The organism is Pasteurella sp. WM03 (genome assembly GCF_004570945.1).
Taxonomy (GTDB): domain Bacteria; phylum Pseudomonadota; class Gammaproteobacteria; order Enterobacterales; family Pasteurellaceae; genus Rodentibacter.
Window position 1 is genome coordinate 344,947 of sequence record NZ_SPPO01000001.1, and the last position, 57,671, is coordinate 402,617.

The window sequence follows — 57,671 nt, forward strand, 5'->3', positions numbered from 1 at the left end:
TGTTTCCCTAACATGCCTTTTGCCAGTTCCATTGGTAAAACCTTAATTGCCGCTTCTTCCAACACACAGGCTTGTTCACATTTTCCACAACCGGTGCAGGCATCGGAATGCACTGTCGGAATGAATAAAGCATGTTTATCCGAACGGGGATTATGTTGTTTTTCCAATGTAATTGCTTTGTCGATTAATGGGCAAACCCGATAGCACACATCACAACGCAACCCTTGCCAGTTGAGGCAGGTTTCGTGGTCTAATAGCACGGATAATCCCATACGGGATTCGTTAATATCCGTTGCATTGCGGTCTAACGCACCACTTGGGCAAACATGTGCACAGGGAATATCAGGGCACATTTCGCACGGTTTATCCCGAGCAATAAAATAGGGTGTCCCTGCTTCTACCGGCGACAATAGCGATGCCAAATGCAACATATCGTAAGGGCAAGCCTGCACGCATTGACCACAGCGAATACAGGAGGCTGAAAAGGCTTTCGCATCCTGTAATGCAAAAGGAGGACGCAGTGGTACGCCTTCTCGTGCCAAACTTTGGTTTTGTTGTAACCCCAATAAAATCCCCACGCCGACAAGCCCTCCCGTGGTTCGGGCGGTTTCCTTTAAGAATCGTCTGCGTTCAGGATTAAGTTTGGGTGTCTTCATTTTCTTTTTAATTATTAACCGCACTTTTCTCACTCATATTGTGCAATGCTTTGCATTCCCATAAATGAGAGAAAGGCAAGATAAAGTGCGGTTGATTTTGACATCATTTTTATGCTGCCTTTTCCACTTTTACCGCACATTTTTTGAAGTCGGTTTCTTTTGAAATAGGATCAGTAGCGTCAAGCGTAAGCACATTGGCAAGCTGACCTGCATCAAAGAAAGTAGTGAAAACTAACCCTCGTGGCGGCTTATTACGTCCCCGAGTATCTAAGTGTGAAATCATTTCACCACGACGAGATGAAATCTTAATTTTATCACCATGACGTAGTCCTCTCGCTTCGGCATCAAGCGGATGCATCCACACTAAGTTATTTGGAAATGCACGATGTAATTCCGGTACACGACGAGTCATAGAGCCGGTATGCCAATGTTCAAGCACTCGACCGGTTGATAGCCATAAATCAAATTCTGCATCCGGTGATTCCGCCGGCGGCTCATAAGGCACAGCAAGGATAATCGCTTTTTTGTCCGGATAGCCGTAAAAAGCAACACCTTCCCCTTCTTTGACATAAGGATCGTAACCTTCACGATAACGCCATAAGGTTTCTTTTCCATCTACTACCGGCCAACGTAATCCACGGGCTTTATGGTACATCTCAAACGGTGCTAAATCATGACCGTGACCTCGACCAAATTCGGCGTATTCTTCAAATAATCCTTTGTGTACGTAGTAACCAAAATGCGCTGATTCGTCGTTTAATTGCCCCTCGGCAAGTTCACTTAATGGGAATTTATCCACTTGTCCGTTTTTGAATAGCACGTCATATAACGTTTTTCCGCGATATTCCGGCATTTGTGCAAGTAATTCTTCCGTCCACATTTCATCTGTTGTGAAGTATTTGGCAAATTCCATTAATTGCCACAAGTCGGATTTCGCTTCTCCCGGCGCTTTCACTTGTTGACGCCAGAATTGAGTGCGACGCTCTGCATTACCGTATGCCCCCTCTTTTTCCACCCACATTGCCGTAGGAAGGATTAAATCGGCGGATAACGCAGAAACCGTTGGATAAGGATCGGAAACTACGACGAAGTTACCTTCTTTACGCCAGCCGGGCAAACGATCCGCATTGATATTTGGCCCCGCTTGCATATTGTTGTTACACATTTGCCATAATACGTTCATTTTACCATCGTGCATTGCACGATCCTGGGCGATAGTATCCAGACCAACTTTTTCGGAAATTGTCCCTTTTGGTAGTTTCCAAATACGTTCTGCCGTTTCACGGTGTTTTGGATTGGTTACCACTAAATCTGCCGGTAAACGGTGTGGGAAAGAGCCCACTTCACGAGCCGTACCGCAAGCAGAAGGTTGACCGGTTAGAGAGAAGGGACCACAGCCCGGGATTGAAATTTTACCGGTCAGCAAATGAATGTTATAGATCAGATGGTTCGCCCACACACCACGGGTATGTTGGTTAAAGCCCATTGTCCAAAAAGACACGACTTTTTTATTTGGATCGGCATAAAGTTTTGCCAGATTCTCAAGTTGGGTTTTATCCACACCGGACATTTCTGCCACTTTTTCAAGGGTATATTCCGATACCAATTGTTTTAATTCTTCAAATGAAGAATCGTGCATTTTACCTGCGGTTTTACGGTTGGTGTCTTTCTCTAACGGATTTTCAGGACGTAAACCGTAACCGATATTGGTTTCACCACGTTTAAATTTAGTGTGTTTATTAACAAAATCCCAATTAATTGCATTATTTTGAATGAGATAGTTAATGATGTAGTTCATAATGGCTAAATCGGTTTGCGGTGTAAACACCAAACCGTGATCGGCAAGCTCAAAACTACGATGTTCAAAAGTGGAGAGTACGGCAACTTTCACATCAGGATTCGAAATGCGGCGATCTGTAATACGAGACCACAAAATCGGGTGCATTTCCGCCATATTGGAACCCCAAAGTACAAACGCATCGGCACGTTCAATATCATCATAGCAACCCATTGGTTCATCCATACCGAAAGTACGCATAAATGCAACAGCCGCAGATGCCATACAGTGACGGGCATTCGGATCGACGTTATTAGAACGGAAGCCGGCTTTCCAAAGTTTGTTTTTGGCATAGCCTTCCCAAATGGTCGATTGACCGGAACTGAACATTCCCACCGCATTTTGACCATTTTTCTTAAAGGCTTCTTTGAATTTTTCAGCCATGGTTTTAAAGGCAATATCCCAAGAAACAGGGGTAAAATCCCCATTCTTGTCGTATTTTCCGTTGGTCATCCGCAACATTGGTTGTGTTAAACGATCTTTACCATACATAATTTTTGGTAAGAAATAACCTTTAATACAATTTAAACCACGGTTAACTTCTGCATCCGGATCACCTTGGGAAGCAACAACCCGCCCATCTTTCGTACCCACTAACACAGCACAGCCTGTTCCACAAAAACGGCATACGGCTTTATCCCACTTAATTTCAGGTTCAACCGCAATCACATTCTTGACCGGAATAGTTAATCCCGCTGCGGTTGCCGCAGCTATCGCCGCATTGGCTTTCATAAAGTCTCGACGACTTAAACTCATTGTATTCACCCCTCGTAACAGATTGAATTTATCAATTTATTCATTTTGCTCATCTTGTTCGTGATAAACCAACGACACATTAATCACACCATCAATATCCTTCACACTTTCTATTTTATCCAGTAGAAGATGCGGATCGTGCGACTGCATCACCACGACAAGTTTTCCCATTTTTTCATCAAAAACAGGGATTTCCGTATGTTCAATCATGGAAAGTGCGGTCTGAATCGCCGCTAATTTTTCAGGATTTCCTTGCACAATCAGCCCAACAACGTGCCAATCCTGCTCATTTTCCAACGTTAAATTCATTTTATTCATTTTTTACAATTTTAATTGCACGCACAGGGCAGCTTTGCAAACAAGCACCACAGCCATTACAAATCTCTGCATCAAACAAAGGTTGTGCAACACGACCTATCTGTAAACGAAACCGAATGGCATTCATTGAGCAATTATCTTGGCATGAGCGACATTCAATACGATTATGTGTTAAGCAATTCTCATTAATCATGATTTTGTGTCCCCAAGGCCTATCCTCCAATGAACGAAAAATAGGTTGCTCACAAGCCTCAACACATTTTTGACAAAAAGTGCATTCGCCATTTTCAAACCTAACCTCAGGAAAACCGTCATCATCTTTTACTAGAATATGCGTTTCACAAACGGCAAAACAGTCCCCACAACCTGTACATTGTTGAGTAAATTCAGCATTATTTATCGACCATGGCGGACGTATCACTCCAGAGCAATCCTTATTTTTCTGAGACTGTGTTAAAAATCTACCTCGTAAAAATTGTCTGCGTGGTAAGTTTTCAACAACCATTTTACTCGCCTTATATGAATGATTTATGCCTAAACTCAGGTAGTGAATTATGTGGTTTATCACAAAAAGATAGAAACTACCTAAAAGAGGTAAATAAATAAAAAAGTGAACTTTTATTGTGATAGATCAAGAAAATGCGCGAATATGGCCAATTTATGACATCATTTTCTCAGCGAAAAGAAAAGTTTCGGGTTTTAGGCTGATTGAAACGCCTACCGAACTTGAATTAACAATATATCTTATTGATAACTAACAAAATAGATATTCACAACATTATCGCGGGTACTATTTTTTCCTGCACCATAATACCCTATTAAAAAGGCTTAGAATGTAGTATTTACAACTGCAACCGTTGAATATTTTTTTACGCGTTTTTTGTTTATGGGGTGAGTATAAATAAACCGCCAGAATTTAGTCCCGTTTGGTTTAACCAATAAATAAAAATTATCCCTATCGGCAAATAATTGTTCTTTATATGTCGGTTTGATTGATTGAATGTATGAATCCGTAAATTTTTTTAGAAAATTTCTAGCCATCGTTTAAGCCCTAATGAACAAAAGACTACCGCTTTTTGTTCCCTCGCTTTAGCCCTCTTATAAAGAGGGAACAGAAAAGCGAACAATGACAAACAATAACGAACGAAACAAAAGAAAAATTTTTAATATGCTGTTTTTACTATGTTTTTTGACAAAAAAGACGTTATTTGACGGGTTAAACGGTCCCTACCGGACTTGAATTAAGAGTCTAACCAATTGATTTAATTAATACTCAATTAACCAATCTTGATTTCGTACTACTAAACGTACTACTAAAATCAAAAGTCACCCATTAAAACGATTATTATTTATACAATTTCACCAACCGTAAAAGATAGGGTATCAGTCAATGGCGATCACCCTAATTGCGGAGTCGTGGTTTTCGGCAGTTTTTGGAATTTCCAGTCATCATCATCTTCTTTGCAAAATTCAATTGGGTGTTCGTGTTATACGAATGCCTCAATCGTGGTCATAATGACCATAGATAATATCTCCTCAAATTTGAGGGCATTAAATTTTCCCTCGCGCGCGCGCGTACTGCTCCCGAAATTCCAATAGATAAAAAGGCTATAAAAACTGTAATAGCGATAAAACAGCGTTCCCCAAGCGGTATTTGAGGCTTTTTCTCTGAACTTTTTATCCGCCCTCCCCAAGTAAAAATCGGCTTGGCTCTCGCGCGCACGCGCGTACTGGGTACGAAATTCAATAAAAAAGGCTCAATGCGCTGCACTAAGCCTTTGAATTATACTGTTTTGATGTGATTCAATAACACTTCATTGATCCGAGTTTGCCAACCTTGCCCTGTTGCTCTGAACGCTTGGATAACTTCAGGGGATAATCTTAACGTGATAGATTGCTTAGTCGGTGCTTTCTGCTTTCCTCTCCCTGCTCGAATTTTCCCTTGCTGTTCCATCTCTTTTTGGTGGTTTTTTACCATTGCCATAAACTCAGGGGGCATAACCTCTACTAAAGGTTTAGCAAGCGCAAAATCAGCCTCTGTCAATTCTCTAACTTCGCCATCTGCATTAATAAGCGGTTCTCTGTGTTTCATATCTTTTCAGCCCTCGCTTATCTATACCCTTGCTAATTCTTCAAAAATCTGCGGTGAACGTTCCACCATTCGCAATAATAGCATTGCTTGCTGATTAGGCTTGCTTTTGCCTTGCTCCCATCCTTGATAGGTTCTCACGCTTGTTCTTAATTTTTGGGCAAACATTGATTGAGATAGTTTTAGGCTTTCCCGGATTGCTTTGATTTCGCTTGCTTTCATCTCCAGCGGTTCGGGACGGTTTAGTGTGTAACTAGGTAATTCAATTTCGCCTTTTTGGTGTGCTTGAATTTCTTTCAAGCCTGTCATCAACTCATTAAATAAATTTCTTTTTGTCATTCTCTAGTCCTCACTGTTTTTTAATTTCTTCAACGACTGCCCTCAATGCTTTGCGCTGCTCATTGCTCAAGTCGTCCATTTCGCTTTTTTGGTAAGCGGTAATCAAGTAAATATTTGCTTTGTTATCTTGATAATAGTAAATCACTCTCGCCCCACCTCGCTTGCCTTTGTTGCGTGTGCTATCGGCTATTCTTACTTTACGAAGTCCGCCCAATCCTTGAATTAAATCGCCTTTCTCCGGGCTTTCTAATAGCTCATTTTGAAAAACCCTATATTCATCATCACTAATATATTCTGCACGATATTTAGAAAAGGGTGTTAATTCCACAAAGGTTAGGTTCATTTTTTAGCCTTATACTTGATTTGCGTACATTATACGCAAATGGCGTATAGTAGGCAATGTTATTTGATAAGATTTTACCTATGAATCAATCTAAGACTTTCCACCACATAAAAAATAAAAAAGTGTATATATAATAGAAAAATGCTGGACACAGTGGACACACTGGACACAGCTTTTAAAATCAAGGAGTTAAGGAACGTTTTTGTGTCCAATGCACTGGACACGGCTGGACACAAACTGGACACGGGAGAAAAATGCTTATTTTTTGACTGGACACAAAAGCCCTGAAATTGGACACAGAAAGGCTATTTTTGGACACAAAAAGGGGTAATTTGGACACGCTATTTTTTATAAGATATTGATATATTTATATTTGCTTAGTTTTGTGTCCAGTGTGTCCACTATTTTTTAATTCATCTACACACGGAAAAAATTTTTTCATTCATTTTTCGTTGATGGATAAAAAAAGAGCAAATCATTTCTGATCTGCTCTTTGTTATTTGATAGTCCGTACCTTTCAAAATGGGCTTTTTATTCCGTTTCTTCGCTTTCCTCGTCCTCGTTTAAGATTTCCAGTACATAACATCGGATAGTTTTCCCCCCGCTCATTGTTCTCGGAAGTCGATTTAGATATTTACGCCCCTTATCTTTACCTTGAATCAACATTCCCGCACCCAATAAGATTTCACTTGCCTGTTTCTCATTAAAACCTTTGATAACATCTTCAAGATAAACCTGTGGGAAAACCCAATATCGATCGCTTTCTTGGGGTTCTTTGCTGTCGGCAAGCTGGCGATAACCTGCCGTATCTCTCGGCTCTTGTTGGTTATGATTAAAGGGAAATTCAATAAACCTTGCGCCATTTCGCAATAACCATCCATTCACCTGTTCAATAATCTGTTTTTCTTCCCTTGAATGTAGCCCGTACTCGTTCACCCATTCATTAAAACTGTGTAAAAGTGCGGTCTGATTTTCCGCAGTTTTCCAACCAGTAAAAGGGCTTGCCAGTTGTAGGGCAGTTTCCAGTATGGCAAATCGACCTGCCACCCGTTTAACCTGTGGACTGGCGTCATTGGGTAGCATTGCTTGCCATTGCTCCGCATAACGTTGATATTCAGCCACCACCGCTTGTTTATTTTCCAATAGCCACATAATCCACGCTTTGCCCATTGCGCCATAATAACGCTTTGTCATGGCATTTAAATGGTCTGCATGGGCTTTACCATTGCCAAAATGATAAAACGTACTGGCGGGCTGAATAGGGATATTTAACAAGCGCACTAATTGCCCCGCATTGGTTCTGATGTTGTCCTGTTTGAGATATAACTCTAAATCTTGCTCACCGGTGGAAAAGGCAAGAATGCGCCAGCGGTTTAGCTCTCGGTTTCCGCCTTCCTTTGCCCCTTGGATTTTCCCTACGCCATTAAATAACGCGTAAGCGGTCTGTTCTACGTGCTTTTTACTTGCCCCTTGTCCGATTTCATCAAGGGGAATAAAGCCGTCATTTCGTGCGGCTGCCTCGTTAATTAAGCCTAGGCTGGTGCCGTTCCATGATAACCGGATTAAATCAGGCTCGCCATAAATTGAACTGGCAATATTGGCTATCGTGGTTTTCCCTGCGCTGGATTTTCCGAACAGGTGAACGCCAAAACTTTCCGCCCCAATCAAGCCAATCAAAGGCGCAGCCAACGAACACGCCACACCCAACATCATAGAATGATTGCCTTCGAGATATTGCCCGATTTCTTGTTGCCAGTCGCTTAACGTGCCTTTGGCTTGATAGCCTGCGGTGGTGGCTGATTTGTTGTTGAAGTAAACGGGCTGATTCGGTTTCCCCAACACTTCACCATTCGGCAAAATATACGCGTTAAAATCCGCCTGCCAGCCTGTTTCATTCACAATCTGATAAATCGGCTTGTCTTGTGTATCTTGGAGATAATCCGCGAGGTGCGGTTTCAAACGTTGGCTATTGGTGAGCCTAACGCCCTTTTGCTTGAGCAGTTGCCAGCCCGCACGCTCACCAATTTCCGCCCACGGGAGAGCGATTAAAGTCGGTTCGGTTTTGCCCTGCGCTTGGAAAGAGAGCATAGAAAAGTAATCACTTTCGGAAATGCCTACGCCCACTACATCCACACAATCCGCCAGCCATTCGCATTTATCGACCATTTCGCCGGTGTCTTTGTCTAACTTCGGAACAACCCTAAAAAGCCCCGCTATGCCGTTTTCCTTGCGTTTTTCGGTGTAAGGTTGATGATTATCTCGGGTTGATTCGCAAATGAGCTGAATTTCACCGTGATAAGTTTCGCCCTTGCGTATGCGCTGAATATATCGGCTTACATCTTCAATCATCTGCAAGGCTTCATCACAATACATCACATTTTCGGCTGCCGTATGTGTGGCAAGATTCAAATAAACCGCTTCTAAAACTTCCGTGTCTAACGCATTGCCACCATTTGCCCGAATTAAACGAACATAACGGGCGTTTTTCGGGGCAATTCGCAATGATTCAATAGATTCTAAGGCTTTATCGTCCACCACCACACAAGGCGATTTACGGGCGTTTTCGCCTAAGGCATTTTCAAGGTCGATTTCAACCGCACTTTTACCCGATTCATCAATATGCTTGGCAATCTCCCACGCCTGCAAGCCTAAGCAAATCGTGATTTCTGTTTCGCCTGTTTGGTCTTGGACTTTCACAAAAGGGGCGTTTTTTAGTTTAGCCATTGTTGCCCTCCTGTTTCACTCGCTGTGCGCTTTTCTATTTGAGCAAGGGCAATCTGTGCTTCTTGAGATATTAAAGCGATATTGGCGCGCAGAAAGCCTAATACAGTGAATTTCATTAAATCTTGCTGGATTTCTTCTGCACTTAAATTCGCCAACACATCATCTACATTGTGAACGCCTTTGCGTGCCGGCATTGATTGAATTAGCCATTTCTCCACATAATGACAATCAGCCACCACCGCACGCAGATAGTCATCATAGCCTTTCATCTCGGTATCAACGGGAATAAGTGTCTCCCTCATGGTGTCAAAAAGTGAAAACAGGGCAGAAAATGCCATCGCTTTATCTTCCATAGCACAGGCTAACGCCTCTTTCTCCTGTTCGGAATAGTCCGACCAATCTAACTTTTCTTGTGAAGGATTAGATTTTGTTGTTTTAGCCATTGCTTACCCCTTGTTTTTTAATCACCACCGCTTGATAGACTTCATCATTCAAGGCTTTTTCTGATAGGCTTAACGCTTCCGCCAGACTGCTTACCGTACCGAGTATGATGGGCTTTTGTTGGCTATATCCGACAACTTGATAATTTACCTTACTCATTCGATACCCCTTGCAACTTCTCATTTTCAACGCGCTCGATATTGAGCCGGTCTATTTGTTCAATCACCTCATTGAATTTATAAATCAAATAGCCGTTGGCTTGATTGAAGTCTTTCAACGTGCCGGCATTGTCTTTTGTGAGGTTTGCACCTTGGGATTTCGCCAGCGCATTAAATAACTTTCCACCCGCCTTTAACCGTTCCACTAAATCCGCCATTTCCGACCGCATTTTTAGCTTGTGGTGGAAGTTATCGGGGTAAACGTCCAAACATCGCTTGTTACTCTCTAAAATCAGCTGAAATTGGCGGTTAATTTGCGCATAGGCGAACGCGAGGGGAGTAAGTGATAATTTCCCCTTGCCTTTTCCTTTAGTCGTTTCTTGCGTTTCCTGTTGCGTTTTTGGGGTTTCCTTAATTTGAGGAGACCGGCTATCGGTCTGATTCATTTCACGGACAAAACGATTGATTTTCTCTTGCTGGTGGTTTGCTTTCCATTGCTCAAGCTGTTTCATCGGGTTAGTGGGTTTCATCATTTCCCCCTGTGTGCTTAATTTCCACCGCCACAACATCACGGTAGCTAAAATCATCTCTGTTTGATTCAACGTAGGCTTTGATTTTTTCTGCCCGTGCAAGGGTGACGCCTTCCGCACAAATAAACGTGCGCCCGTCTTGATAGTGTAGGGTGACGTTATTCATTGCCTTTGCCTCCCTTCATATTGCTAAGGTGAAATTCGGCATTGCCTGCACTATCTCGTAACGCATTGAGAAGATAAGCGTTCGCTTGGATTAATCCGCCTAAGTGTCTCACGGTGGCATTGTTTAAGGCTTGGTCGTTAAAATTCTGCTCTTTCTCATCAGCAAAAATGCCTAAGTGTTCCATCATCTTGCCTACGGCAAATAACCCATATTCAATCGATTCGCAAAGATATTCGCTTTCATTGCGGATAGCCTCTAGGCTTTCTTTGGTGGTGTCGTCTCTATCGACTTTTTCAAATAAAATATTTTGAATAGCGTTATGTTTAAGCATTGTTCACCTCCATAGCTAAAGGTGAGCGAGCAATAGAATGATGTTTCGGGTTGATTTGTCCTATTGATATTAATACATAATCCCGTGCAAAGAATTGATAGGCTTTCGCGTAGGTTTCTGCGGTTACGCGTAAAAGGGTAAGTTTGGTTTTGTCGTAGTGTTGGCGTGAAATGCCACAGAATAGATAGATCATTGATGATAGCTCCAATTGTTAAATTTGGAAACTACCGCTAAACTTTCCTACGGTTTGGGCGGTAGCGTAACGGGGTAGGAAATATCGCCACAATTGGAAAGCGATCAGCCTTTCGGCTGCCCGTTACACTACCATTGAGAACAAGCCTATTGGCTTATTTTAGGTGTGTGGGTGCTACAAACAAAAATAACACGGTTCAAAGGCGTGTTACTGTTCGCCAATTGCTAAATTTTCGAGTTTCCTACGCTCGGCAATCTCTTTTTCAGACTGCCTTTTTACTCTATGCCTATCGTGGGAAAGTGTCAAGCGGTAAATTTATGAATTTAGGTTTAGTTGTTTTTTAACGTTAAGATAAAATCCGATAATGCTTTTAGAAAATCGGGTGATAACCATAGAAAAAAAGCTATAGCAACGCCCACGCCACAAGACTTAAAAAAGAATTTTAAGCCTGCGGATATTTCTAATCCTGCTTTATCTGCGCCGTTTTCACTCATATTTCCCCCTATACTCACTGTTGCTAATAAGTTGCTAATAAATCGCACAATGCTGTAATTTGGCTCGGTTCTGTTCTCACTGTGCGGAATTGAAAGCTCTGAATGGTTGGTTATTCGGGGCTTTTTTCTTGCCATTCTTTTCTTTCCCCTATGCCGCCAACTGCTCGCTTAAATAACGTTGGCTTAATTTCTGCAACTGTGCCTTGCGTTCTTGATACGGCATATCTAAATTGATAAGGCTTGCATTGGTTTTTAATAAGAGTTTGAGTAAAGTCATCTGATTCACATTAAAACTATCTCGCACTCTGCCTAAAATTCCGTGCTTAGCTTTCCACTGGCGCACGTTCTCACCTAAGACAAGGCTATCTACCAGTTCATGATTAATGCTGAAATGGTGCGGTTTTAGGGCTTTTCCTTGGCGTTGATAATAGGCTTGGATTGCGTCCGTCATTTCTCGGTTATGGTCAATAGCTTCTAACCTTGCTTGGGTTTTGGCTAAAGTGTTTTTATAAACCTTTGGCGCAACCTGTTTGAGCTGTTTCTCTGCCTCGATAAAGTGCTGGCGGATAGCTCGCCCGATTTCGTTTTTCTCCATCAAGCAAAGGTGTTTGGTGGTGTCTAGGGTGATGATGTAATCAATGATAGGTTTATTATTCCCGCCTTTTTGGCTCGCCAATTTTGGCGAACCAATGGCGATATTTTGCACAATTACAAAATCTTGATTTTCAATAAATCCGGCTTGTTTAATTCGGGCTTTAATCCAGTTTGAATAATCACGGCCCACTTTCAAAAGTCGGTGTACATCTCGGGCATTAATTCCCTCTACGCCCTCAAATAAATTCAAAGGGTGAGCAAGTAGGGCAGTAATTTCGGTTTTTGCTTGGTTAGTGTTCATTTTTCATTTCTCCTTGTCGTTGTTCCATTCGTTTTAGCTGTTTTTTCAAGGCGTAAAGCTGGGTTTCTAAGGTTTCATGCTCTCGGCCCAATTTTCGCCACGGCTCTAATTCACTCTCTAAGCTGTGTATTTTGAGTTTTAGTACGTCCACCACCTCATCTATTGGATAAGGCTCAAAGTCGCTGTATAGGCTTAAAAACGTGAATATCGTTGATGATTTCCGGTAGTGTTGAATTGCTTGTTTCAGCAGTAAATCATTGTGTTTTGCAATGGCGCATTTCATTTCAATTTATCCTTTGAAAGTGAAGTTTTATTGGGGGATCTTCCTTAAAAATACGTTGGTTTGCGGATCGTTTTGGTATCAATTACGGATCGCTTCTTGGGGTTTTCTTAGTGTTTTCAGAGTGGATCTTTATTTACCTTTTCCCCCGTAAAGCACGCCGCATTTTCTTACTCACTCGGCTTAGTAACTGTTGGTGTAATGCCTTAATCTCTGCCAGTGGGTCATAGTGTTGGGAGCGTTCATTTTGAAAAACCTTTCGCGCCTCATCAGTCATTAAATCCGTTCTTACTGTGGGTTTTCTGTAACGTGGCAATCTTTCCCGACGTGATAGCATTTCTGCCTTCTCAAACTCGATTAAAGCCTGTGTGCGGTAGTCGTTAAACAATTCACTGGCTTTGGCTCGTAACGTGTGAGGTTTCATTCTTGCCGCACGCTCTTCACCTAAAACCGACTTTAAAGCGTGGGTTGCATTGCCAATCCGTGCATAGGTTTTCGCAAACTCTTCCCGTATGGCTCGCCCGTAACTCATTGCTTTAAACCTCCCTTAACTGCTCTTGTGCAATTTCAATCAAGCGATCTACATTGCCTAAGTGCCGGTGGATAGTTGCCCACATTTCCTTGTCTGTAATATCGCTTTTTAGCGGTGTGCCTTTCGCCATATTGTCGGCAATGGAAATAATCCGTTCTAAATATTCCCTCGCTTGTTGCAATGTTGGCTTTTCTTGGCTGTCATTTTCTTGAGTGCTGTTTACTTGTTCGGTCATTGGGTTAAATCTCCCTTAACGTCCACCAACGGCAAATAAACTAATTCACCTCGTTTTTTATTGCTGGTGGTCAGTCTTTCAAATTCTTGGCGTAAGGCTTGAATATCCATTAAGGCAAGGTTGGCCATCTCATTAATCAGGTCAAACACTTCATTCGGCTGCATCGGTGTTTTTGTGCCGTCAGGGTTAAGAGTTGATGCCTTGCCGGTAACGGCTGAACTTGAAAATGCCTCAATACGGCTAATCATCTCTTCAATGCCCGCCAGCGTTGCACTGTGTTGTTTTTTCTCTTGGGTTGGCGTCATTGCATTGTTCATTGTGAAAATCGCTCTATGGTTGTTAAATTAAGGATTTTGATTAGCCTTTAATGGCTAAAATAAAATTGGCTAAATTGGGTAATTGCCACAAAATCAAAGCGACAAATCCGCCTGCGCCTAACATCAATAAAAAGCACTTAATCCCGCTTGAAATGTTTTCCCCGTATTTATCCGCTCCTTGTTCGCTCATGCTTCCTCCTATGCTGATTTGTGTAAATAGATTGCTCACAAATGGAAATCTGATAGAATTTCGTCGTTGTTCCGCTTTTGGCGGTGTGATTAGCCCTGAATCTTGGCTTGGTGTGATTCGGGGCTTTTTGTTTTGTCTCATTCGTTAAATTTCCCCTCTTTTTAGCTCACTTCATTTTGGTGTAATACATAAACGCCTACTCGGTGTGTTAAGCCTGTGCTGTCGGTTTCATCTCGGTAGAAGGTATCAATCACATAACCTTTATCCCGTAGTTCCTTGATTCGTGCCGGTGGGTAGTAAATCCCTTTGGCTCTTAATTCGTGTGTACTGTGTTCTTTCTTGCGTAAACACTGCAGAATAAAAAGACGTTGTTCGTGGGTATCTGTCGTGTTGATGGTTTCCATAATGTCGCCTTATGAATTGATATAGGCTTGAATGTCGGCTAACCGCCAACGAGTAGAACGGCCACACTTTTTCGGCTGCGGAAAAATGCCGCCTTTCACGTGCTTGTAAATGGTGGTGGCTGAAAAGCCGGTAATGGCTCTTACATCTTCAAGATCTAAAAGCTGTTTTGTTGAAGGGGTGATAGATTGGTCTTTGTTTAATGTTTCCATTCTTGCGTTCTCCTGTGTTGAGGTTTGTTTTTGAACGCAATCATTAAACTATTGAAAGATTTGTAGGGGTGGTAAGTTACCAAAAATTGTTGGTAAGTTATTTTGGTAAGTGAGATAAACCCTTGTGGAGATTGGGTTGGCTGAATTTTGGTAAGTTATAAAAAATTTGGTAAGTTTTTTACAGGCAAGAAAAAAAGCGGAATTAATCCGCCTATTCATTAAGTTTTAAAGCCTCATTAAGTCGTTTTCTGATTGTTTCTGCTGATCTTATGGTTGTTTCCGGTGTGTTCAAAACTTTCGTGATATGCTCTGTTATATCCTCGCTAATTTGTTTTTTGTTGATATTTTTACCTCTGATATATTTATTCACATTAAAGTTTTGATTTGTGAGTAATTTCGCCATTGCGTCAATCATTAATAAATGCGTTTCTCGCTCCGTTGGATTATAGTTTTCAAGATTGCTTACAGGTAAAACTTCTTGGGAATTGACCGCACTTTGCTGCGCCTGTAATTGGTTTTCAAGCTCGGTGATTTTTGTTTGTAGTTCTTCTATGATACGGTCTTTATCATTATTATATTTTGGGTTAGGAATTGTGATTAATTTCATCTCTGCCAGTTTTAAAATATCATTAGCCAAAATATAAGTATTACGAATTGGAATTTCTAAATTACGCTTAGGAAAAGAAAAATTTAAAATAAAATCTGTATTTGGATAACCATTTTCATTTCCTAAAAATTTATATGAGGAATATTCATCCAGTAAAATCTTCTGTTCGCTTTCGTTAATCACTCTATTAGGTATTTGAATAAAGCCTTCAAATTGGATCATTTTTAAGTCATTATTATCGCGATAAATATTTCCCCCAAGCTCAGTTGGTTGGTGCTTTATGTCTATATTATAATCAGCCACGCTGAAAAATTTCTCGTAAGTTCTGTCTTTTGAGTTACAGTTTACAAATCCACTTAGATAAAAAAATTGGTTAAATTCAGTTTTTATTTCCGATAAAATCTTTTCCGCCCTAAAGTATAAATTTAAGTCACCATTTCTTGAAAAAGTAAAAATATTATCTATGTCTAAATTGAAATTTTGTAGTCGTTGAATATTTTTATCATTAAGAACTAAATAAGAGTTACTAATACTCATAAACGCCCCTTAACGTTGCCCTTATTTGAGGAAGTGCGACAAATAGCAATAAGGGTTACTATCTTTCAGCTTGGTTAATTACGCCCCGCCTAGTCGCACCTGTTCGGCTTGTTAGTTTTTACTGATTCTTATTTTCTCATACGTTTTTATGTGTTTCAATGTGTTTTTATACAGTAAATTAAAGTAGTAAAATGTAGCAAATATCAACCGCACTTTTCTAAATATCCACCACCGACAAAGAACAACGTTCTACATAGTCGCCCCATAGCTGCATAACCTCTACACGCTGCTCTAAATAATCGGAACGGTTGTAGGCTTTTCGGGTTTGGTCGGCGATGATATGAGATAAACAAGCCTCTACTACATCATAGTTAATCAACTGCTCATTTAGATAAGTGCTGGCAATACTGCGTAAACCGTGGGCGGTGAGCTTGCCGGCATATTTGCCACCAGCGATTAATTTGATCGCCCTATTTGCGGTTTGTGGGTTCATTGCTTGATTGGCTTTCATCTCACTTTGAAAAATATATTTTTCGCCGGCAGTGAGTTTTTTCATCTTGTCCAATAGTCGCATAGCTTGGGTAGATAACGGGACAATATGACCACGCTTACCGCCTTTCATCTTCTCAGCGGGTATCACCCATAGTCTTTGATTAAAATCAATTTCCGCCCATTCAGCACTCGATGATTCTTTAGGGCGCACCATGGTTAATAGTTGCCATTTGATTAATAGCTTTACTTGCATTGAGCTGTTGCTATCCCGTAAATCAGAAAGAAATTCAGGCAATAATTCAGGGCGGATAGTGGGATTGTTCTCGCTGGTGGGCGCACTAAAACTTGATGCCACATTCACGCACTTATTAAACTCAATCAAGCCACCATTTACGGCAAAATTTAGAATTTCATTAAGTAAACGGATCACCCGTTGAAGAGTGTCATTTATGCCACGCTCCTTGAGTGGGGCTAATGTTTCAATGACTAACTTAGGTGTGATAGCAGATACCGGCATATTGCCCAGCTTTGGGAATAAGTGCTTTTCAAGTCGTCCCCAATTCTTCTCAAGTGTCTTGGGTTGAACTTCATCCGCTTTCTTTTCCTTCCATTTCTCCGCCACGGCAAACAAGGTATTTATTAGCCGTTCTTGCTCTTCTGCGCTTTGCTGTTGCCGATATTGTTGCGGATCGATATTTTGTGCAAGCAATGATAAAAATTCATCTCTGACCTTGCGTGCTTGTGATAAAGAAATATCGGGGTATCTACCCAAGCTAATTTCTGTTCGCTTAGGTGGGTGGGTATGAGGCTTGTAATAATTAAACCGCCATAGTTTTGAGCCAGTAGATTTTACACTTAAATAAAGACCGCCACCATCAAGCAGCTTATAGTCTTTTTTACTTACCTTTGCTCGCTCTATTTCGGTATTTGTCAAAGGTTTCGTTATTCTTGCCATATTTTTTGAGTTTTAGTAGTAGGTCTATTTGAGTTTTAGTAGTACGAAAAATCGGTTTAGTAGTACGATTCAAAGTGTTTTCAAGTCTTGTATTGATTGGGTTTTGAGCGTTTTAGTAGTACGCAAATTTACTCTTTCTAAAACGTACTACTAAATGTACTACTAAAAAACATTGCTGTAAACGTATAAACTCGTAAGAAAACGTATAAAGAAATAAAGTAAAATGGCGTTGAGGCTAGTATTTATAAGGGTTTAGTTTATGAAAACGTAAGAGGAAATAAGAGGAGAAAGGTCCGTTTGGTCCCCCCTACCGGACTTGAACCAGTGACCAAGCGATTATGAGTCGCCTGCTCTAACCGACTGAGCTAAGGGGGGAAAGTGCGGTGATTATAGAGAAATAATCTGTTGAAGTCTATAAGGAAAGGGATGGTCGCTGAAAAAACAACCACCCTTATACTCAATTATTGAAGCACTGAAATATCCGCTACTTGTAAGAATAAGCTTTGTAACGTGTTCAGGATCGCCAAACGGTTGTGGCGTAATGCAGGATCTTCTGCGTTCACCATCACATTGTCAAAGAAATTGTCCACTGGTGTACGCAAGTTGGCAAGTTTATCCAACACATTCGTATATTCACCTTGAGCGATTAACGGCTGAACTTCGGTTTTCAATGCCAATACGGCTTCAGCTAAGTTTTTTTCCGCCGGCTCAACACAAGCATTTAAATTAATCTCACCGATAGTAATATCCGCTTTGGCAAGAATATTTGCCACACGTTTATTTGCCGCGGCTAAGGCTTCTGCAGAATCTAAAGTGCGGAAATGAGATACCGCACGCACACGGGCATCGAAATCAGCCGGGCGGGTTGGGCGGCGAGCCAATACAGCTTGAATCACATCCACGGCAATGCCTTCATCTTGATACCACGCACGGAAACGCCCGAGCATAAAATCAACCACATCCTCAATCACATTTTTATTGGTGAGTTTATCGCCAAAAAGTGCGGTCGATTTTTGCACTAAATCTTCAAGATCAAGAGGTAAATTTTTCTCTACGATAATGCGTAATGCACCCAATGCCGCACGACGTAAGGCAAACGGGTCGGCACTGCCTTTTGGTGCTTGTCCGATACCAAAGATCCCTGTGAGCGTGTCAAATTTATCCGCTAAAGCAACCGCACTTGCCACCAAAGATTTTGGTAATGCATCACCGGCAAAACGTGGCATATATTGTTCGTTTAACGCTACTGCCACTTCTTCATCTTCCCCATCGTGGCGAGCATAGTGCATTCCCATCACACCTTGAGTATCGGTAAACTCAAACACCATATTGGTCATTAAATCACACTTGGAGAGCAAGCCTGCACGTTTCGCTTTGGTTTCATCTGCGCCAATTTGTTTAGCAATTTCACCGGCAAGTTGCTCAATTCGAGCGGTTTTATCACGCAATGTACCAAGTTGTTGTTGGAACAATACGGTTTCCAAACGTGGTAAGCGATCCACCAATTTTTGTTTTAAATCGGTTTTAAAGAAGAATTCCGCATCCGTTAAACGTGGGCGAACCACTTTTTCGTTTCCTTCAATGATTGCACTTGGATCTTCAGGATTGATGTTGGATACAAAAATAAAGTGCGGTAATAATTTGCCCTCTTTATCATAAATTGGGAAATATTTTTGGTCGCCTTTCATGGTATAAACCAAAGCTTCCGCCGGCACCGCAAGGAAACGCTCTTCAAATTTTGCCGTTAATACATTCGGGTATTCAACTAATGACGTCACTTCATCAAGCAAATCTTCTTCAATATCAGCTACGCCACCAAGTGCGGTCGCTTTTTCTTGAGATTTTGCCAAAATTTCCGCTTTCCGCTCGTTGAAATCGGCAATCACCGAACCTTTTTCACGCAATAATTGTGGATATTGATCGGCATGTTGAATTTCAAACTCACGCTCTCCTAAAAAACGATGACCACGAATAGTACGACCGCTTGCCACACCTAAAATTTCACCTTCGATGAGTTCATCGCCAAGCAACATGGTAACAGTATGAACGGGGCGAATAAATTGTACTGTTTTATCTGCCCAACGCATTGGTTTTGGAATAGGCAATTTTGCTAAAGCGTTCGCCACAATCTCACCAAGCAAATTTTTAGTCGGCTGCCCCTCAATTTTTGCCCGATGAACCAGCCATTCACCTTTATCTGTCGCAAGGCGTTCCGCTTGATCCACCGTAATCCCACAACCACGCGCCCAGCCTTCAGCTGCTTTGGTCGGTTTGCCTTCGGCATCAAATGCTGCGGATACCGCAGGCCCACGTTTTTCAATTTCTTTGCTCGGCTGCTGTGTGGCAAGTGCCAACACTTTCACCGCCAAGCGGCGTGGTGCCGCAAACCATTCGATTTTATCAAATTCTAAGCCTGCTTGATTTAATTCTGCCTGTACGTTATCTGCAAAGGCAGTGGCTAATGTTTTCAGAGCTTTTGGCGGCAGCTCTTCCGTGCCGATTTCTACTAGGAAGTTTTGGGTTGTCATTGTTTTATCTCTTATCTAAAAATTCCGTGGGTTAAAATTACTATTTTTTGTTTTCACTTCTGCCAATCTCCCCTCTCCCTCTTTCGTGAAGAAGAATGAGGGAGATTTGCCCTCATTTCCAAAAACGAATGAATCTGTTCAATTACCGCCTCAATTTCATGCATTAGTCATATCATTACTAAAATCACATCACTGTAAAACTCGGCATCTCGTAATGTATCTTTTCCTTGATAATCAGGCTCATAATCACCGATTTTCTCTTCCAACACTATTGGTGGCGTACCATATTCTTTTTTCTTAGTGAACCCATTTTCTTATAATGTTCTTCGCTGCGTGATACACATTTCTGTTTATCATAAGAAAAATACTCTCCTGAAGAAACTAAGCAACCATACATATCCCGCTTTTCAACTATTTGTGTTGTTTGAGGTGTTTGGCTACAGGCACTTAAAACACAGACAAAAACAACCGCACTTAGGTTTTTTTTCATCATTTCTCTGTTTTCACCTTTAAACTATCCTGCAGGACCTGTTGGAAACGCTCATAGTCGCATAAGCCTTCATCATCAGGTGAACAATCTGCCAAGGTAAGTCGTGTACGATTAGGCGGTGTAGATAAACTTAACGGCGTAAGATTAATTAACTGCTCTGTGGTTTGATAAACATATTCTAAGCGGAACTGACGTTTACCACTTGAGTGATGTTTCCACACTTCAAACATCAATTTTCCGCCGATAGGGATATTTTCCAAAGAGTTTTCCAATTCATAAGGCTCCACACCAAGAGCTGCAAGTAAAGCGACGATATTGGAATCATGCCCCACTAAAAGACTGATTTTATTTTCGCTATTTAACTGTTGCTGAATAAATTGCAACAGTGGGTAAGCAACATTCTGAGCCAGTTCCCGATTATTTTTAAATAGGGTTCGATAATATTCATTTTTGATTTCATTAATCGCCTGCCATTTTTGCGCACTGTCAATGTTGCCGTTTGCAATCTCGTTTGGCGACTTACCTACATAATGAGCGAGCAATAAACTACTCACGATTTTTTTTGCCGTGCTGATAGAACCTGTGATTCGTACAGATTTCCCCTCTTGAATACTATATTCGCCTTGCTTCCCGCCTAAATCACAATCGCCTTTTTGCAAACAGTTCGGTGAATGTTTATAGTCAATTAATTCGCTTAATAAGGCATAGTTTGGTGCAAGTTTTTGCTGTAAGGCAACTAAATCAATATTCTTTTTAGCAAACTCAATCAATGTGATATCAGGATTTCGTGCCTGTGCGTGAAAAACAGGATCTTTGCCTCGACCAATCTCACCTTGATGTTGCAGTGGTACATGGCAACCGGCAAAAGCTCCTGCAATAAGAGCCTGCCCGGTGGCAATTGTTCGCTGAACACTATTGGCGTAAGCAAAAATCCCTTCGCCGCTGGCGCAACGTTCTGCGGTAAGCAAGCCATTTTGTTTCAGCCATTGTCCCAAATATTGACCAAAATAAGTTTCCAGAATCGTCCCTTTCGCTGTGAGATAACCTGAAGGGACATCCCATTTTGCCCACGAATAAGGTGAATATTTTGCCATTTCCTCTGGGTCTTTTTCGACCGGAGAACGTAATCCGTGGCGGCTGAAAATCAACACTTTATCCAACGTATAAGCATTTAATGATAAATCATTCTGTTCACTCGCCCCCGCCTCATTAATACAGATCAAAAGGCAACAAAGTGCGGTTAAATTTCGAGAAATTTTTGTAAGAAATTGTTTCATCATCAACATGACACCTTATTTAAAACATTATTCAGATTGTGCTGCCAGTGCTGTTGGATTTGACGTGGCTTCTGCAATTTTGGTTAAACGGTTACGATCCGTATGATGGAAAGGTTCATCATAGTTTGGAATAATCATCACCGTATCTTGCTCATAAGACCAGGTGCCATCATCGTTGATTTTCACCTTAATGGTATAGCTTTCAGTAGTGAAATTTTGCTCGATAAACGGATTGGAAATAATGCCGTTGGTGAGCGAACCCCGCACTGCTTTCACCGTAAATTCTTTTGCATCCGCCGGTGCATTGCCCGTTGCCATGAGCGTTTGCCCACGTGGAATACTTAAGGTAAAGAGAATATTGCCCGTTGCCGGTTCCCATAACCAATACCCCACTTGATCGTGAAAGGTTTCCACTTCATTTGGTTGAACAATGCGGGTGTGATAGCGTAAACCATAAAAAAGTTGAGGGCCGTTCGTTTGGGCATCAATGGGTTGTAATTCAATACGTTCGATATAGGGATCTTTCTCCGCACCTTCTGCTTTTGGATTGATATCCAATCCACGTTTGCCTTCCCAAATCCCCGCCATACCGGTTAAAGGTCCAAGATTAGCTAAGGTGTTGACATCAGGCTCAGCTTCCGTGTAAATGTCTTTTGGATATTGGTAATCGGTCATTCTTATCTCCTACTACATAAATATTTAAAGTGCGGTCATTTTTCGGGTTATTTTTTACAACCAGGGAAACCTAAAGCCTCACGGCTAGCATAATAGGCTTCCGCCACCCCTTTGGTTAAAGCTCGAATACGTAAAATATAACGTTGGCGTTCAGTCACCGAAATCGCTTTGCGGGCATCAAGCAAGTTAAAACTGTGTGCTGCTTTTAAAATACGTTCATAAGCCGGCAACGGTAATGGTTTTTCTAGTGCCAATAATTCTTGTGCTTCTTTTTCATATTGGTCGAAACAGTAGAATAAGAAATCCGTGTTGGCATATTCAAAATTATAGGTGGATTGTTCCACTTCATTTTGGTGGAATACATCGCCATAGGTGGTTTTGCCAAGCGGGCCGTCTGACCACACGAGATCGTACACGCTATCCACACCTTGAATATACATGGCTAAACGTTCTAAACCATAGGTGACTTCACCTGTTACCGGTTTACATTCCAAACCTCCCACTTGTTGGAAATAAGTGAATTGAGTCACTTCCATTCCGTTCAACCACACTTCCCAACCCAAACCCCAAGCCCCAAGAGTCGGGTTTTCCCAGTTATCTTCGACAAAACGGATATCGTTTTTAGTTGGATCAAAACCAAGCATTTCGAGCGAGCCTAAATACAATTCTTGAATATTATCCGGTGAAGGTTTAATCACCACTTGGAATTGATAATAATGTTGTAAGCGATTTGGGTTCTCTCCGTAACGACCATCAGTCGGGCGACGAGAAGGTTGAACATAAGCAAATGCCATTGGCTCCGGACCTAACGCACGCAATGCGGTCATCGGGTGGGACGTGCCTGCCCCCACTTCCATATCAAAGGGCTGAACAATAGTGCAACCTTGCTTTGCCCAATAATCTTGCAGGGCGAGGATCATACCTTGGAATGTTTTTACATTGAATTGACTGCTCATAATCTTGAATATTAAATGTGATGAAAAAATGACGCCATTATACTTGAAAGCAAAGGGCGGATAAAGGCGAAAAGTGCGGTGAGAAATCAATGAGTTTTTATGAATAAAATTAACACTTGATATGAAAAATCTCGATTAGGAAAGAAAAAGGAGTTATGCCAAAATACCTCTTTATTTAACCCAAGGAACCTATTGATGAAAAAGAATCTCATAACCGTCTCGCTTTTGCTCGGCACTTCTGCATTTTCTTATGCAGAATCCGGCACAGAACTTCCTACCATAAATGTCTATTCCGCCTATGCAACACCGATCAATCAAGATCAAACCGCTTCATCCGTCACGGTCTTAACCGAAAAAGATTTTGCATCACGTAATGCCACTTATGTGAGCGATGTATTGAAAACCGTACCGGGTGTGGCGATAAGCTCAAGTGGGGGACGTGGTGCCTTAACGAATTTTTATTTACGTGGCGCAGATGCAAATCACACCGTCGTTGTAATTGATGGCATAAAAGTCAATCCTATTAGCGGATACGGTTTTGATTTCGGCGGCTTATCATTAAGCAATATTGAACGTATTGAGGTGTTGCGAGGTGAGCAATCTGCCCTTTGGGGGAGTGATGCAATGGGCGGTGTTGTTTATATCACAACCAAAAGCGGTCTTTACAAAGAAAAGCCCTTTAACATTGATTTTGATTTAGGTATCGGCTCACACCGTACTCGTGATGGCTCAGTGACGATATCAGGTTATAACAGTGGGTTTTATTATTCACTTCACGGAAATAGTCACCGTACACAGGGGATTTCTGCATTAAGCAAAGATCGTTTTAATTACACAGCAGAAGACAATACTGCGGTCGCAACAGGTGGTGCAAATGAAAAAGATAAATTTCACCGCGACAACTCGTCTTTACGTTTCGGTTACGATGATGGTAGCAAAGGTTTAGAATTACAGGGTTCACACTCATCTCAAAACGTCCATTTTGATAATGGATTAATGGATGAAAAAGGACATTACACCCGAACTCGTGAAACATTGTTTAAATTAGGCGGTTACTGGGGTAATGATAAAGATCTGTTCAAACACAGCGCTTCTGTCAGCCACATTAAAACAGATAGTGATACATTCGGTTTTAGAAGTGCCTATGACGGCAAAAAATTAAACACTAACTATCAACTCGATATTAATTTTGATCGGGAAGGCTCAATTACTCAAGGGTTGAGTCTATTAGGTGAATATCAACGCACAAACTATCATTCAAGTTATTTCAATGATATTGGAGAGAAAAAACTAACAGAAAAAAGCGTAGCGGCAGAATATCGCTTGTTCAGCGAGAACGATCACAGCTTAAGCCTAAGTGGTCGTTATACCAACAGTTCCGAATATGACAATTCTTTTACAGGACGAATCTCAGGTGCTTATCGCTTTACAGCAAACATTAAAGCACACGCAAGTTTTGGCACAGCAATCCAAAATCCAACCATTACCGAATATTATGGCTATAACGGTCGTTACATCGGTAATCCGAATTTAAAACCGGAAAAAAGCCGCGGAGGTGATCTAGGCATCTTGTTGGAAACCCAGAATAAAAAACACAGTTTAGACATCACTTATTTTAATCGCCGTGTTGAACATTTTATCAGTAGCGAAATTATTGATTTCACGACCTACACCTCTCGAGCAATAAACCTTGATGGCAAAACCAAAATTAAAGGGGTAGAAATTGCATACAACGGCAAATTAACCGATGATTTAGCCGCTTACGCAAACTATACTTATACCAATAGCAAAGACAATAATGGTAACGAATTGCTACGCCGTCCTAAACACACAGCAAATGCGGGATTATCCTATCAAATCACAGAAAAATTGGGTTCGGACGTAAACATATCTTACGTTGGAAAACGAATGGACAACTATTTCTCCCCCACTTATTCCACCCACCGTACCAAATTACCATCTTATACTTTGGTAAACTTAGGCGTGAATTATCAAATTATTCCAAACTTAACGGTATATGCAAACCTAAACAACTTATTCGACAAAAAATATGAAAACATTCTTAGCTACGGTCAAGAAGGTCGCAATATTTATGTTGGATTGAAAGGTTCGTTCTAAACCAAAAGTGCGGTCACAAAAAACAACGTTCTTTGAACGTTGGCTTTGCCAACGGTCCCTCAAGGGATGACAAACGAGTAAACGAGTTTGTGAATAATTTTGACCGCACTTTAGAACCACTCTAGCATTATGTAGCAAATGCACAAAAACAGAAATTTTAACAGAATGCAGGGACACACTTCGTGTGTCCGTAACGTATTGAAATGATTTGATTTATAACGGACACACGCAGTGTATCCCTAGAGGAGAACCAAAAACAACTTTCTGCAACTGCGACATAATATTGAACCACGCCATAAAAAACGGTATCTCAAACAAGATACCGTTTTCTTTTAGTTGACCTCTTTAATCCGTAGCTCTTTCGGTACTTCAAAGAACATATTTTCTTCTAGCCCTTGAAGCTCTTCTAATTCATTTGCTCCTAATTCTTTTAAGCGGGCAATGATGGATTGCACTAATTCTTCCGGTGCTGAAGCGCCTGCTGTAATCCCGATCGTCTTTACTTTATCAAACCAGTCCGGTTGAATATCGGCCGGATCATCAAGGAGCTGAGATTGCACTCCCATACGGGAAGCTAATTCTGCCAAGCGATTAGAATTCGAGGAATTTTTCGACCCCACCACTAAAACAAGATCCGACAACTTTGCCAACTCACGCACGGCTTCTTGGCGGTTTGTGGTGGCATAACAAATATCATTTTTATGCGGTCCTTGGATTGACGGATATTTTTCTTTTAATGCGGCAATCGTTTCAGCCGTATCATCTAAAGAGAGCGTGGTTTGCGTCATAAACGTCAGATCATCACTTTCCTGCACCGGTAAACGGGCAATATCTTCCACACTTTCAATAAGATAAATCCCACCTTTATCATTGCTATATTGCCCCATTGTTCCTTCGACTTCAGGATGCCCTTTATGCCCGATAAGAATGGCTTTTGTTCCTTTACGGCTAGCACGTGCAACCTGCATATGCACTTTCGTCACTAACGGGCAAGTGGCGTCAAACACTTTTAATTGGCGATCTTTGGCTTCTTGACGGACGGCTTGAGAAACACCGTGGGCCGAGAAAATCACAATAGCACCGTCCGGCACTTCGCTCAATTCCTCCACAAAGATAGCGCCACGTTCACGTAATCCATTCACTACAAAACGATTGTGTACCACTTCGTGACGCACATAAATCGGCGCACCATGAATTTCAAGGGCGAGTTCTACAATGCTGATGGCTCGGTCAACACCGGCACAAAATCCACGTGGATTGGCTAAAATTATCTTCATTTTTGACCGCTCTTTTCTGTTTGTTTATCTTGTAGGTTTTTCTTTTCGCTCTTAAATGCATCCAACATAAGCAAGCCTGCACCAATACAAATGGCTACATCCGCAATATTAAACACCGGATAATGATAAATATCCCAATAAAAATCGAGGAAATCGACCACAAAACCGTGATAGGTACGATCCACCATATTTGCCAACGCACCGCCAATAATCAGCGCATAAGCCGCATTTTGTAATTTTTGAGTTGCCGTGTTTTTCTTTAAAAAATACATCAACATCAAAGAAATACCAATAGCCAATACAATGAGAAAGTATTTTTGCCAACCATCGTGATCCGCTAAAAAACTGAATGCTGCACCGTAGTTACGCACATAAGTGAGATTAAATATCGGCAAAATATTCACGCTCTCGTAGAGGGCAAATTTTTGAACTACAAAATATTTTGTCAATAGATCAAAGACAAAGGCCACCGCACTTAACCAAAGAAAGGAGAGACCGGATTTTGTTTTAACCATAAAAAATTCCTAAATAAATCAATGTTATGTCGCAGTTACACAAACCTAACCGGGGTGCATTTGTAGGGGCACGCTACCTGTGTCCGCTTAATAATCTATTGAGATAATTTGATTTTATAACGGACACACGCAGTATATCCCCACATTTCGTTGAAATTTCCTGCTTTGTGCATTTGCCACATAATACCGAAATAAATGCAAAGTGCGGTCAAAATCAACCGCACTTTGAATATGAAAATTTACACTATGCAAAATGGCGAATTTCACCACTACCTGCCACATTTTCCACACAGCGTGGACATAATGCGGGGTGAGCCGGATTTATGCCGATTTTATCGGAATAATGCCAGCAACGCGGACATTTTTCCCCACTTGAACGCACCACTCTCACGACAATGCCTTCAAGTTCGCCTTCCACCACTTCAGCCGGTTTATCAGTAAGTGGTTTGACTGTCGCTTTTGAGGTAATTAACACAAAACGTAATTCATCGCCAAGTTGTTCAAGTAAAGTATGGTATTCATCATTGACATAAAGGGTCACTTCTGCTTCTAATCCACCACCAATCACTTTTTCATTACGGGCAATTTCCAACACACGATTCACTTCGGAACGCACTGCGACAAGTTTTTGCCAATAGGCATCGTCTAATTTTTCGTTTTCACCTAATCCGAATGAGCCTGTGTAAAATTCCTCTGTGAAGACAAATTCCGCACGTTCATTCTCGGTTTTTGGTAGATATTGCCAAATTTCGTCTGCGGTGAAAGATAAAATAGGCGCCATCCAACGCACCAAGGCTTCTGAAATATGCCACAATGCAGTTTGACAACTACGACGGGCGAGGCTATCCGCTTTGGTGGTGTATTGGCGATCCTTGATGATATCCAAATAGAACGATCCCATTTCCACGGAACAGAAACGCATTAAGCGTTGTACCACGGCATGGAATTGATAATTATCGTAAGCCTCTTTAATTTCGTTTTGTGCTTCCAACGCACAAGCCACCGCCCAGCGATCGAGGCTAATCATCTCTTCCGCTTTCACTAAATCACGTTTTGGATCAAAACCATTTAGGTTCGCTAACAAGAAACGCGCCGTGTTGCGAATACGGCGATAACTGTCGGCCGCTCGTTTTAAAATTTCATCGGATACGGCTATTTCACCGGTGTAATCCGTTGATGCCACCCATAAACGTAAAATATCACCACCGAATTTATCCATCACTTCTTGTGGTGTCACCGTGTTGCCGATAGATTTCGACATTTTTCTGCCTTGACCATCCACCGTGAATCCGTGGGTGAGTACCTGTTTATAAGGGGCTTTATTATCTGTTGCAGTGGAAAGCATTAAGGATGACATAAACCAACCACGGTGTTGGTCTGAACCTTCTAAATACATATCCGCACCGTGCCCTGCAAATTCAGGGCGATTTGCCACCACGGAAGAATAGGTAGAACCGGAATCAAACCATACATCTAAAGTATCCGGCACTTTGCGATAATGTTCAGCATCGGCACCGAGTAATTCTTTTTCGTCTAAATCCCACCAAGCTTGAATACCGGATTTTTCTACCCGTTTTGCCACTTCTTCAAGCAATTCTAAAGTACGAGGGTGTAATTCTTCCGTTTCTTTGTGTACAAACATCGTCATCGGCACACCCCAAGTCCGTTGACGGGAAATACACCAATCAGGGCGATTTTCCACCATTTTTTCAATGCGTGCCTGTCCCCAACTTGGAATCCAACGCACTTGTTTAATTTCGCCAAGGGCTTGTGGGCGTAGTCCCTTCACTTCCATACCGATAAACCATTGCGGTGTTGCACGGAAGATAATCGGGGTTTTATGACGCCAACAATGTGGGTAACTGTGCGTAATTTTTTCCACTTTTAATAAATTGTCGGTTTCTTGCAATTTTTCCACCACAAGTGGATTGGCTTCAAATACAGCTTTGCCGGCAAAAAATGGCGTAGTAGAAATAAATTTACCGTCATTTGCCACCAAACATGCCATTGGCAAATCATATTTTTGACCCACAATAAAGTCATCTAAACCGTGATCCGGTGCGGTATGAACCAAACCGGTACCGCCATCGGTGGTAACGTGATCGCCTAAAATCATCGGTACGGTAAAATCATAGAACGGATGATGGAAACGGCTTAACTCAAGCTCTACGCCTTTCACCGTCCCTAAAATTTCCACATTTTCAATGCCAACCGCTTTCGCCACAGATTCCACCAGCTCTGTCGCTAAAATGACACGTTCGTCACCAAATTGAACAAGCTGATATTCCAATTCTGGATTAATTGCAATGGCACGGTTAGAAGGAAGAGTCCAAGGTGTTGTTGTCCAGATCACCGCAGAAAGTTTGCCATGACCTTTACCTTGTGCATTAAATTTAGCTTCAATTTCATCCGCACTTTCTGCCGGAAAACGGACATAAATAGACGGTGATACTTTATCTTCGTATTCCACTTCCGCTTCAGCCAAAGAAGAAGCACAATCCAAACACCAATGTACAGGTTTTGAACCTTTATAGAGGTGACCGTTCTCAATGACTTTTCCTAGGGTTCGGATAATATTGGCTTCTGTATCAAAGTTCATCGTGAGATACGGATTATCCCAATCACCCAATACCCCTAAACGAATGAAATCTTTCTTTTGCCCTTCCACTTGTTCCGCTGCATATTCACGACATTTTTGACGAAATTCCGCTGCTGAAATTTTCTCATTTGGTTTTCCCACCAAACCTTCTACTTTCAATTCGATCGGTAAACCGTGACAGTCCCAACCCGGAATATAAGGGGAATCAAAGCCCAATGCGGTTTTAGATTTAATAATAATATCTTTTAAGATTTTGTTTACTGCATGACCGATATGAATACTCCCGTTTGCATAAGGAGGACCATCGTGCAAAATAAAGGATTTTTTACCTTTTGAGGCTTCACGAATTTTTTGGTAAAGATTTTTCTCGTACCAATTTTTCAACATCACAGGCTCGCGCTTGGCTAAATCACCACGCATTGGAAAACCTGTTTCCGGTAAATTAAGCGTGTTTTTGTAATCGACTGTCATTTTATTTTCCAATTTTTACTTTTTAAAATTCTTGCTAAAAAACGCTTTTGCGGTTTCAACATCCCGTTCAATCTGTGCTTTTAAAACATCAAAAGAAGGAAATTTCATTTCCTCTCTGATTTTATGGCAAAACTCAACCTCAACCGGTTCACCATAAATTGTCTTGGCAAAATCAAATAAATGCACTTCTAATAATTGCATTACACCGTTAATTGTTGGGCGTTTTCCCATATTGGCGACACCGTTAAAAATCTCGCCGGATTTTAACCGAACTTTTACCGCATATACCCCTTTAATCGGATTGACTTGGCGGTGCAAGCGGATATTTGCGGTGGGAAATCCCAATGTTCTGCCTAATTTATTGCCGTGAATGACACGACCAAAAATGCGATAAGGTTTGCCTAACAAACTTTCCGCAAGGGATAATTCATCTTTTGCTAAGGCTTCCCGAATGGTGGTACTGCTAATGCGTTGTTCATCCAAACAGAAACTGTGATTGTCTTCCACAGTAAAACCAAAACGCTCTCCCGCTTTTTTTAACATGGCAAAATTGCCTTGACGGTTTGCACCGAATTGGAAATCATCGCCAATACTTAAAAATTTTACGTGGAGTTGCTTCACTAAGGCCTGTTCAATAAACTGCTGTGCCGATTGCTCGGCAAAAGTGCGGTCAAATTTCGCCACAATGACCACATCCACATTGGCTTGTTGCAAATAATAAAGCTTATCACGCAAGCGCATCAAACGTGCCGGTGCATTATCCCCCATAAAATATTCTCGGGGCTGCGGTTCAAATAATAATACCGCCATGGGTAAATGTAATTCGTCCGCTTTTTGGCGAAGGTGGCGCAACACGGCTTGATGACCTAAATGCACCCCATCAAAATTGCCGATTGTGAGCGCACAACCTTGTAAAACTCGGCTTGCATGATGTAGCCCACGAATTAATTGCATGACCTTACCCAAGAAAATTTCAGAATTTCGGCATTATAGCGGTAAGTTAGTTTTTTGTCAGCAAATGGTGCGGACGAATGCCTAACAAAACCAACATTCCGCCATAAACTATCGCAGCCAGTGCAATGAGCCAAGCCAACCAATGAATCCGTTGCATAAAACTCATCACAGCCCATTCATTAATCACAGGGGTGTAATACCACACCAATGCCCCCATCACACAGGCAGCCAATAAAACTTTCACGAAAAAGACCGCACTTTGGCGTGAAAAACGGTACACATCGGACTTCGCCAAACCACGATAAAGTAAGTAAGCATTAAGGGTAGCAGACATAGCAGAAGCCATCGCTAATCCCACATAACTAAAGGGAATCGCTAATACATTAAATCCCATATTACTCACCATCGCAATAATGCCGATTTTCACCGGCGTTTTGGTGTCTTGACGGGCGTAGTAGCCATTGGCAAGAATTTTAATCAGCATAAAACTCAACAAGCCGGCATTAAACGCCCACAAAGAATAGGAGGCAGCATGCACGTCGTTAAAGGTAAAACTTCCCCGCATAAAAAGAGTGAGTAGCATGGGTTGCGCCAGTACAGCAATGCCCACCGCAGCAGGTACGCCAAGTAATAAAATCATCCGCACACCCCAATCCATGGTATTGCGAAAATCTACCGCACTTTGTTCGGAATTATCTTCCCGATTAACATGATGACGTGCGAGGGTAGGTAAAATCACCGTAGAAATGGCAATGCCAAACAAACCGAGAGGAAACTCCAACAAACGATCGGAATAATAAAGCCAGCTGATCGAGCCGGTCATTAAAAAACTGGCGATGACGGTATCCAGTAATAAATTGATCTGACTGACGGATACGCCAAACAATGCCGGAATCATCAATTTACGAATTTTTACCACACCTTCATCGTGCCACGCCCATTTCGGTTTTACCAAAAGTCCGGCTTTTTTCATAAAAGGAATTTGGAATAAAAATTGGAATAACCCGCCGAGAAAAATACCGATGGCTAATGCCAGATCGGGATTATCCATTCTCGGTGCTAAGAAAAGTGCGGTCGCAATCATGGCAATATTTAGTAACACCGGCGAAAAAGACATCACACCAAACTTGCCCAGCGTATTCAACACCGCACCGGAAAGGGCAACAAAAGTGACAAACCATAAATAAGGAAAGGTAATTTTTAATAGCAAAGAGGCTTGTTCAAACTTATGCGCATCAGGGCCGTCATTCAGCCAATCGGTGAACCAACCCATACCGAATAATGCAGCAACAACAGGTGAGCCGACCATCGCCAACAAAGTCACAATACTCACCAAACCGCCTAATGTACCGGATACTTTTCCGATAAATTCACGGGTTTTATCCAAATCACCGCTTTTACGATATTCTGCCAACACGGGAACGAAGGCTTGGGAAAATGCCCCTTCTGCAAATAAACGACGGAGAAAATTCGGAATACGATTAGCAAATAAAAAAACATCCGCCGCTGCTCCCGCCCCAATCAAATGGGCGATGACAACATCACGCACCAAACCTAATACGCGCGATAATAGCGTCATACTGCTGACAATCACGCCCGATTTTAAAAGTCGTTTACTCAAAATATTATTCTCTTGCTAAAAATTTTGCCTAATTGTATAGAAATTTTGTTTTTACGCTATATTCCACGCAAAAAAACTGATAAAATCCGCCCCACATCGTTTGTGTGAGCCCCTATTGAAAGCGCTTGTAAAAATAACGATGCTTACTTTCGGTTGTGTCTCACCGAAATCAACACAAATTTTCCATTGACAAACGTATAAAAAATCGTCATATTGACGCCCTTTATTTTGTCACACTAATTAACAGAAATTTTAGGAGTTTGACCTTGGCTAATATCAAGTCAGCAAAAAAACGTGCGGTACAATCTGAAAAACGCCGCCAACACAACGCAAGCCAACGCTCTATGATGCGTACTTACATCAAAAAAGTTTATGCTCAAGTAGCAGCAGGTGAGAAAGCAGCAGCTGAAGCAGCATTCGTTGAAATGCAAAAAGTTGTTGACCGTATGGCTTCAAAAGGCTTAATCCACGCTAACAAAGCAGCAAATCACAAATCTAAATTAGCTGCGCAAATCAAAAAATTAGCGTAATTAAAACAACATAAAAAAAGACCGCACTTTGATGTGCGGTTTTTTATTTCTCAAAGTTTTCCCCCATTTAAATATATTTTATCTATTGATAACTTGTTTCGTTGCAGCAATTTTACTATCTGCATAATGCACTACATCTTTAATCACCAGCTTTTGTATAGCAGAAATTAAGGTTTCCATAAAGCTATAATCGGGTTGTTGATTATAGCTTGGAAGTTGCATTTTAAAATTTAGGCTTTGCGAACTTCTCAATTTCTTGCCATAAGAAAACTTTCCTGCCAATGCTTTTTCTGATGATTTAGTTAGAAATAACATCATTCCTTTAGAAAGCTCGCTTTCATCATTCCAATAAACGCCCGTATCATCTCCTGCACCAAAATCATAACTTCTATAAAATGCATTGCCGAAAATATCAATGGTTATAGAATTTCTAGGAAAAGTTGCAACAGGGTTTGAAATATAATTTACCACACCAGTATTAGTAATACCCGCCATCACAAATGGAATATCCCCTGCAACTTGGTCGTCTTTTTTCAATCGTCTGCCTTGTTGTATATTATTGAAAATATCAGCAAAACGATATTCCCCCCAAACCACTTTACCCTCTTCAAAATCGGCAAGTGCCTGCTGTTCGGCTGTGGTCAGTGTATAATCTTTTAAACCTGTAACCAATAAATACGCCTCGAGCTGCGAGAGGCGGTACGCCTCGAGCTGCGAGAGGAAATTTTCCATAAAATCAAAGTCAATTTGGGCGAGTTTATCCAAAACGGCGTTGGGTTTTATTGGGATAGAGATTTTTTGATTTTTCAATTTCCCCAATGTCGGATAATTCGAATAGCCGCCATCATACACTTTCAAGGTGGAATTTATGGAAGACACAAAAAAATTATAATTTTTTATTATCTCTTCTATTTGAGGATATAAAATGAAAATATTTTGACTAGCATACCACTCTCTCTGTCTGAACTGAGCTACAATCTCACCTATTTGAACAACAGAAAAAGTATTTTTGGGATTAGGTTCAAATCCTAATTTTTCTACAAATCCTTGAATACCGTAATTTACGGATGTTCTTCCAATAAAGTGATAGTCTTGCGAATTATCTGATAATTGAATGCCCCCTTTATCTACACCTTTAGAAATTTTAATCTCAAACAACTCCTGCAACTCAAACTCTGCCCATTCAACTTGTTGCAATTTTTCTGTTAAATGAGCCTCTATTTTCCCAGCTTTTCATCGTTTTTATCTTGCTTTTTCAGAATATTTGCCACTTCCCACGCCAAATAATCGCTAACCGTCTTTTTAAAATCCTCAAGTGTAGGTTTAGTATCTATCGGGGCGGTTTGGTTCCAATCTGCACCGTTTTTCGGGTCTATGGTATTTTCAAAATACTCTTTTTCACTAAACAACTTTAATTTAGATTTGCCAAAACGCACTAAATTAACGACTTCTTCGTATCTTCCACGGGCGTTGTCGGTATCTTTCAGATTATTGCTGGCTTTTTTACGGTTGGTGCGGGTATAACCATCATGGCTAAAATCAATAAATTTTACCCTTTCATCGGCGTGATGTTTTTCGCCCACTTTAAATACATAAATATTGGTCTGCACGCTGGATTTGCCGATAAATAAATCAATCGGCATTTTAATACTTGCAAGTAGTGTGTGATTTTTCAAAATACGTTGATTGATTTCTTTTGCTTTGCCGCTTCCTGCTGAATTTTGAATGATAATCGCCGCATAGCCTTTATTCATCATATTTAAGGCAGTTTCTACAAAGTTCATTCCATTCCCTACTGCAGAATAAGGCGGATTAAGAATAAAAGCATCTGCCGGGAATTTATCATCGGTATTGCCAAAACCATAGTTACCGTTGAAATCGGTTAAGGAGTTTTTATTGATAATATTTGAGCTACCATCGCCCATCATAATCATATTCAAAATGGCCAGCATATAAACGCTAGAAAGTAATTCCAAACCTAACAGCTGTTTTGCTTTGATATGGGCTTCTTTTTGGCGCAGTTCTTCGGGCGATTGAATATTGGCTTTAGCATCTTTAAGCATTTCATTCATCGCAGCAACCAATAGCCCAGCCGAGCCGGTGGCAAAGTCCCAAACATAACTGTCTTTATTCACCCGTGCCAATTTAACCAGCAAAGTAGCCACATAAGACGGCGTTAAAACCACATCGTTGAGTTTGTCTTGTGTGAATCCGAGCCAAGAGTACATTTCGTTAAACAGCTTGCCTGTGAAATCGGTGGTTAAGCCGATTTTGTAATAAATGCCTAAATCATCAACAATTTTGGTAAACACACGTTTAAGCTGACTTTCACCATTTTGCGGTTTGTTGATGTTGTCGGTTAAAAGGGTATTAGATAAAGTGCGGATAATTAACTCTTTTTTATCCTGCGGTAGTTGCTTTTCATTAAAAAAGGCTTTGATTTTACGAATAATAATATCGCCATCTCGACTCCCTCCTTCCTCAGATGATTTTAACTCTTCTTTTTCCAAAGGTTTCACTTTTCCTGACACGCCTAGTGTCGCAATGATTGAAGCTGCAACAAGATAAACACGGTCGTTTTCGCCTAAACCTTTTTCGTTTTGGTAGATATCGTTATTAAGCTTAGTTAAACTGGTGTCAATTTCTTTTTCACGCTTTTCTTTAATTTTTTCCAATTCTTCGGAAGAAAGCGTTAATTGCTTAACTTGTGCGATAAAATCATCAAAGTTTTCTTTAGCAAGGAAAGAAAAATCAGAAAATTCGCCGACTTTTTGCCCTACGCCCAGATTGGATTTCGCCACATAATAAACCCCAATTTGATGACGAATTTTGCCTTTTTCATCTTTTTCGCCCGTCATACCAATGGCGATAATATCGGTGTAGCTGGTGTGATGCAGTAAAGCGTTAGCATAATGCACTGCACCATTCACCGCATAGCCGTTGATATGTTTGAAATTCGGTTCATTTTTCACTGTGCGATTATCTACATTGCCTTCGGCATCTAATTTGACTAACTTATCACCATAGCCTTTGTATTCAATCAAAATAGGGTAATATTCAGTGTTAGCTGTCTGTAACAACAATTTTGCGTCAGGACGATTTGCCCCCATACCGCCACTTTTAGAAAAATAATCTTTCAATGCTTTATCAATTTCATCATTGAGTATTTCTTGTTCTAATTTATAGTCTAATTGATACTTTTTCAGCCAGCTATTCGCTAAATCTGCGATATTAGGTTCGATTGATTGTAACTTCTTTGCCATTCTTACACCTTGTTATCCCCGTAATAAAAAAGATAGATAAAATTGTTACATTATTTTAAATTTTAATTTTTGTGCAACAACCTTTACACCAAATTTCCACTTTAACTTTAACCTTAACTTTCCTTCATTAAACTAGCCTTTCTCCGCTTCCCAATATTTTTCGTATCCTTGTGGCGTAGCTTCACTTTTTTCTTCGCCTCTGTTTTTTTCTTTTCTTCCCGTTTTGTTTTGATGCGGGCTTTTTGTTTTTTACTCACGGATTTCACCTCACCGTCTTTCGGTGGTTTGGTGCGGGGTTCTAAACCTTCCAGAACACGGGCTTTTAGAATTTCCTCCGTATAACGCTTAATTTTACCGAGCAATTTATAATCGTGAGCTTCCACAAAAGAGACTGCCGTCCCTTTTTTGCCCGCTCGAGCGGTACGCCCAATACGGTGTAGATAGGTATCCGCACTATACGGCAAGTCAAAATTCATCACATGGCTAACATCATCAATATCAATCCCACGTGCCGCTACATCCGTTGCCACTAATACTGTCACCACACCCGATTTTAATTTATCAATGGCATTATTACGTTGGGTTTGAGCCATTTCACCTTCCAAGTAAGCTGAACGAATACCCCGTTTACGCAAGGTTTCGGAAAGTTCTCGGGCACTTTCACGACGACGCACAAAAATAATGCCTCGGCTTACTTTTTCTGTTTCAATAAAACGAGCCAATAATTTCACTTTGTGTTCATAGCTATCGGCGTGATAATACCATTGATTGATTTTTTTCCGTTCACGGCGGCTTGGTTCGGCATCCACTTGCACGGGATCATTAAGCAGACGTTCGGCAAAATCCACCAATAATTCCCCCTCTAAGGTTGCTGAAAATAATAAGGTTTGTTTCCGCCAACGGGTTTCCGCTGCAATTTTTTCCGCATCTTGCCCAAAGCCCATTTGCAACATTCTGTCTGCCTCATCAAAAATTAAGATTTCCACCGAACGGCAATCAAAATTCTCTTCTTGAATATATTGCAATAAACGCCCCGGGGTCGCCACCACTAAATCTTGATTGGTATTGAAAATTTCACCATGGTTTTGATACACCACACCGCCGGTGATGGTAGCGATGTTTAAATGGGTAAATTGCGCTAATTCTTCCGCCTGTTGCGCCACCTGCATGGCTAATTCTCGGGTGGGCGTTAACACCAAAATTCTTGGCGGGCCGGGTTTACGACGTGGATAATCAAGCAGATGTTGCAATGCCGGTAAGAGAAATGCTGCCGTTTTTCCTGTTCCCGTTGGGGCAGAACCTAACACATCACGGGCTTCCATTGCTGCCGGAATCGCATTCAATTGAATCGCTGTTGGACGTGAATACCCTTTTTTTTCAAGCGCTTGAAGAAGTTCAGGGGAAAGGTCGAATTGTTCAAATTGGGGAAAATTCATTATTGTATGGTTATTTGTTAAAATTGGCGCAAATTATACCTGAAAAGCCTCGAAATAACTAAAAATAAACAGGAAAGTGCGGTCAATTTAAGAAATATTTATGAGTAGTTTCACCTTTAAACAATTTCACATTAATCAGCAACATTGCGCAATGAAAGTAGGTACGGACGGTATTTTACTGGGGGCGTGGGCTGACACAAATCATTGTAAAAATATACTGGATATGGGAAGCGGAACAGGCTTGCTGGCATTAATGCTTGCACAACGCAGTACGTCAGATTGCCAAATTCATGCCGTTGAATTAGATCCTGCTGCAGCACAACAAGCACAAGAAAATATTACGCTTTCACCTTGGAAATCACGTATAAATTTGGTTCAGGGAGATGTCCAACATTTTTTATCCGACACAAAAGAAACCTTTGATCTTATTGTCGCCAATCCTCCCTATTTTGAACAAGGCGTGGAATGTAAAAACGAAGAACGAGAGTTAGCCCGTTATACTACACAAAGTCATTTAGATTGGCTAACCTGGGCGGCTGAACGCTTATCTGAAAAGGGAAAAATCAGTTTTGTGTTACCCTATGAAGCAGCAAAAACCCTCGAAAAACTGACCGCTCTTTGTAGTGTCAAACAAACGGAAGTCATCACAAAAATCGGAAAATCGCCACAAAGAATGTTAATCACCTTTTCCAAACAATCACAAAAATTAGTGCATGAGCAAATCGTGATTTACGATGAAAAAAACCGTTATACCAAGGAATTTACCGAATTAACGAAGGATTTTTATTTGAAATTTTAATAATAAAGGCAGCCTTAAATTCCCAAGGTTGCCTTTATTCTCTCTAAAGTGCGGTTGTTTTTTTCCTTATTTTGACAATTTCGTCCAGTTGTAATAACCGTAAAGGGAGTTCAGTAAATACGCACTGTACATTAAATACATCGCCGGTGTTTCCGCCCATAAAATAATAGAAAGAATATTAAGGACAATCCACAACAGCCATTGTTCACGATAACGCAAAATCATCAGCAACTGGGCTGCCACCACGATAATGGTCGTTAAGCCGTCTAACCCAGTTGAACTTCCACCCGCTGCCTGCAAGGCTTGCACAAATAAAAGCGTACCAATACCGATAAAAAGCGCGAGGGCAATCCAACCTTGTGGAGTGAGTGCCTTTGCCACCACGCTTTCTCCGCCATTGTCATTTTGCATATTATTTTTCCACATGAAATAGCCGATAAACTGTGCCGGCAAATAGACATAAAGTACGGTGTTCATTTCCCCTAAGAAATTTTGCCCCCATGCCACATAGAAATAGGTGTAAGCAAAAATCAAGCCGAAGAAATAGTTACTGATTTTCCCTTTACTCACCAATACCACACATAAAATGCCTGAAATACCGGAAATCATTGCCAGCCATGAATCAGGTGCTTGCACATACGCCCAAATTTGCGCCATGATAAATACCACCAACCAGACCACTTCAAAAGGCTTCCAACCGGATAAAAACTCCCGTTTAAGACGTTCAGACCAATCCATTTTTTACTCCATAATAATGAAAAAAACCGCGCCATTTTTGCACCGCACTTTGGCAAAGTAAAGCATAGAATCAGAACAATCGCCACGATTGTGATAGAGATCACAGTTTTCATTGCTTTCCCTTTGAATCGGGCTACAATAGCCGCCCGAATTTTAATGAATGACAAATAGAGAATTGTATGACACCCTTTGCCCTTGGTCAGCGTTGGTTAAGCGGAAGTGAAAATAACCTTGGATTAGGCACTGTTACTGCTTTTGATATGCGTACTGTGACGTTACATTTTCCTGCCTCTGACGAAACGCGTATTTATTCTATCGCTCAAGCCCCTCTCACCCGCATTCAATTTAACAAAGGTGAAACCTTAAATCATAAAGACGGTTGGCAAGGCAAGATTGTGGATATTCAAAGCATGAACGGCTTGAATTTTTATTTGGTAGAAAATCCGCAAGGTGAACAAGTGATCGTTCAAGAAAGTGATATTTCACCGCTTATTTCCTTCAGTTCGGCGAAAGATCGCCTCTTTTCCGCACAGTTAGATCGTAGCCATCATTTTGCTTTACGTTATCGCACGCTAAAACATCAACAAGCTCAATTTCAATCTCCATTACGTGGTTTACGCGGTATTCGTGCCGGTTTAATTCCCCATCAATTGCATATTGCCGCTGAAGTAGGCAACCGAGTGAATCCCCGAGTATTGCTTGCCGATGAAGTAGGATTAGGTAAAACTATTGAAGCCGGTATGATTTTACAAAATCAACTGTTTGCCGAAAAAGTTCAACGTGTATTAGTGCTTGTGCCGGAAACGTTACAACATCAATGGCTGGTTGAGATGTTGCGCCGATTTAATTTGCATTTTTCACTGTTTGATGAAGAACGCTGTGAGGATTTTGCTATCAGTGGTGAAAATCCTTTTAGCTCGGAATCTTTGATTATTTGTGCCTTAGATTGGTTAGTGAATTCACCAAAACGTGCCGAACAAGCTCTTGATGCAGGTTTTGATTGCCTTATTGTGGATGAAGCCCATCATTTAGCTTGGTCAGAGGATTCCCCTAGCCGTGCATATTTATATGTAGAACAACTTGCGAAGGTCATTCCTTCTGTATTATTACTCACCGCCACGCCGGAACAATTAGGGCAAGCAAGCCATTTTGCCCGATTACGATTACTCGATCCCGAACGCTTTTTTGATTATGCGACTTTTCAAAAAGAGCAACAAAATTACCAACCGGTGGCGCAAGCAGTGCAATCTTTACTGGAAGATAAACCACTAAGTGCGGTCGAAAAAAATCATATATCTCAATTGCTGGGAGAACAAAATACCGCGCAACTTTTTCAAGACATTAATAATTCTAATGAAGAAGCACAATCAGCACGCCAAACCTTAATCCAAAATTTGATTGATCGCCATGGCACAAGCCGAGTGTTATTCCGCAATACACGCCAAGGGGTGAAAGGTTTTCCTCGGCGTATTTATCACCCGATCACGTTAACCGTTGAAAATATCGCTCAAGTGGAAGAGGTGAAAACACAATGGTTGTTAGATTTTGTAAAAACACAACGTGATAAAAAAATCTTTGTGATTTGCCAATATGCACAAACATCCATTCACCTTGAACAGCATTTACGGGAGAAAGAAGGGATTCGTGCCACGGTTTTCCACGAAAACATGTCAATTATTGAACGTGACCGTGCTGCTGCTTATTTTTCTGATGTAGAACACGGCGCACAGGTGTTACTCAGTTCCAGCATTGGCTCAGAGGGGCGCAATTTCCAGTTTGCAGATACGTTAGTCTTATTTGATTTGCCACAAAATCCTGATTTACTTGAACAATGTATCGGGCGTCTAGATCGCATCGGTCAGCAAAATGATGTGCAAATTTATGTGCCTTGTGTGGAAAAATCCGCCGATGATGTATTGGCTCGCTGGTATCACGAAGGATTGAATGCCTTTGAACAAACCACACCGATGGGAATGGCATTATTTGAACAGTTTGCAGAATCGCTACAAAAAGTGCGGTCAAATTCAACCGCACTTTCAGAGCTAGATAACCTCATTGCAGATACCAAACAAGCACGCGAAAAACTCAAAATCGCCTTGGAACAAGGACGTGATCGCCTATTAGAACTAAACTCCAATGGTGGCGAACAGGCAAAACAGTTAGCCCATGCTATCGCTGCACAAGATAACGAGGTAGAACTCGTCAATTTTGCCCTAAACTTGTTTGATATTATTGGCGTAGAACAAGAGGATCTTGGTGAAAACAGCATTGTACTTACCCCTACCGGCACAATGCTTGTACCGGATTTTCCGGGCTTAAAAGAAGAAGGCGTGACGGTAACTTTTGATCGCAATCTTGCCCTTGCCCGTGAAGAATTGGAATTTTTAACCTGGGATCATCCAATGATTCGCCAAGGTATTGATCTGATAGCCTCCGGTGATATCGGAAAAGCGGCAATGGCGTTACTGATTAACAAACAATTGCCTGCCGGTACGCTTTTGTTAGAATTAATTTATGTGGTGGAATCACAATCACCGAAAGGATTGCAGCTCACTCGTTTCCTACCACCTACGCCAATCCGATTATTGCTTGATAACAAAGGCACTAATATTGCCGAACAGGTTGAATTTGAAAATCTGCACAGCAAATTGAAACCGCTTGGCAAAGATGTGGCGAATAAGATGATCAAAATGGTACGCCCGACGTTAGAACAACTATTTGTACTTGGCGAAAAGAAAATTCAACTGCTTGCCCAAACTTGTATTAGCCAAGCCCAAAAATTGGCGGAGCAAACGTTGAGTGTGGAAATTGATCGATTACAAGCCTTACAAAAGGTGAATAAAAATATTCGCCAAAGTGAAATTGAGATTTTAACGGCACAGCGTGATCAATCGTTAGAAGCATTGGCAAAAGCAACCTGGCGATTGGATAGTTTAAGAGTTATCGTCACCAATAAGGAATAATAATGGCACTGATTGAATATCATCCCCCAATGGAACCTTATTTAGACATTGTTTATCAAGATAACTATATTTGCGTGGTGAATAAACCGAGCGGGCTGCTTTCCGTACCGGGCAATCAACCGCAATATTACGATAGTGCGATGAGTCGGGTGAAAGAAAAATTTGGTTTCTGCGAACCGGCACACCGTCTTGATATGGCAACCAGCGGCATTATTTTGTTTGCTTTAAGCAAAGCGGCGGATAAAGAACTCAAACGCCAATTCCGCGAGCGAGAACCGAAAAAACATTATCAGGCCTTAGTGTGGGGACATCTTGCACAAGACTGTGGCGAGGTTAATTTGCCAATGATTTGTGATTGGGAAAATCGTCCACGCCAACGTTTAGATTTTGTCCTTGGCAAAAGAGCGGTCACAAAATTTGAGGTTTTGGCACGTTTACCCAATAACAGCTCTCGGGTAAAACTGACGCCGATTACGGGGCGCTCCCATCAATTACGCCTGCATATGCTGGCATTAGGCCACCCGATTTTAGGGGATAAATTCTACGCCCATCCACAAGCCAAGAGCATGTCGCCACGCCTCTGCCTTCACGCAGAAAGCCTAAGCATCACTCACCCCATCACCGGTGAACCCATGACTTTTTGTGCAAAAGTAGATTTTTAACGAAAAACAGCCTCCCCAAAAATATGGGGAGGATAGCGATTATCTAATCTTCTTTTCCTAAAATCTGATTGACTTCGCTTTTATATAATACCGCTTTCGCCCCAAAAACGGCTTGAATCCCGCCACCGACTTCCAACACATCAATCGCCCCAAGGGATTTTAATCGTGCTTTATCCACTAATTTCACATCTTTAACCGATACCCGTAAACGGGTAATGCAGGCGTCCACATTTTCAATATTTTCCGCCCCACCAAGACCCGTAATAATATAGTGGGCATTTTCGGTGAGAGATGTCGTTTGTAATTCCGCACTTTCTTCCGTGTCTTCCGCTCTTCCCGGCGTCATCACATTGAATCGGCTAATCAAGAGACGGAACGAGAAATAATAGAGTAACGCCCAAGGCATCCCCACTAAAACCACACGAATCCAATGCGTATTCCCATCGCCTTGTAAAATACCAAAGAGCAAGAAATCAATAAATCCACCGGAGAACGTATTTCCAATAGAAATATTAAGTAAATCGGCAATATAAAAAGAAACACCGTCTAAAAATGCATGGAAGACATAAAGCCAAGGTGCAACGAATAAGAACATAAATTCGATAGGTTCGGTAATGCCGGTAATAAATGAGGTTAACGCCGCACCTAAAAATAATCCGCCAACTTTAGCTCTTCGGGCTTTCGGCACGCAATGATACATTGCTAAGCAAGCAGCCGGTAAACCAAACATCATGGTATCAAAACGACCGGCAAAGAAACGCGTACCTTCGGTGAATAAACCTTGATGGTTAGGATCGGCTAATTGAGCAAAGAAGATTTTTTGTGCCCCAATGATGGTTTCTCCATTTACGATTTCCGTCCCGCCTAATTCGGTGTACCAAAATAGCGGATAGATCATATGATGTAATCCCACTGCGCCACTTAACCGCATAAGAAAACCGTAGAAAAATGTTCCGATCTCCCCCATTGAAGCAATGCTTTTGCCTGCGGATGCCAGCCAGCTCTGAAACGTCGGCCAAATTAAAAAGAAAACTGCACCGATAAAAATTGCCGAAAATGCTGTGACGATTGGCACAAATCGAGAACCACCAAAAAAGCCCAAGATTTGCGGTAATTGGATATTATGGTAACGATTATGTAGTTTTACCGTTACCAAGCCCATGACTAATGATCCGATCACACCGGTATCTATACTTTTCACCTCAGGAGAAAAAAGAGGAATTAAGGCAGAAATCGTCCCGGTCATAATTAAATAACCGACTACTGCTGCAAGTGCGGCAACGCCTTTATCCCGTTTTGCCAAACCAATACCTAAACCGATACAAAGAAACAATGCCAAATTCGCAAAGACGACCGAACCTGCAGAAGACATAATTTGGAAAATACCTTGCAGCAGCGAATTATCCAGTACGGAATAGGCTTGTAGTGTGGCTTTATTGGATAATGCACCGCCAATACCCAGTAACAGACCGGCGGCAGGCAAAATAGCAATAGGCAGCATAAAGGCTTTGCCAATTTGTTGGAGTTGTTTAAACATAGCTTCCTCACATTGATTAATTTGCGATGCCCGTTATTGAAAAGAATACTTCAAACTAAATCACAAATAGACACTATTTTTTCTTATCCGAAGAAGATAAATCAAGTAGTTACAGTCTATGACTAAATCCCTTTATGCTCAATAAGCAAACATTGATTTTGTGACAACGTTAACATTTTTTATCGCAATTTTATTTGCTAATTTTCCCCTAATTTTCTTTCTTTAGAATACACGCCATCGGAAAGCAAATGGGTTACTAATCGTAGCCCTCAAACTTCAAATTAAGGAGAAGATATGAAAAAATCAAATAAAACCGTTTTAGCACTTTTATTATCTGGAGCAATGACATTGGGTGCAGCAAATATGGCACAAGCAATGTCCCCAGAAGCACAAGAAGCCTTAGCAAAAACGCAGATTACAGCAAGCCAAGCCTTAAATACAGCACAAAATAAAATCGGTGCTGACGCAAAAGTGAAAGAGGTGGAATTCCACTACACCAAATACGGTAAAGATTATTTTGAGGTGGATTTATTCGCCAATAATCAGTACCACAAAGTCGATGTCGATGCAGCAAACGGTGAAATTTTAGGCACAACCAGTAAAACACCAAAAGAAGTGAGAGTACGTGCTGAGCAAAGTCCCCCTAAGATTTCCTTTGATCAGGCAATGAATGCCGCCATAGAAAAAACGGGCGGTAAAGTGGCTGAAGCCGATTTAAAATTTCGAGACGGGCAAGGTTTTTATAAAATTGAAACTATTGCTAACGGACAACGTTTTCACGTTATCATAAATGGCGAAAACGGGCAGATTATGGATATGCCAACGAAACACAAGGATATGCATAAAGGCGAACACAAAGAAAGACACAGCAAAGGTAAACATCATCGTAAAGAAGGAGGCAAAGGCGGTTTCCACGCCGAACGTCCGATGCAAACAAATTAATTGAAAACCGACCGCACTTTCTACAAAGTGCGGTTTTTCCTTTATCAAATTTTCAGTATGATGAATAAATTCTGCGGACGTTTTAGTTTGGTGAAAAGATTATGCGAATTTTATTAGTTGAAGACGATCGAATGATCGCTGATGCCGTTTCAGAGGGATTGAAAAACGCTTGTTATGCGGTGGATTGGGTCAATAATGGCAACACGGCAGAACAGGCATTGGCGACACAACCTTATGATTTAGTGTTGTTGGATCTTGGCTTACCCGGACAAGATGGATTGCAAGTATTACGCCATTTACGCCAAACCCAAAATCACACGCCTATTTTAATCGTCACGGCTCGTGATGATTTAGAAAGCCGTCTCGCAGGCTTAGATGGTGGCGCAGACGATTATATTATTAAACCTTTTGATCTTGCCGAATTACTCGCCCGCATTCGTGCGGTGTTACGCCGACAAGGTGGACAAAGTACCCCATTATTGACGAACGGTTCACTCACCCTAAACCCAACGAATTATCACGTTTCCGTTGCCGATCAATCCGACCCCATTCTTCTAAGCAATAAAGAATTTGCGATTTTACAAGCCTTGATGAACCGACCGGGAGTTATTCACTCTCGTGCAGAATTAGAAGATAAAATTTATGCTTGGGGAGATGAAGTGGAAAGTAACGCCATTGATTTTTTAATTCATAGCCTACGGAAAAAAATCGGGAAAGAGCATATTAAAAATGTGCGTGGTGTAGGTTGGTTAGTCGCCAAGAATGAACATATTGGAAAATAAAGATGAGAAATTCCCTTCAATTCCGCCTCACATTGGCATTGACGATTTTATTCACCCTTGTCGCATTCAGTGCCGGAGGAATGGCGTTTTATAACACCTACCGAGAAACCAACAAACTCCAAGATGAAATGTTGGAACGGTTTTCGGGATCGGTCAATTTATCGGAAAATCCCACCTCACTTTTACCCCCTAAAATGCTTGACGGGCGGGTTCGGATCTATTTTGATCACAACCGTCCTAGCGCCCCTCCAACGGATTTTCCTGAGCAAATGGCGGAGGGGTTTCACAATTTGAAAAAAGAGGGAAAAAAATATCGTCGTATGCTGGCTGAGAATATGCCGAAGGAAATGCGCCCTCATAAACATGAAAAAAACGCCGACCAATTCTACCGCACTTATGTACGCAATACGCCGGAAGGCAGAATTATCGTGATTCAAGATAACAGCTATCGCGAAACCTTGGCATTTCGCAATGCGTGGACAAGTATATTGCCACTGCTCGTCTTATTTCCACTTGTGATTTTACTCACTATTGTCATTGTAAGATTCGCGATGAAGCCGGTACAACGCCTATCAAGAAAAGTAGAGCAGCGGCACGAACAAAATTTACAACCCTTACCAACCGCTCATCTTCCCAGTGAGATTCGTGGATTTGTGGTGGAAATTAACCGATTATTATCACGTACTCATAGCTTTATTCAGCAGCAAAAACGTTTTATTGCCGATGCCTCACACGAATTGCGTAGCCCAATGACTGCCCTTTCTTTACAAATCGAACGACTTGCCAACCAAGATTTACCCACTGAGGCGAAAACCCAAATTAGTGCCGTAAAACAAGGTATTCAACGTAGTCGTCATTTATTAGAGCAATTACTTTCCCTTGCCCGTCTGCAAAATCAAGGAGAAAAGCCTTATCTCAAAATTGAGATCCAAACCATTTTCCGCCGAGTGATTGAAGATTTGCTTCCCCTCGCATTAGAAAACCAACAAGATTTAGGGGTAGAGGGAGAACAAAATGTCACATTTTATGGTAATGAAACGGATCTCTATTTACTCATCAAAACCCTGACCGACAACGCCATTCGCTATACTCCCAAGGGTAGCCAAATTGACCTTAGTGTACAAACCACACATAATGGAATCACCATAAAAGTGGAAGACAATGGTAAAGGTATCCCAACAGCAGAACGGGAGCGTGTGCTTGATCCCTTCTACCGAATGCTTGGCACTGAGCAACAAGGTTCAGGACTTGGCTTAGCCATCGCCATGGAAATCGTTAACCATTATGGCGGCACATTGACACTAAAAGAGAGTGAAAAATTTGAAACCGGACTATTAGTGGAAGTGTGGTTGCCTAGAGGGAATTGACAAATGACCTAGGGTAACTTGTTACCCTAGAAATAAGCATGATCACACTTTCCCTTATTTGCCCGGCTGTTTTTGATAACTCACACTGAGTAAATCGAGAAAATTGACGACAGCTTGGCGCTGTTGGTGATCGAATTGTTGCCAATGATAATCGTAGCGGGCTTTAAGTTCATCATTAGTGAGTGTAGCTTTGCTGCAACAATCCAAGAAAAACCAGTTTAACGGCGTATCTAAAGCTTGGGCGATCAACATTAAATGGCTGATATTGATCTTGTTATCACCACGTTCATAACGAAGTAATTGTTGTTGTGAAATGCCGATATTTTCGGAAAGTTGATCGGCGGTAAGCCCGACTTCTTTGCGTCGCATTTGAATGCGTTTGCCAATCAAGTGATCGGCTTTAGAAGGGTTTAATTGAGCCATTATTGTCTCTTTTGCTTAAAATTTTCAGTTAATGAATTTTCAAGCAAATCTATGCTTAACTGAATTTCATCAATTAAAACTTATCAATATAAATTTTCATCTATTAAAAAATGAAATTTTTTTTGCTAAAATATCTCACCTATTAAAAATAGGTTGTTTAAATTTTCAATAAAAGACTTTAAGGATTCAAATATGCGTATTTTAGTTTTAGACGAACCACGTGAAGGTGTCACCTCAGCAGATTATGCTCCACATTTGTTAAATGAAATCAAACATGGTTGGGCATTGATTAAATCTGACTTTATTCGTGAGATTTATATGCGACAAGATCGCCCGGGTGTAGCATTTTTCGTTGAAGCGGAAAGTGTAGAAAAAGCAAAAGAAGTGTGCACCGAATTTCCATTAGTGAAAGCAGGCTTAATCGACTTCAATTATATTCCATTAGGCAACTACCTTTTTGTAGAGCAACTTTTTGCAGAGGAACACAAAGGGTAATTTAACACTCAAACAGTGAGGAAAGTAAAATGACAAAACCGATTTTATGTGTAGTTACCAGCACCACAGAAAAAGGTAATACCGGTATTTCGACAGGTTTCTGGTTAAGCGAGTTAACCCATCCATTAAAAGTCATGGAAGAGGCAGGGTTCAAAACAGTGATCGCTTCAATCAAAGGTGGGCAAGCACCAATTGATAAAGATAGTCTGGATTTTACCGATCCGGTAAATCAATATTTCTGGAATGAAACGGATTTAGAAGCCCGTTTAGCCCACACGCCAAGCGTCTCAGAATTGAATGGTGAGGATTATTCAGCGATCTTCTTCGCCGGCGGTCACGGCACGATGTGGGATTATCGTGAAAACCAAGATGCACAACGTTTAATTCGTGAAGTGTATGAAAACAATGGGGTAGTTTCAGCCGTATGCCACGGCCCCGCTGCATTAGTGGATGCAAAATTAAGCAATGGCGAATACCTTGTGAAAGGTAAAAATGTGGCGGCATTCACAAACAAAGAAGAGGAGGAAGTAGGCGGTACGGCTATCGTTCCTTACTTACTTGAAAGTGCATTAATCGAACATGGGGCAATCCACCACGAAGCACCAAACTGGTTTGAAAACGTCTATGTAGATGGTCGTTTAGTCACCGGTCAAAATCCTGCTTCTGCACACAAAGTTGGCGTGGAAGTAGTTAAGGTGCTGAAGGGGTAAATATCTTATCCCCCCTCTTGTGGGAGAGAGGCAGACATAAAGTGCCTTCAGCACTTGGAGCTAAAGAAAGTGGAAGCGATATAAATTTCCCTCTCCAAAAATCCTTTGGATTTTCTCTCCCCCTCTCTCATTTACGGGAGGGGGAGAGTTAAAAAGACCAAATCTACAAAAACTTTACAAATATGAACAATCTCAATCGTCGTCAATTTCTCACACAAAGTGCGGTCGTTTTGGCAGGGGGATTTTTACCGCATATCAGCACCGCACAACCGATTGTCCAATCAAGTCAAAACAAGAAAAAAGGTCATCAAATGAAACTGATTTGTGTCGAAGAACATATTTTAGATCCCAATATCGCCAAAGCGACAATGCCACAAGTGCTTCAGCAAGCACCTTATCTTACTAATTGGGGAAAACGGGTGAAAGATGGCAATCATACCGATCACAGCCGTCCTCAAATCGAAAAAAATGACTTAATTACCCCAAAAGGTATGGAATTTGATGTCAAACGTCTAACAGATATGGATGCTGCAAACATTGATATGCAGGTACTTTCTGTGGGTGGTTTTCCACAATTTGCTTCGCTTGAATTACACAAACAGGCGAATGATAAACTGGCAGCCGCCATCAAAAAACATCCTAACCGTTTTGCTGCTATGGCGACCTTACCTTGGATTGAACCAGAGCAAGCAGTGGCAGAATTAGAACGTGCGGTAAAAGAATTGGGTTTGCGTGGCGCCTTGTTGAATGGTCGCCCATCGGACGATTTTCTCGACCACCCACGTTATGAAAGGTTGTTGGTGAAATTCAATGAACTGAATGTGCCACTTTATCTTCACCCCGGTATTCCTGTGCCTGCCGTACAACAAGCCTATTACAGCGGTTTTGATGATGAAGTGATCGCCCGCCTTTCTATGTTCGGTTGGGGTTGGCACAATGAAGCAGGGATCCATTTATTACGATTAATGTTATCCGGTGCATTTGATCGCTATCCGAATTTACAAGTGATTAGCGGACATTGGGGGGAAATGTTGCCATTCTATCTCCAACGTTTAGACGACAGCCTGCCACAAGCTGCTACCGGTTTAAAACGTAGCTTGACCGATACCTTCAAACAACAAGTTTTCGTTAGCCCTAGTGGTATGCTGACTCAACCGCACTTTCAGTTTATCTATAATTTAATCGGGGCGGAACGTATCTTATTCTCGGTAGATTATCCTTATCAGACTCTTAACGGTGTACGTAATTTCCTCGAAAACTTACCCATTTCAGAACAAGAAAAAGAATTAATCGCCTATAAAAATGCGGAGAAATTGTTTAGTATCAGGACGTAACGTTCAACTTGTCAAATAACCATAACTAATAAATTACCCATGGGATCATCATATAAGGAAAAAACAATGAAAAAACTACTCACAAACTCGCTTACTCATTTGTTCCCCCCTATTGGGGCAGTGAGTAAAACCACCATTCAAAAAACGTTGTTTTTTATGACTGCACTTTTAGGACTTACTATGGCTATCACCGCAAACGCCACCCCGATGATAAACATTTTTGAACTCGGCGTGAAAAAAGGGGCTGAAGTGCAATATCACGCCGTGGCTGAACACAATATCAGCACATCAATCCGCAATGAAAAAGGCACATTAGCAATGTATTCGGTGAAATCAAACACCGATCCCAATATAGCCTATATGGTGGAAATTTATGCGGATCAAAAGGCTTATGAAACCCACCGCACGTCACCTCAATATCAAGCATTTTTAACTGCATCACCTGAGATTTTAACGGATCACAAAAAGCGTATTGCCTTAGTTCCACAATTTTTAGGGGATAAAAAAGTGGTACAAACGCCCGAAATCCTCACAAATTATGCAGTGGTAGAAGTGAAACCTGAATATAACGAACAATTCAAGAAGATTATTATCGCAGAAATGGCACAATCACTAAAAGTGGAAGAGGGGGTGATTGCGATGTATGCCGCCACAATGCAAGAAAATCCAAACAAATGGATTTTCTTTGAGATCTACGCCAACAGTGCCGCTTACCAACATCACAGAGAAACACCTCATTTTAAAGATTACCTAAAACAAACGGGTGAGATGCTGAAAGAAAAAAGTTATGTGGAAATTCATCCTGAGTTTTTGGCGAATCAAGGAAATTTTTATTTTAATCAACCTTAGCTTTAACAAAAAGGCTTTATTCCTGACAGAGGAAATAAAGCCTTTATTTTCGTTTTCTCATGATAAATCCCCCTATTTCCTTGCATTATCCCCCTTACAGTGTCAAACTCTCTCCACTTTTTAAAACTGTAAAAAATAATGACGAAAAAACGAAAATACCAAGATCCTCATTACCAACAAGAATTAGCGAAGTATGGTAATCCTATCCCAAGTCGGGAGCTTATTTTAAGTGTGATTCGTGAAAATAACGCCCCAATGAATCGGGAGGAAATTTTGACCGCACTTTCTATTCGTGATGAGGAAAAAATGGAGGCAATGCGCCGTCGTTTACGTGCGATGGAAAATGATGGGCAACTTGTGTTCACCAAACGTAAACGCTATGCCTTGCCGGAAAAACTCGATCTTGTAAAAGGCTTGGTGATTGGTCATCGAGAAGGCTACGGCTTCTTACAAGTAGAGGGTAAAAAAGAGGATTTATTTATTCCCAATCATCAAATGCAGCGGGTGATGCACGGTGATTTTGTATTGGCACAGCCGGCAAATTTGGATCACCGAGGGCGTCGTGAAGTCCGCATTGTGCGTGTATTGGAAAGTCGCAAGAAACAGATTGTTGGGCGCTTTTTCTTGGAAAACGGCTTTGGGTATGTGGTACCTGACGACAGCCGTATCGGACGCGATATTCTTGTGCCAAACGAACACCGTAACGGTGCGCGGATGGGGCAAGTGGTTGTGGTGGAATTACAACAACGCTCTGCCGCTTTCAATCAGCCAATAGGGATCATCACGGAAATTTTGGGCGATAATATGGCGAAAGGGATGGAAGTCGAAATTGCGTTACGCAATCACGATATTCCCCATCAGTTCCCAAGTGCGGTAGAAAAATACATTAGAAAATTCACAGAGGACGTGCCGGAAGAAGCCAAAAAAGGTCGTGTGGATTTACGCCATTTACCGTTAGTTACTATTGATGGTGAAGACGCACGGGATTTTGATGATGCGGTATATTGCGAAAAACAAGGTAAAGGCTGGAAACTTTGGGTGGCGATTGCGGATGTGAGTTATTACGTACGTTTGCGTTCGGCACTCGATAACGAAGCCCATAATCGGGGGAACTCAGTCTATTTTCCAAATCGAGTCGTACCGATGCTGCCGGAAATTTTATCTAATGGCTTGTGTTCGCTTAATCCGCAAGTGGATCGCTTGTGTATGGTGTGTGAAATGCACATTTCTGCCAAAGGCAAACTCACCGATTATCGTTTTTATGAAGCGGTGATGAATTCCCACGCACGTTTGACCTACACCAAAGTAGCGAAAATTTTGGAAGGTGATAGGGAACTTCGTGAACGATATCACGCACTCGCCCCTCATCTGGAAGAACTTTATCATCTTTATCAAGCATTGCTTTCTGCCCGTCATCAGCGTGGGGCGATTGATTTTGAAACCATTGAAAGCAAATTTATCTTTAATTCAATGGGACGTATTGAACGCATTGAACCGGTAATCCGCAACGATGCCCATAAAATCATCGAAGAATGTATGATTTTGGCCAATATCGCCGCCGCTAATTTTATGGAAAAACATAATGAACCGGCACTATATCGTATTCACGCAACACCAAGCGAAGAAAAACTCACTTCATTCCGAACCTTTCTCAGAGAGTTTGGTTTAAGCTTGGAAGGGGGAATGAAACCGACCACAAAAGATTACGCAGAACTGTTAGAAAAAGTCAAAGAGCGACCGGATCACGAATTAATTCAAACCATGTTACTCCGTTCTTTAAGCCAAGCGGTATATAACGTGGATAATATCGGGCATTTTGGTTTAGCATTGGAAGAATACGCCCATTTTACTTCACCTATTCGCCGTTATCCTGATTTAACGCTCCATCGGAGTATTAAATATCTGCTTGCTAAAGAACAAGGGGCGAAACGTAAAACCACCGACAGTGGCGGTTATCATTATTCTTTTGATGAGATGGATCAGCTTGGCGATCATTGCTCGATGACCGAACGCCGCACCGATGAGGCTACCCGTGAAGTGGCGGATTGGCTGAAATCTGAATATATGCAAGATCACGTTGGCAATGAATTTAATGGCGTTATTTCTTCTGTGACCGGTTTCGGACTGTTTGTACGTTTAAACGACTTATTCATTGATGGCTTAGTGCATATCTCAACCTTAGAAAATGATTATTATCAATTTGATGCTGCCAAACAACGCTTAATCGGTGAAAACAGCGGAATGCAATATCGTTTAGGTGATAAAGTGAGGATTCGTGTGGAAGCCGTCCACCTAGAACAGAAAATGATCGACTTCTCGCTGGTGGGGAGTGAACGCAAACCCCGTCGAGCAGGCAAAACGGCAAAAGAGAAAGCAAAGAAAGTATTTAAAGAATTGCCGCCAAAAGCGACGAAAAAGCGTAAAAGTGCGGTTAAAAATAAAGAAGTTTCTCAAAAACAGAAAAAACGTAAATAATGTCTCCCTAAAATCAAAAAATAGAGAAAAATTATGTCAGAACAGATTTATGGTATTCACGCCGTCAATAGTATTCTATCCCATACGCCGGAGCGTTTAATTGAAGTATTTGTATTAAAAGGACGTGAAGATAAACGCTTACAACCTTTACTTAATGAACTCCACGCAATGGGTATCGCCGTGCAATTTGTTAATCGCCAAACCTTAGATAAAAAAGCAAATGGTGAAGTACATCAAGGGGTGATTGCACGCATACAAGCCGCAAAGGAACTCAATGAAAATGATCTTGATGTGATTCTTGCCGGTAAACAAAATCCACTTTTATTAGTACTTGATGGGGTAACCGATCCCCATAACCTTGGTGCCTGTTTGCGTACCGCCGATGCAGCGGGTGTCTCCGCTGTCATTGTGCCAAAAGATAAATCTGCACAGCTCACCTCTGTGGCCCGCAAAGTGGCCTGTGGCGCTGCGGAAACCGTGCCGCTCATTCGAGTGACTAACCTTTCCCGTACCCTTCGTGATTTACAACAAAATCACAATATTTGGGTAGTAGGTACTGCCGGTGAAGCGACAGAAACCCTTTACCAAAGCAAATTGACCGGCGCACTGGCTCTCGTGATGGGGGCAGAAGGCGAAGGAATGCGTCGTTTAACTCGTGAACATTGCGATCAATTAATTAGTATCCCAATGGCAGGATCTGTCTCATCGCTGAATGTTTCAGTAGCAACCGGCGTATGTTTGTTTGAAATCGTACGCCAGCGTTTGAGGAAATAAAGGGTGGAATATTAGACTTGAATCAGAGCCATGTTATATCCGTATAACAAAAGTGCGGTCAAAAACAACCGCACTTTTCGGTATTATGTAGTAAATGAATAAAAGGGAAATAGAAAGACTACATCAGATATTAAATAAAGAAAAAGTCACTAGATTTGGCTTTCAAACCAGCTTTCGAGAATTAAACAGGCGGAAATGCCATCTACCTTACCCTTTTTCAACGCTCGAAAACCGCCACGTTCAAAAATTTCACGCCTTGCCTCTGTGGTTGTAAGACGTTCATCTTGTAATGCCACTTTCACTCCAAATCGCCCATTTAAGCGGTTAGCAAATTTCTTTGCGCTCAAAGTGAGTTCTTGCTCTGTTCCATCCATATTCAGTGGTAACCCTACTACAACAACCTCTGGTTTCCATTCTTGGAAACATTTAGCAATGGCGTCCCAATTTGGGATGCCATCTTGTGCTTTAAATGCCGGCAATGCCTGAGCCGTACCCGTGATACTTTGCCCCACGGCACATCCGATACTCTTCATACCAAAATCAAAAGCGAGAGCGGTAATGGTCATTAACTGTGCCCTACTTGAGAAGTTGCAAAATTATGCCTATTAATTCCAAGCAATTGGCTTGCGGCAAGATAACGTTCTTCATAAGGCATATCAAATAGAATCGTATCGTTCGACGGAACCACAAGCCAAGCATTATCTGCGATTTCTTGTTCCAATTGTCCAACCGACCATCCGGCACAGCCCAGTGCGACAAGATATTTCTCCGGTGCTTGTAAAGAACCAAATGTATCCACAACATCTGCCGAAGTCGTCAGACAAAGATCATCGGTAATTTTGTAACTATGCTGGAAATCCACCGTTGTATTTTTATGCACAATAAAGCCTCGTTCAGTATGAACCGGTCCACCAGCCACCACCATCGCATCATCAAAAGTGCGGTCATTTTTCATCATAAAATTCAGTTTGCTATAAAGTTCGGCAATGCTGAGATCCGTGGGTTGGTTAATCACGACGCCCATAGAACCTTGATCATTATGTTCACAAACAAAAACAACAGTACGATGAAAATAATCCGCTAAATGTGGCATTGAAATTAAAAATTGTCCTTGTAAATCCATCATTCGCCTAAATCTCCAAAACAAATTTGTAGTGCGCTAATTGCCGCCAACGAAGCAGTTTCTGTGCGCAATACACGCTTTCCTAATAAAATTTCAGTAAAACCTTGCTGTTCAGTTTGGGTAATTTCTTGCGGTGATAATCCGCCTTCAGAACCAATCAATAAGCGAACCCCCTCCATTGGGATATTTGGCAACGTTTTAATTGAATATTGGGCGCGAGGGTGTAAATTCAACTTTAATGCCCCATCATTTTCCGCACACCAATCTTGTAATTTCATCAATGGGCGAATTTCCGGTATCACATTTCTGCCACATTGTTCACAGGCTGCAATCGCAATTTTTTGCCATTGTTGAATTTTTTTCTCCATACGATCACCGTCCAGTTTCACACCACAACGCTCCGACCAAAGTGGCGTAATGATATTCACGCCTAATTCAACGGATTTTTGTATGGTAAATTCCATACGCTCACCACGAGAAATAACCTGACCTAAATGAATCTTGAGGCTGGATTCTTTATCCACAAATTTACGATCTAAAATTTCGACTCTCACCGATTTTTTACTCGCGTCAATAATACGAGACGGATAAATATGGTTGCTTCCGTCAAAAAGCTCAATGTGTTCGCCTTCTGTCATACGTAACACTCGCCCAACGTGATTTGCGGCGTCATCAGAAAGTTGACACTGAGTGTGATGTTCAAGAGATTCCGGGTGATAAATTCGAGGTATACGCATAGTGTGATGAAAAAATAAAGTAAAAAGTGCGGTTGATTTTGACCGCACTTTTGGGGTTAATCAGAAAAATTGTGCGGTAAACGTTCTAAAATTGCACTCCAATAGGTGGCTGAACGCAAATTATGTTTACGGATACAATCTACCACGGCCTCGGCATTCCCTGCTTGGCAAATTTGTTGCAATTCTACATAAAACTGCTTAGTCAGTTCACGGTGCGTTTCACAACTAAAAAAGAGTAAACCTATTTTTTGGTACACACCTTTTAAACTATTGAAAATTAAACGATAAAAGGGTTTATTTGCCAAGACGGTAAATTGACGAAAAACATAATAATCAAACTCTGTATAACTTTCCGCCGTATTCTCTAATGCCTTTAATTCATCAAACAGCATTGCAGATTGTTGAGGTGATTTTTTCACCGCTTCATAAATATAAAATTCTGACATTTTGCTACGAAGCGATAGCATATTATCAATAATCAAAGGCGCTGAGCTTTGATCGAGAGTAATCAAGGTTTCAATAATACTCGGACTCGCAGTATCCCAAATATTGTTTACTTTCGTAGGTTTACCATGTTGAATAGTCAGCCAACCGTCACGGGCTAAACGTTGCAACACCTCGCGTAATGTCGTGCGGGTTACCCCGATTTTCTCCGCAAGATCACGTTCTGAAGGTAGATTAGTACCTGCAGGAAACACGTCCTCCCAAATACTTTTTACGAGATATTCTTCGGCAAGTGCCGCAGGGCTTTGTGCCTTTAAAAGTGTGTTGTCTGTATTCATAATAATTTAAACGTTAGAAAAGTCTAACAAGATCAAAAAAAGATGATTTTTCAAGCAAATCTTTATCTTCGGGTATTATCCTTTAAAGCACTCTATATTACAATGAGCACACTTTAAAGAACAGGAGTAATTTATGACTTACACACAGGCCTTAATGAAAAATTTTCTTGGTGCAAGCCCTGATTGGTATAAGCTCGCCATTATCATTTTTCTCATTGCCAACCCAATTATTTTCTTTTTTATCAGCCCTTTTATTGCCGGTTGGATTTTAGTTGCTGAGTTTATTTTCACGCTCGCAATGGCATTAAAATGCTATCCTCTACAACCAGGTGGGTTACTTGCTATTGAAGCCGTTATCATTGGTATGACGAATCCAACTCATATAAAAGCTGAAATTATGGCAAATTTTGAAGTCATATTATTACTGATGTTTATGGTTG

Annotated in this window: 61 protein-coding genes and 1 tRNA gene (2 of these 62 only partly in view); 15 read left to right on the forward strand and 47 right to left on the reverse strand. The window is 41.3% G+C overall.

The window, feature by feature from the left end; translation table 11 throughout:
- The 32 genes from napG to glyQ all read right to left on the reverse strand — a co-directional run.
- Positions 1–656: the 5' portion of a ferredoxin-type protein NapG gene (napG, locus tag E4T92_RS01730; RefSeq protein ID WP_135093179.1), read on the reverse strand. Its footprint begins 151 nt before the window's first position; the window shows 656 of its 807 coding nt (coding positions 1–656); it begins with the start codon at positions 654–656; the stop codon falls past the left edge of the window.
- A 109-nt stretch (positions 657–765) separates the two neighbouring features.
- A complete protein-coding gene (napA, locus tag E4T92_RS01735; protein ID WP_135093180.1) occupies positions 766–3,249 on the reverse strand; it encodes a nitrate reductase catalytic subunit NapA in 2,484 nt (827 codons plus the stop codon).
- Between the two features lie 36 nt (positions 3,250–3,285).
- Complete coding sequence (locus E4T92_RS01740; protein ID WP_077541641.1) at positions 3,286–3,567, reverse strand: chaperone NapD; 282 nt, start codon at positions 3,565–3,567, stop codon at positions 3,286–3,288.
- On the reverse strand, positions 3,560–4,072 hold the full coding sequence (gene napF / locus E4T92_RS01745) for a ferredoxin-type protein NapF (RefSeq protein WP_077541643.1): 513 nt from the start codon (positions 4,070–4,072) through the stop codon (positions 3,560–3,562). Before napF ends, E4T92_RS01740 begins: the two co-directional genes overlap by 8 nt.
- A 323-nt stretch (positions 4,073–4,395) precedes the next feature.
- Positions 4,396–4,608, reverse strand: coding sequence for an Arm DNA-binding domain-containing protein (locus tag E4T92_RS11355; protein WP_228063522.1), 213 nt, complete (start codon positions 4,606–4,608; stop codon positions 4,396–4,398).
- Between the two features lie 742 nt (positions 4,609–5,350).
- On the reverse strand, positions 5,351–5,659 hold the full coding sequence (locus E4T92_RS01755) for a BrnA antitoxin family protein (RefSeq protein ID WP_135093181.1): 309 nt from the start codon (positions 5,657–5,659) through the stop codon (positions 5,351–5,353).
- A 21-nt stretch (positions 5,660–5,680) separates the two neighbouring features.
- A complete protein-coding gene (locus E4T92_RS01760) occupies positions 5,681–5,995 on the reverse strand; it encodes a helix-turn-helix domain-containing protein (protein ID WP_077494724.1) in 315 nt (104 codons plus the stop codon).
- A gap of 10 nt (positions 5,996–6,005) precedes the next feature.
- Positions 6,006–6,338 (reverse strand): type II toxin-antitoxin system RelE/ParE family toxin, encoded by a 333-nt coding sequence (locus E4T92_RS01765; RefSeq protein ID WP_077494723.1) that lies wholly within the window; start codon positions 6,336–6,338, stop codon positions 6,006–6,008.
- Positions 6,339–6,869: 531 nt separating this feature from the next.
- Positions 6,870–9,062: a DUF927 domain-containing protein gene (locus E4T92_RS01770; RefSeq protein WP_135093182.1), complete on the reverse strand. Its 2,193-nt coding sequence runs from the start codon at positions 9,060–9,062 to the stop codon at positions 6,870–6,872.
- Complete coding sequence (locus E4T92_RS01775) at positions 9,050–9,505, reverse strand: hypothetical protein (RefSeq protein WP_135093183.1); 456 nt, start codon at positions 9,503–9,505, stop codon at positions 9,050–9,052. Before E4T92_RS01775 ends, E4T92_RS01770 begins: the two co-directional genes overlap by 13 nt.
- Positions 9,498–9,662, reverse strand: coding sequence for a hypothetical protein (locus E4T92_RS11020; RefSeq protein WP_158074617.1), 165 nt, complete (start codon positions 9,660–9,662; stop codon positions 9,498–9,500). Before E4T92_RS11020 ends, E4T92_RS01775 begins: the two co-directional genes overlap by 8 nt.
- Positions 9,655–10,191, reverse strand: coding sequence for a hypothetical protein (locus tag E4T92_RS01780; protein WP_135093251.1), 537 nt, complete (start codon positions 10,189–10,191; stop codon positions 9,655–9,657). The genes E4T92_RS11020 and E4T92_RS01780 overlap by 8 nt, the downstream gene beginning before the upstream one ends.
- Positions 10,178–10,357, reverse strand: a complete 180-nt coding sequence (locus E4T92_RS01785; RefSeq protein WP_077544088.1) for a hypothetical protein — start codon at positions 10,355–10,357, stop codon at positions 10,178–10,180. Before E4T92_RS01785 ends, E4T92_RS01780 begins: the two co-directional genes overlap by 14 nt.
- Entirely contained in the window at positions 10,350–10,688 is a 339-nt protein-coding gene (locus E4T92_RS01790; protein WP_077544089.1) for a hypothetical protein, read from the reverse strand. The genes E4T92_RS01785 and E4T92_RS01790 overlap by 8 nt, the downstream gene beginning before the upstream one ends.
- Positions 10,681–10,881: a hypothetical protein gene (locus E4T92_RS01795; protein WP_077544090.1), complete on the reverse strand. Its 201-nt coding sequence runs from the start codon at positions 10,879–10,881 to the stop codon at positions 10,681–10,683. Before E4T92_RS01795 ends, E4T92_RS01790 begins: the two co-directional genes overlap by 8 nt.
- A 329-nt stretch (positions 10,882–11,210) precedes the next feature.
- Positions 11,211–11,510, reverse strand: coding sequence for a hypothetical protein (locus tag E4T92_RS01800; protein ID WP_135093184.1), 300 nt, complete (start codon positions 11,508–11,510; stop codon positions 11,211–11,213).
- A gap of 13 nt (positions 11,511–11,523) precedes the next feature.
- Positions 11,524–12,270 carry an antA/AntB antirepressor family protein gene (locus E4T92_RS01805; RefSeq protein WP_135093185.1) on the reverse strand — a complete coding sequence of 249 codons (747 nt, stop codon included), beginning with the start codon at positions 12,268–12,270 and terminating at the stop codon, positions 11,524–11,526.
- Positions 12,260–12,553, reverse strand: a complete 294-nt coding sequence (locus E4T92_RS01810; protein WP_135093186.1) for a hypothetical protein — start codon at positions 12,551–12,553, stop codon at positions 12,260–12,262. Before E4T92_RS01810 ends, E4T92_RS01805 begins: the two co-directional genes overlap by 11 nt.
- Positions 12,554–12,686: 133 nt before the next feature.
- Positions 12,687–13,082, reverse strand: a complete 396-nt coding sequence (locus E4T92_RS01815) for a hypothetical protein (RefSeq protein ID WP_135093187.1) — start codon at positions 13,080–13,082, stop codon at positions 12,687–12,689.
- Positions 13,083–13,086: 4 nt separating this feature from the next.
- Positions 13,087–13,317, reverse strand: a complete 231-nt coding sequence (locus E4T92_RS01820; protein WP_135093188.1) for a hypothetical protein — start codon at positions 13,315–13,317, stop codon at positions 13,087–13,089.
- A complete protein-coding gene (locus E4T92_RS01825) occupies positions 13,314–13,634 on the reverse strand; it encodes a hypothetical protein (RefSeq protein WP_135093189.1) in 321 nt (106 codons plus the stop codon). Before E4T92_RS01825 ends, E4T92_RS01820 begins: the two co-directional genes overlap by 4 nt.
- A 40-nt stretch (positions 13,635–13,674) precedes the next feature.
- Positions 13,675–13,824: a hypothetical protein gene (locus E4T92_RS11025; protein WP_167366614.1), complete on the reverse strand. Its 150-nt coding sequence runs from the start codon at positions 13,822–13,824 to the stop codon at positions 13,675–13,677.
- A 161-nt stretch (positions 13,825–13,985) separates the two neighbouring features.
- On the reverse strand, positions 13,986–14,228 hold the full coding sequence (locus E4T92_RS01830) for a helix-turn-helix domain-containing protein (RefSeq protein ID WP_135093190.1): 243 nt from the start codon (positions 14,226–14,228) through the stop codon (positions 13,986–13,988).
- Between the two features lie 9 nt (positions 14,229–14,237).
- On the reverse strand, positions 14,238–14,438 hold the full coding sequence (locus E4T92_RS01835) for a helix-turn-helix domain-containing protein (protein ID WP_135093191.1): 201 nt from the start codon (positions 14,436–14,438) through the stop codon (positions 14,238–14,240).
- Between the two features lie 211 nt (positions 14,439–14,649).
- The gene (locus tag E4T92_RS01840) at positions 14,650–15,582 is read right to left on the reverse strand and encodes a hypothetical protein (protein WP_135093192.1); all 933 of its coding nucleotides are present in this window, start codon (positions 15,580–15,582) and stop codon (positions 14,650–14,652) included.
- 217 nt (positions 15,583–15,799) lie between these two features.
- Entirely contained in the window at positions 15,800–17,008 is a 1,209-nt protein-coding gene (locus tag E4T92_RS01845; RefSeq protein WP_348631392.1) for an integrase arm-type DNA-binding domain-containing protein, read from the reverse strand.
- Between the two features lie 319 nt (positions 17,009–17,327).
- Positions 17,328–17,404: transfer RNA gene (locus E4T92_RS01850), tRNA-Ile, on the reverse strand.
- 86 nt (positions 17,405–17,490) lie between these two features.
- Complete coding sequence (gene glyS, locus E4T92_RS01855; protein ID WP_135093194.1) at positions 17,491–19,557, reverse strand: glycine--tRNA ligase subunit beta; 2,067 nt, start codon at positions 19,555–19,557, stop codon at positions 17,491–17,493.
- 268 nt (positions 19,558–19,825) lie between these two features.
- Positions 19,826–20,050, reverse strand: a complete 225-nt coding sequence (locus tag E4T92_RS01860) for a hypothetical protein (protein ID WP_135093195.1) — start codon at positions 20,048–20,050, stop codon at positions 19,826–19,828.
- Complete coding sequence (locus E4T92_RS01865) at positions 20,047–21,324, reverse strand: histidine-type phosphatase (protein ID WP_135093252.1); 1,278 nt, start codon at positions 21,322–21,324, stop codon at positions 20,047–20,049. The genes E4T92_RS01860 and E4T92_RS01865 overlap by 4 nt, the downstream gene beginning before the upstream one ends.
- Positions 21,325–21,351: 27 nt before the next feature.
- On the reverse strand, positions 21,352–21,999 hold the full coding sequence (locus tag E4T92_RS01870) for a heme-binding beta-barrel domain-containing protein (RefSeq protein ID WP_135093196.1): 648 nt from the start codon (positions 21,997–21,999) through the stop codon (positions 21,352–21,354).
- Positions 22,000–22,046: 47 nt separating this feature from the next.
- Positions 22,047–22,955 (reverse strand): glycine--tRNA ligase subunit alpha, encoded by a 909-nt coding sequence (gene glyQ, locus E4T92_RS01875; RefSeq protein ID WP_018356390.1) that lies wholly within the window; start codon positions 22,953–22,955, stop codon positions 22,047–22,049.
- Positions 22,956–23,150: 195 nt separating this feature from the next.
- Between glyQ and E4T92_RS01880 the strand changes: the two genes are divergently transcribed.
- Positions 23,151–25,073 carry a TonB-dependent receptor gene (locus E4T92_RS01880; RefSeq protein WP_135093197.1) on the forward strand — a complete coding sequence of 641 codons (1,923 nt, stop codon included), beginning with the start codon at positions 23,151–23,153 and terminating at the stop codon, positions 25,071–25,073.
- Positions 25,074–25,405: 332 nt separating this feature from the next.
- On the opposite strand, the gene ispH is transcribed toward E4T92_RS01880, so the two are convergent.
- The 5 genes from ispH to murJ all read right to left on the reverse strand — a co-directional run bounded on the left by ispH (position 25,406) and on the right by murJ (position 32,510).
- On the reverse strand, positions 25,406–26,350 hold the full coding sequence (ispH, locus tag E4T92_RS01885) for a 4-hydroxy-3-methylbut-2-enyl diphosphate reductase (protein ID WP_135093198.1): 945 nt from the start codon (positions 26,348–26,350) through the stop codon (positions 25,406–25,408).
- Positions 26,347–26,865, reverse strand: a complete 519-nt coding sequence (gene lspA, locus E4T92_RS01890) for a signal peptidase II (RefSeq protein WP_135093199.1) — start codon at positions 26,863–26,865, stop codon at positions 26,347–26,349. The genes ispH and lspA overlap by 4 nt, the downstream gene beginning before the upstream one ends.
- Before the next feature lie 244 nt (positions 26,866–27,109).
- Entirely contained in the window at positions 27,110–29,935 is a 2,826-nt protein-coding gene (ileS, locus tag E4T92_RS01895; protein ID WP_135093200.1) for an isoleucine--tRNA ligase, read from the reverse strand.
- Positions 29,936–29,950: 15 nt separating this feature from the next.
- Positions 29,951–30,889, reverse strand: coding sequence for a bifunctional riboflavin kinase/FAD synthetase (gene ribF, locus E4T92_RS01900; RefSeq protein ID WP_167753978.1), 939 nt, complete (start codon positions 30,887–30,889; stop codon positions 29,951–29,953).
- Between the two features lie 46 nt (positions 30,890–30,935).
- Entirely contained in the window at positions 30,936–32,510 is a 1,575-nt protein-coding gene (murJ, locus tag E4T92_RS01905; RefSeq protein WP_135093202.1) for a murein biosynthesis integral membrane protein MurJ, read from the reverse strand.
- Between the two features lie 266 nt (positions 32,511–32,776).
- Here murJ and rpsT point away from each other — a divergent pair, with 266 nt between their 5' ends.
- Positions 32,777–33,040 (forward strand): 30S ribosomal protein S20, encoded by a 264-nt coding sequence (gene rpsT / locus E4T92_RS01915; protein ID WP_005548279.1) that lies wholly within the window; start codon positions 32,777–32,779, stop codon positions 33,038–33,040.
- Positions 33,041–33,118: 78 nt separating this feature from the next.
- Here the strand turns inward: rpsT and E4T92_RS01920 are convergent, their stop codons facing one another.
- The 3 genes from E4T92_RS01920 to srmB all read right to left on the reverse strand — a co-directional run bounded on the left by E4T92_RS01920 (position 33,119) and on the right by srmB (position 37,739).
- The gene (locus E4T92_RS01920; protein WP_135093203.1) at positions 33,119–34,237 is read right to left on the reverse strand and encodes a restriction endonuclease subunit S; all 1,119 of its coding nucleotides are present in this window, start codon (positions 34,235–34,237) and stop codon (positions 33,119–33,121) included.
- 20 nt (positions 34,238–34,257) lie between these two features.
- Positions 34,258–36,303: an N-6 DNA methylase gene (locus E4T92_RS01925; RefSeq protein ID WP_135093204.1), complete on the reverse strand. Its 2,046-nt coding sequence runs from the start codon at positions 36,301–36,303 to the stop codon at positions 34,258–34,260.
- Between the two features lie 113 nt (positions 36,304–36,416).
- A complete protein-coding gene (gene srmB, locus E4T92_RS01930) occupies positions 36,417–37,739 on the reverse strand; it encodes an ATP-dependent RNA helicase SrmB (RefSeq protein ID WP_135093205.1) in 1,323 nt (440 codons plus the stop codon).
- A 100-nt stretch (positions 37,740–37,839) separates the two neighbouring features.
- On the opposite strand from srmB, the gene E4T92_RS01935 reads away from it, so the two are divergent.
- On the forward strand, positions 37,840–38,538 hold the full coding sequence (locus E4T92_RS01935) for a tRNA1(Val) (adenine(37)-N6)-methyltransferase (protein WP_135093206.1): 699 nt from the start codon (positions 37,840–37,842) through the stop codon (positions 38,536–38,538).
- 66 nt (positions 38,539–38,604) lie between these two features.
- On the opposite strand, the gene pnuC is transcribed toward E4T92_RS01935, so the two are convergent.
- Positions 38,605–39,276, reverse strand: a complete 672-nt coding sequence (gene pnuC, locus E4T92_RS01940; protein ID WP_135093207.1) for a nicotinamide riboside transporter PnuC — start codon at positions 39,274–39,276, stop codon at positions 38,605–38,607.
- Positions 39,277–39,455: 179 nt separating this feature from the next.
- Between pnuC and rapA the strand changes: the two genes are divergently transcribed.
- Both rapA and rluA read left to right on the forward strand, forming a co-directional pair.
- On the forward strand, positions 39,456–42,239 hold the full coding sequence (gene rapA, locus E4T92_RS01945) for an RNA polymerase-associated protein RapA (protein WP_135093208.1): 2,784 nt from the start codon (positions 39,456–39,458) through the stop codon (positions 42,237–42,239).
- 2 nt (positions 42,240–42,241) lie between these two features.
- Positions 42,242–42,901, forward strand: coding sequence for a bifunctional tRNA pseudouridine(32) synthase/23S rRNA pseudouridine(746) synthase RluA (rluA, locus tag E4T92_RS01950; protein WP_135093209.1), 660 nt, complete (start codon positions 42,242–42,244; stop codon positions 42,899–42,901).
- Between the two features lie 43 nt (positions 42,902–42,944).
- Here rluA and E4T92_RS01955 read toward each other — a convergent pair whose 3' ends face one another.
- Positions 42,945–44,438, reverse strand: a complete 1,494-nt coding sequence (locus E4T92_RS01955; protein WP_135093210.1) for a PTS transporter subunit EIIC — start codon at positions 44,436–44,438, stop codon at positions 42,945–42,947.
- Between the two features lie 294 nt (positions 44,439–44,732).
- Between E4T92_RS01955 and E4T92_RS01960 the strand changes: the two genes are divergently transcribed.
- The 3 genes from E4T92_RS01960 (at position 44,733) to E4T92_RS01970 (ending at position 47,529) form a co-directional block, all read left to right on the forward strand.
- Positions 44,733–45,380 carry a PepSY domain-containing protein gene (locus E4T92_RS01960; protein ID WP_135093211.1) on the forward strand — a complete coding sequence of 216 codons (648 nt, stop codon included), beginning with the start codon at positions 44,733–44,735 and terminating at the stop codon, positions 45,378–45,380.
- Between the two features lie 101 nt (positions 45,381–45,481).
- Positions 45,482–46,162: a response regulator transcription factor gene (locus E4T92_RS01965; RefSeq protein WP_135093212.1), complete on the forward strand. Its 681-nt coding sequence runs from the start codon at positions 45,482–45,484 to the stop codon at positions 46,160–46,162.
- A 2-nt stretch (positions 46,163–46,164) separates the two neighbouring features.
- The gene (locus tag E4T92_RS01970; protein ID WP_135093213.1) at positions 46,165–47,529 is read left to right on the forward strand and encodes an ATP-binding protein; all 1,365 of its coding nucleotides are present in this window, start codon (positions 46,165–46,167) and stop codon (positions 47,527–47,529) included.
- A 54-nt stretch (positions 47,530–47,583) separates the two neighbouring features.
- Here the strand turns inward: E4T92_RS01970 and E4T92_RS01975 are convergent, their stop codons facing one another.
- Complete coding sequence (locus E4T92_RS01975; protein WP_077541689.1) at positions 47,584–47,952, reverse strand: helix-turn-helix transcriptional regulator; 369 nt, start codon at positions 47,950–47,952, stop codon at positions 47,584–47,586.
- 192 nt (positions 47,953–48,144) lie between these two features.
- Here E4T92_RS01975 and E4T92_RS01980 point away from each other — a divergent pair, with 192 nt between their 5' ends.
- The 6 genes from E4T92_RS01980 (at position 48,145) to rlmB (ending at position 54,589) form a co-directional block, all read left to right on the forward strand.
- A complete protein-coding gene (locus tag E4T92_RS01980; RefSeq protein WP_077541691.1) occupies positions 48,145–48,447 on the forward strand; it encodes a superoxide dismutase in 303 nt (100 codons plus the stop codon).
- Positions 48,448–48,476: 29 nt separating this feature from the next.
- Positions 48,477–49,157, forward strand: coding sequence for a type 1 glutamine amidotransferase domain-containing protein (locus E4T92_RS01985; RefSeq protein ID WP_077541693.1), 681 nt, complete (start codon positions 48,477–48,479; stop codon positions 49,155–49,157).
- Between the two features lie 182 nt (positions 49,158–49,339).
- Positions 49,340–50,491, forward strand: a complete 1,152-nt coding sequence (locus E4T92_RS01990; protein ID WP_228063523.1) for an amidohydrolase family protein — start codon at positions 49,340–49,342, stop codon at positions 50,489–50,491.
- Between the two features lie 147 nt (positions 50,492–50,638).
- Positions 50,639–51,340, forward strand: coding sequence for an antibiotic biosynthesis monooxygenase (locus E4T92_RS01995; protein ID WP_135093254.1), 702 nt, complete (start codon positions 50,639–50,641; stop codon positions 51,338–51,340).
- A 138-nt stretch (positions 51,341–51,478) separates the two neighbouring features.
- On the forward strand, positions 51,479–53,815 hold the full coding sequence (gene rnr, locus E4T92_RS02000) for a ribonuclease R (protein WP_135093214.1): 2,337 nt from the start codon (positions 51,479–51,481) through the stop codon (positions 53,813–53,815).
- Between the two features lie 33 nt (positions 53,816–53,848).
- A complete protein-coding gene (rlmB, locus tag E4T92_RS02005; protein ID WP_135093215.1) occupies positions 53,849–54,589 on the forward strand; it encodes a 23S rRNA (guanosine(2251)-2'-O)-methyltransferase RlmB in 741 nt (246 codons plus the stop codon).
- 149 nt (positions 54,590–54,738) lie between these two features.
- On the opposite strand, the gene ruvX is transcribed toward rlmB, so the two are convergent.
- Genes ruvX through fadR form a run of 4 tightly spaced genes read right to left on the reverse strand, consistent with a single transcriptional unit; the run spans position 54,739 to position 57,231 of the window.
- Positions 54,739–55,155, reverse strand: a complete 417-nt coding sequence (ruvX, locus tag E4T92_RS02010) for a Holliday junction resolvase RuvX (RefSeq protein WP_135093216.1) — start codon at positions 55,153–55,155, stop codon at positions 54,739–54,741.
- Positions 55,155–55,715 carry a YqgE/AlgH family protein gene (locus E4T92_RS02015; RefSeq protein WP_135093217.1) on the reverse strand — a complete coding sequence of 187 codons (561 nt, stop codon included), beginning with the start codon at positions 55,713–55,715 and terminating at the stop codon, positions 55,155–55,157. The genes ruvX and E4T92_RS02015 overlap by 1 nt, the downstream gene beginning before the upstream one ends.
- Positions 55,712–56,449, reverse strand: coding sequence for a 16S rRNA (uracil(1498)-N(3))-methyltransferase (rsmE, locus tag E4T92_RS02020; protein ID WP_135093218.1), 738 nt, complete (start codon positions 56,447–56,449; stop codon positions 55,712–55,714). The genes E4T92_RS02015 and rsmE overlap by 4 nt, the downstream gene beginning before the upstream one ends.
- Before the next feature lie 56 nt (positions 56,450–56,505).
- Positions 56,506–57,231 (reverse strand): fatty acid metabolism transcriptional regulator FadR, encoded by a 726-nt coding sequence (gene fadR / locus E4T92_RS02025; RefSeq protein ID WP_135093219.1) that lies wholly within the window; start codon positions 57,229–57,231, stop codon positions 56,506–56,508.
- A 133-nt stretch (positions 57,232–57,364) separates the two neighbouring features.
- Between fadR and nhaB the strand changes: the two genes are divergently transcribed.
- Positions 57,365–57,671, forward strand: partial view of a Na(+)/H(+) antiporter NhaB gene (nhaB, locus tag E4T92_RS02030; protein WP_135093220.1) — the start only. The gene runs 1,235 nt beyond the window's last position; only the first 307 of its 1,542 coding nucleotides appear in the window; the start codon lies at positions 57,365–57,367; its stop codon lies beyond the right edge, outside the window.

What these genes read in the sequence shown, in the direction of transcription:
- napA (WP_135093180.1), bottom strand. Translation starts at nt 3,249, where the DNA reads ATGAGTTTAAGTCGTCGAGACTTTATGAAAGCCAATGCGGCGATAGCT.
- E4T92_RS01740 (WP_077541641.1), bottom strand. Translation starts at nt 3,567, where the DNA reads ATGAATAAAATGAATTTAACGTTGGAAAATGAGCAGGATTGGCACGTT.
- napF (WP_077541643.1), bottom strand. Translation starts at nt 4,072, where the DNA reads ATGGTTGTTGAAAACTTACCACGCAGACAATTTTTACGAGGTAGATTT.
- E4T92_RS11355 (WP_228063522.1), bottom strand. Translation starts at nt 4,608, where the DNA reads ATGGCTAGAAATTTTCTAAAAAAATTTACGGATTCATACATTCAATCA.
- E4T92_RS01755 (WP_135093181.1), bottom strand. Translation starts at nt 5,659, where the DNA reads ATGAAACACAGAGAACCGCTTATTAATGCAGATGGCGAAGTTAGAGAA.
- E4T92_RS01760 (WP_077494724.1), bottom strand. Translation starts at nt 5,995, where the DNA reads ATGACAAAAAGAAATTTATTTAATGAGTTGATGACAGGCTTGAAAGAA.
- E4T92_RS01765 (WP_077494723.1), bottom strand. Translation starts at nt 6,338, where the DNA reads ATGAACCTAACCTTTGTGGAATTAACACCCTTTTCTAAATATCGTGCA.
- E4T92_RS01770 (WP_135093182.1), bottom strand. Translation starts at nt 9,062, where the DNA reads ATGGCTAAACTAAAAAACGCCCCTTTTGTGAAAGTCCAAGACCAAACA.
- E4T92_RS01775 (WP_135093183.1), bottom strand. Translation starts at nt 9,505, where the DNA reads ATGGCTAAAACAACAAAATCTAATCCTTCACAAGAAAAGTTAGATTGG.
- E4T92_RS11020 (WP_158074617.1), bottom strand. Translation starts at nt 9,662, where the DNA reads ATGAGTAAGGTAAATTATCAAGTTGTCGGATATAGCCAACAAAAGCCC.
- E4T92_RS01780 (WP_135093251.1), bottom strand. Translation starts at nt 10,191, where the DNA reads ATGAAACCCACTAACCCGATGAAACAGCTTGAGCAATGGAAAGCAAAC.
- E4T92_RS01785 (WP_077544088.1), bottom strand. Translation starts at nt 10,357, where the DNA reads ATGAATAACGTCACCCTACACTATCAAGACGGGCGCACGTTTATTTGT.
- E4T92_RS01790 (WP_077544089.1), bottom strand. Translation starts at nt 10,688, where the DNA reads ATGCTTAAACATAACGCTATTCAAAATATTTTATTTGAAAAAGTCGAT.
- E4T92_RS01795 (WP_077544090.1), bottom strand. Translation starts at nt 10,881, where the DNA reads ATGATCTATCTATTCTGTGGCATTTCACGCCAACACTACGACAAAACC.
- E4T92_RS01800 (WP_135093184.1), bottom strand. Translation starts at nt 11,510, where the DNA reads ATGGCAAGAAAAAAGCCCCGAATAACCAACCATTCAGAGCTTTCAATT.
- E4T92_RS01805 (WP_135093185.1), bottom strand. Translation starts at nt 12,270, where the DNA reads ATGAACACTAACCAAGCAAAAACCGAAATTACTGCCCTACTTGCTCAC.
- E4T92_RS01810 (WP_135093186.1), bottom strand. Translation starts at nt 12,553, where the DNA reads ATGAAATGCGCCATTGCAAAACACAATGATTTACTGCTGAAACAAGCA.
- E4T92_RS01815 (WP_135093187.1), bottom strand. Translation starts at nt 13,082, where the DNA reads ATGAGTTACGGGCGAGCCATACGGGAAGAGTTTGCGAAAACCTATGCA.
- E4T92_RS01820 (WP_135093188.1), bottom strand. Translation starts at nt 13,317, where the DNA reads ATGACCGAACAAGTAAACAGCACTCAAGAAAATGACAGCCAAGAAAAG.
- E4T92_RS01825 (WP_135093189.1), bottom strand. Translation starts at nt 13,634, where the DNA reads ATGAACAATGCAATGACGCCAACCCAAGAGAAAAAACAACACAGTGCA.
- E4T92_RS11025 (WP_167366614.1), bottom strand. Translation starts at nt 13,824, where the DNA reads ATGAGCGAACAAGGAGCGGATAAATACGGGGAAAACATTTCAAGCGGG.
- E4T92_RS01830 (WP_135093190.1), bottom strand. Translation starts at nt 14,228, where the DNA reads ATGGAAACCATCAACACGACAGATACCCACGAACAACGTCTTTTTATT.
- E4T92_RS01835 (WP_135093191.1), bottom strand. Translation starts at nt 14,438, where the DNA reads ATGGAAACATTAAACAAAGACCAATCTATCACCCCTTCAACAAAACAG.
- E4T92_RS01840 (WP_135093192.1), bottom strand. Translation starts at nt 15,582, where the DNA reads ATGAGTATTAGTAACTCTTATTTAGTTCTTAATGATAAAAATATTCAA.
- glyS (WP_135093194.1), bottom strand. Translation starts at nt 19,557, where the DNA reads ATGACAACCCAAAACTTCCTAGTAGAAATCGGCACGGAAGAGCTGCCG.
- E4T92_RS01860 (WP_135093195.1), bottom strand. Translation starts at nt 20,050, where the DNA reads ATGATGAAAAAAAACCTAAGTGCGGTTGTTTTTGTCTGTGTTTTAAGT.
- E4T92_RS01865 (WP_135093252.1), bottom strand. Translation starts at nt 21,324, where the DNA reads ATGAAACAATTTCTTACAAAAATTTCTCGAAATTTAACCGCACTTTGT.
- E4T92_RS01870 (WP_135093196.1), bottom strand. Translation starts at nt 21,999, where the DNA reads ATGACCGATTACCAATATCCAAAAGACATTTACACGGAAGCTGAGCCT.
- glyQ (WP_018356390.1), bottom strand. Translation starts at nt 22,955, where the DNA reads ATGAGCAGTCAATTCAATGTAAAAACATTCCAAGGTATGATCCTCGCC.
- E4T92_RS01880 (WP_135093197.1), top strand. Translation starts at nt 23,151, where the DNA reads ATGAAAAAGAATCTCATAACCGTCTCGCTTTTGCTCGGCACTTCTGCA.
- ispH (WP_135093198.1), bottom strand. Translation starts at nt 26,350, where the DNA reads ATGAAGATAATTTTAGCCAATCCACGTGGATTTTGTGCCGGTGTTGAC.
- lspA (WP_135093199.1), bottom strand. Translation starts at nt 26,865, where the DNA reads ATGGTTAAAACAAAATCCGGTCTCTCCTTTCTTTGGTTAAGTGCGGTG.
- ileS (WP_135093200.1), bottom strand. Translation starts at nt 29,935, where the DNA reads ATGACAGTCGATTACAAAAACACGCTTAATTTACCGGAAACAGGTTTT.
- ribF (WP_167753978.1), bottom strand. Translation starts at nt 30,889, where the DNA reads ATGCAATTAATTCGTGGGCTACATCATGCAAGCCGAGTTTTACAAGGT.
- E4T92_RS01925 (WP_135093204.1), bottom strand. Translation starts at nt 36,303, where the DNA reads ATGGCAAAGAAGTTACAATCAATCGAACCTAATATCGCAGATTTAGCG.
- srmB (WP_135093205.1), bottom strand. Translation starts at nt 37,739, where the DNA reads ATGAATTTTCCCCAATTTGAACAATTCGACCTTTCCCCTGAACTTCTT.
- E4T92_RS01935 (WP_135093206.1), top strand. Translation starts at nt 37,840, where the DNA reads ATGAGTAGTTTCACCTTTAAACAATTTCACATTAATCAGCAACATTGC.
- pnuC (WP_135093207.1), bottom strand. Translation starts at nt 39,276, where the DNA reads ATGGATTGGTCTGAACGTCTTAAACGGGAGTTTTTATCCGGTTGGAAG.
- rapA (WP_135093208.1), top strand. Translation starts at nt 39,456, where the DNA reads ATGACACCCTTTGCCCTTGGTCAGCGTTGGTTAAGCGGAAGTGAAAAT.
- rluA (WP_135093209.1), top strand. Translation starts at nt 42,242, where the DNA reads ATGGCACTGATTGAATATCATCCCCCAATGGAACCTTATTTAGACATT.
- E4T92_RS01955 (WP_135093210.1), bottom strand. Translation starts at nt 44,438, where the DNA reads ATGTTTAAACAACTCCAACAAATTGGCAAAGCCTTTATGCTGCCTATT.
- E4T92_RS01960 (WP_135093211.1), top strand. Translation starts at nt 44,733, where the DNA reads ATGAAAAAATCAAATAAAACCGTTTTAGCACTTTTATTATCTGGAGCA.
- E4T92_RS01965 (WP_135093212.1), top strand. Translation starts at nt 45,482, where the DNA reads ATGCGAATTTTATTAGTTGAAGACGATCGAATGATCGCTGATGCCGTT.
- E4T92_RS01970 (WP_135093213.1), top strand. Translation starts at nt 46,165, where the DNA reads ATGAGAAATTCCCTTCAATTCCGCCTCACATTGGCATTGACGATTTTA.
- E4T92_RS01975 (WP_077541689.1), bottom strand. Translation starts at nt 47,952, where the DNA reads ATGGCTCAATTAAACCCTTCTAAAGCCGATCACTTGATTGGCAAACGC.
- E4T92_RS01980 (WP_077541691.1), top strand. Translation starts at nt 48,145, where the DNA reads ATGCGTATTTTAGTTTTAGACGAACCACGTGAAGGTGTCACCTCAGCA.
- E4T92_RS01985 (WP_077541693.1), top strand. Translation starts at nt 48,477, where the DNA reads ATGACAAAACCGATTTTATGTGTAGTTACCAGCACCACAGAAAAAGGT.
- E4T92_RS01990 (WP_228063523.1), top strand. Translation starts at nt 49,340, where the DNA reads ATGAACAATCTCAATCGTCGTCAATTTCTCACACAAAGTGCGGTCGTT.
- rnr (WP_135093214.1), top strand. Translation starts at nt 51,479, where the DNA reads ATGACGAAAAAACGAAAATACCAAGATCCTCATTACCAACAAGAATTA.
- rlmB (WP_135093215.1), top strand. Translation starts at nt 53,849, where the DNA reads ATGTCAGAACAGATTTATGGTATTCACGCCGTCAATAGTATTCTATCC.
- ruvX (WP_135093216.1), bottom strand. Translation starts at nt 55,155, where the DNA reads ATGACCATTACCGCTCTCGCTTTTGATTTTGGTATGAAGAGTATCGGA.
- E4T92_RS02015 (WP_135093217.1), bottom strand. Translation starts at nt 55,715, where the DNA reads ATGATGGATTTACAAGGACAATTTTTAATTTCAATGCCACATTTAGCG.
- rsmE (WP_135093218.1), bottom strand. Translation starts at nt 56,449, where the DNA reads ATGCGTATACCTCGAATTTATCACCCGGAATCTCTTGAACATCACACT.
- fadR (WP_135093219.1), bottom strand. Translation starts at nt 57,231, where the DNA reads ATGAATACAGACAACACACTTTTAAAGGCACAAAGCCCTGCGGCACTT.